Annotated in this window: 39 protein-coding genes, 1 tRNA gene and 1 pseudogene (2 of these 41 running past the window's edge); 29 read left to right on the plus strand and 12 right to left on the minus strand. The window is 71.7% G+C overall.

All coding sequences use genetic code 11. The features are described 5' to 3' along the window. The 6 genes from IT347_09305 to IT347_09330 form a co-directional block, all read left to right on the plus strand. A protein-coding gene (locus IT347_09305; protein MCC6349772.1) for a glycosyltransferase family 4 protein crosses the window boundary here: on the plus strand, window positions 1–79 show its end. The gene continues 1,022 nt to the left of window position 1, outside the view; the window shows 79 of its 1,101 coding nt (coding positions 1,023–1,101); its start codon lies beyond the left edge, outside the window; the stop codon is at window positions 77–79. Between the two features lie 36 nt (window positions 80–115). Continuing rightward, window positions 116–1,171, plus strand: a complete 1,056-nt coding sequence (locus IT347_09310; protein MCC6349773.1) for a mannose-1-phosphate guanylyltransferase — start codon at window positions 116–118, stop codon at window positions 1,169–1,171. Next, complete coding sequence (locus IT347_09315) at window positions 1,168–1,800, plus strand: hypothetical protein (protein ID MCC6349774.1); 633 nt, start codon at window positions 1,168–1,170, stop codon at window positions 1,798–1,800. The genes IT347_09310 and IT347_09315 overlap by 4 nt, the downstream gene beginning before the upstream one ends. Further along, the gene (locus tag IT347_09320) at window positions 1,800–3,032 is read left to right on the plus strand and encodes a hypothetical protein (GenBank protein MCC6349775.1); all 1,233 of its coding nucleotides are present in this window, start codon (window positions 1,800–1,802) and stop codon (window positions 3,030–3,032) included. The genes IT347_09315 and IT347_09320 overlap by 1 nt, the downstream gene beginning before the upstream one ends. Before the next feature lie 127 nt (window positions 3,033–3,159). Then, window positions 3,160–4,173: a galactose-1-phosphate uridylyltransferase gene (gene galT, locus IT347_09325; GenBank protein ID MCC6349776.1), complete on the plus strand. Its 1,014-nt coding sequence runs from the start codon at window positions 3,160–3,162 to the stop codon at window positions 4,171–4,173. 14 nt (window positions 4,174–4,187) lie between these two features. After that, a complete protein-coding gene (locus IT347_09330) occupies window positions 4,188–5,723 on the plus strand; it encodes a glycogen synthase (protein ID MCC6349777.1) in 1,536 nt (511 codons plus the stop codon). Window positions 5,724–5,798: 75 nt separating this feature from the next. Here IT347_09330 and IT347_09335 read toward each other — a convergent pair whose 3' ends face one another. After that, window positions 5,799–7,013 (minus strand): aspartate kinase, encoded by a 1,215-nt coding sequence (locus IT347_09335; GenBank protein MCC6349778.1) that lies wholly within the window; start codon window positions 7,011–7,013, stop codon window positions 5,799–5,801. Window positions 7,014–7,129: 116 nt separating this feature from the next. Here IT347_09335 and IT347_09340 point away from each other — a divergent pair. The 6 genes from IT347_09340 to IT347_09365 all read left to right on the plus strand — a co-directional run bounded on the left by IT347_09340 (window position 7,130) and on the right by IT347_09365 (window position 12,345). Further along, window positions 7,130–7,206 (plus strand) — tRNA-Gly (locus tag IT347_09340). A gap of 58 nt (window positions 7,207–7,264) precedes the next feature. After that, window positions 7,265–7,843, plus strand: coding sequence for a GTP cyclohydrolase I (locus tag IT347_09345; GenBank protein MCC6349779.1), 579 nt, complete (start codon window positions 7,265–7,267; stop codon window positions 7,841–7,843). A 20-nt stretch (window positions 7,844–7,863) separates the two neighbouring features. Next, entirely contained in the window at window positions 7,864–8,616 is a 753-nt protein-coding gene (locus IT347_09350; GenBank protein MCC6349780.1) for a glycosyltransferase, read from the plus strand. Beyond that, the gene (locus tag IT347_09355; GenBank protein MCC6349781.1) at window positions 8,613–9,533 is read left to right on the plus strand and encodes an NAD(P)/FAD-dependent oxidoreductase; all 921 of its coding nucleotides are present in this window, start codon (window positions 8,613–8,615) and stop codon (window positions 9,531–9,533) included. The genes IT347_09350 and IT347_09355 overlap by 4 nt, the downstream gene beginning before the upstream one ends. Before the next feature lie 281 nt (window positions 9,534–9,814). Next, window positions 9,815–10,672 carry a hypothetical protein gene (locus tag IT347_09360; GenBank protein ID MCC6349782.1) on the plus strand — a complete coding sequence of 286 codons (858 nt, stop codon included), beginning with the start codon at window positions 9,815–9,817 and terminating at the stop codon, window positions 10,670–10,672. 104 nt (window positions 10,673–10,776) lie between these two features. Further along, a complete protein-coding gene (locus IT347_09365; GenBank protein ID MCC6349783.1) occupies window positions 10,777–12,345 on the plus strand; it encodes a DUF4301 family protein in 1,569 nt (522 codons plus the stop codon). A 7-nt stretch (window positions 12,346–12,352) separates the two neighbouring features. Here IT347_09365 and msrB read toward each other — a convergent pair whose 3' ends face one another. After that, window positions 12,353–12,826, minus strand: a complete 474-nt coding sequence (gene msrB / locus IT347_09370; GenBank protein ID MCC6349784.1) for a peptide-methionine (R)-S-oxide reductase MsrB — start codon at window positions 12,824–12,826, stop codon at window positions 12,353–12,355. A gap of 258 nt (window positions 12,827–13,084) precedes the next feature. Beyond that, window positions 13,085–13,723, minus strand: coding sequence for an HD domain-containing protein (locus tag IT347_09375; GenBank protein ID MCC6349785.1), 639 nt, complete (start codon window positions 13,721–13,723; stop codon window positions 13,085–13,087). Window positions 13,724–13,881: 158 nt separating this feature from the next. On the opposite strand from IT347_09375, the gene IT347_09380 reads away from it, so the two are divergent. After that, complete coding sequence (locus IT347_09380; protein ID MCC6349786.1) at window positions 13,882–15,147, plus strand: HD domain-containing protein; 1,266 nt, start codon at window positions 13,882–13,884, stop codon at window positions 15,145–15,147. Window positions 15,148–15,211: 64 nt separating this feature from the next. Here IT347_09380 and IT347_09385 read toward each other — a convergent pair whose 3' ends face one another. The 4 genes from IT347_09385 to IT347_09400 are packed head-to-tail and all read right to left on the minus strand — an operon-like array spanning window position 15,212 to window position 20,386. Further along, entirely contained in the window at window positions 15,212–16,282 is a 1,071-nt protein-coding gene (locus IT347_09385) for a type IV pilus twitching motility protein PilT (GenBank protein MCC6349787.1), read from the minus strand. Beyond that, the gene (locus IT347_09390) at window positions 16,279–17,388 is read right to left on the minus strand and encodes a PilT/PilU family type 4a pilus ATPase (protein MCC6349788.1); all 1,110 of its coding nucleotides are present in this window, start codon (window positions 17,386–17,388) and stop codon (window positions 16,279–16,281) included. The genes IT347_09385 and IT347_09390 overlap by 4 nt, the downstream gene beginning before the upstream one ends. 12 nt (window positions 17,389–17,400) lie before the next feature. After that, a complete protein-coding gene (locus tag IT347_09395) occupies window positions 17,401–19,770 on the minus strand; it encodes a HEAT repeat domain-containing protein (protein ID MCC6349789.1) in 2,370 nt (789 codons plus the stop codon). 37 nt (window positions 19,771–19,807) lie between these two features. Continuing rightward, entirely contained in the window at window positions 19,808–20,386 is a 579-nt protein-coding gene (locus IT347_09400; GenBank protein ID MCC6349790.1) for an FHA domain-containing protein, read from the minus strand. A 322-nt stretch (window positions 20,387–20,708) separates the two neighbouring features. Between IT347_09400 and IT347_09405 the strand changes: the two genes are divergently transcribed. Further along, a complete protein-coding gene (locus IT347_09405) occupies window positions 20,709–23,198 on the plus strand; it encodes a PIG-L family deacetylase (protein ID MCC6349791.1) in 2,490 nt (829 codons plus the stop codon). Between the two features lie 127 nt (window positions 23,199–23,325). Next, window positions 23,326–25,029, plus strand: a complete 1,704-nt coding sequence (locus IT347_09410; protein MCC6349792.1) for a sodium:solute symporter — start codon at window positions 23,326–23,328, stop codon at window positions 25,027–25,029. A gap of 514 nt (window positions 25,030–25,543) precedes the next feature. Here the strand turns inward: IT347_09410 and IT347_09415 are convergent. From IT347_09415 to dgt, 4 genes and pseudogenes are all read right to left on the minus strand, one after another. Further along, window positions 25,544–25,969: pseudogene (locus IT347_09415) on the minus strand (DUF2911 domain-containing protein). A 267-nt stretch (window positions 25,970–26,236) separates the two neighbouring features. Then, window positions 26,237–29,035, minus strand: coding sequence for a response regulator (locus IT347_09420; GenBank protein ID MCC6349793.1), 2,799 nt, complete (start codon window positions 29,033–29,035; stop codon window positions 26,237–26,239). Window positions 29,036–29,043: 8 nt separating this feature from the next. Further along, complete coding sequence (locus tag IT347_09425; protein ID MCC6349794.1) at window positions 29,044–29,676, minus strand: YfiR family protein; 633 nt, start codon at window positions 29,674–29,676, stop codon at window positions 29,044–29,046. 216 nt (window positions 29,677–29,892) lie between these two features. Next, window positions 29,893–31,221, minus strand: coding sequence for a dNTP triphosphohydrolase (gene dgt / locus IT347_09430; GenBank protein MCC6349795.1), 1,329 nt, complete (start codon window positions 31,219–31,221; stop codon window positions 29,893–29,895). A 223-nt stretch (window positions 31,222–31,444) separates the two neighbouring features. Between dgt and IT347_09435 the strand changes: the two genes are divergently transcribed. The 7 genes from IT347_09435 (at window position 31,445) to IT347_09465 (ending at window position 42,315) form a co-directional block, all read left to right on the plus strand. After that, the gene (locus IT347_09435; protein ID MCC6349796.1) at window positions 31,445–33,238 is read left to right on the plus strand and encodes a phosphoenolpyruvate carboxykinase (GTP); all 1,794 of its coding nucleotides are present in this window, start codon (window positions 31,445–31,447) and stop codon (window positions 33,236–33,238) included. Between the two features lie 203 nt (window positions 33,239–33,441). Further along, window positions 33,442–34,506 (plus strand): LacI family DNA-binding transcriptional regulator, encoded by a 1,065-nt coding sequence (locus tag IT347_09440; protein ID MCC6349797.1) that lies wholly within the window; start codon window positions 33,442–33,444, stop codon window positions 34,504–34,506. Window positions 34,507–34,600: 94 nt separating this feature from the next. Beyond that, window positions 34,601–36,010, plus strand: a complete 1,410-nt coding sequence (locus IT347_09445; protein ID MCC6349798.1) for a Tat pathway signal protein — start codon at window positions 34,601–34,603, stop codon at window positions 36,008–36,010. A gap of 20 nt (window positions 36,011–36,030) precedes the next feature. Next, a complete protein-coding gene (locus IT347_09450; protein MCC6349799.1) occupies window positions 36,031–37,329 on the plus strand; it encodes a sugar ABC transporter substrate-binding protein in 1,299 nt (432 codons plus the stop codon). Window positions 37,330–37,346: 17 nt separating this feature from the next. Then, a complete protein-coding gene (locus IT347_09455) occupies window positions 37,347–38,216 on the plus strand; it encodes a sugar ABC transporter permease (GenBank protein MCC6349800.1) in 870 nt (289 codons plus the stop codon). A 77-nt stretch (window positions 38,217–38,293) separates the two neighbouring features. Then, window positions 38,294–39,034 (plus strand): carbohydrate ABC transporter permease, encoded by a 741-nt coding sequence (locus tag IT347_09460; GenBank protein MCC6349801.1) that lies wholly within the window; start codon window positions 38,294–38,296, stop codon window positions 39,032–39,034. Beyond that, on the plus strand, window positions 39,031–42,315 hold the full coding sequence (locus IT347_09465) for a discoidin domain-containing protein (GenBank protein MCC6349802.1): 3,285 nt from the start codon (window positions 39,031–39,033) through the stop codon (window positions 42,313–42,315). The genes IT347_09460 and IT347_09465 overlap by 4 nt, the downstream gene beginning before the upstream one ends. A gap of 9 nt (window positions 42,316–42,324) precedes the next feature. Here the strand turns inward: IT347_09465 and IT347_09470 are convergent, their stop codons facing one another. Next, window positions 42,325–43,680, minus strand: a complete 1,356-nt coding sequence (locus tag IT347_09470; GenBank protein MCC6349803.1) for a beta-glucosidase — start codon at window positions 43,678–43,680, stop codon at window positions 42,325–42,327. Window positions 43,681–44,055: 375 nt separating this feature from the next. Between IT347_09470 and IT347_09475 the strand changes: the two genes are divergently transcribed. From IT347_09475 to IT347_09505, 7 genes are all read left to right on the plus strand, one after another. Then, window positions 44,056–45,165 carry a LacI family DNA-binding transcriptional regulator gene (locus tag IT347_09475; protein MCC6349804.1) on the plus strand — a complete coding sequence of 370 codons (1,110 nt, stop codon included), beginning with the start codon at window positions 44,056–44,058 and terminating at the stop codon, window positions 45,163–45,165. Window positions 45,166–45,217: 52 nt separating this feature from the next. Further along, the gene (locus tag IT347_09480; GenBank protein MCC6349805.1) at window positions 45,218–47,128 is read left to right on the plus strand and encodes a T9SS type A sorting domain-containing protein; all 1,911 of its coding nucleotides are present in this window, start codon (window positions 45,218–45,220) and stop codon (window positions 47,126–47,128) included. A 91-nt stretch (window positions 47,129–47,219) separates the two neighbouring features. Next, a complete protein-coding gene (locus IT347_09485) occupies window positions 47,220–49,901 on the plus strand; it encodes a TonB-dependent receptor (protein MCC6349806.1) in 2,682 nt (893 codons plus the stop codon). Window positions 49,902–49,933: 32 nt separating this feature from the next. Further along, window positions 49,934–53,263, plus strand: coding sequence for a hypothetical protein (locus tag IT347_09490; GenBank protein MCC6349807.1), 3,330 nt, complete (start codon window positions 49,934–49,936; stop codon window positions 53,261–53,263). Beyond that, a complete protein-coding gene (locus IT347_09495; GenBank protein ID MCC6349808.1) occupies window positions 53,260–54,288 on the plus strand; it encodes a PorV/PorQ family protein in 1,029 nt (342 codons plus the stop codon). The genes IT347_09490 and IT347_09495 overlap by 4 nt, the downstream gene beginning before the upstream one ends. Before the next feature lie 47 nt (window positions 54,289–54,335). Then, window positions 54,336–55,967, plus strand: coding sequence for a Tat pathway signal protein (locus IT347_09500; protein MCC6349809.1), 1,632 nt, complete (start codon window positions 54,336–54,338; stop codon window positions 55,965–55,967). 52 nt (window positions 55,968–56,019) lie between these two features. Further along, window positions 56,020–57,671 carry the start of a glycosyl transferase gene (locus tag IT347_09505; GenBank protein MCC6349810.1) on the plus strand. 2,248 nt of this gene lie beyond the right edge of the window, so the window shows 1,652 of its 3,900 coding nt (coding positions 1–1,652); the start codon lies at window positions 56,020–56,022; the stop codon falls past the right edge of the window.

Genomic DNA, 57,671 nt, shown 5'->3' on the forward strand with positions numbered 1-57,671 from the left:
CCTGCGTCACTACTCGTGGGACACGGTCGCGCAGGCGACGGCCGAGCTGTATCGCTCGGTGTGCGCGGGCAGGCCGTGACGCGCCGGGGCGGCGTGTGCTAATGCTGCCCCGCGAATGACTCCGACCCCGAACCAGACCGGCGTCCTGATCCTCGCGGGGGGCCGCGGCGAACGCTTCTGGCCCTGGAGCACGGACGCGCGGCCGAAGCAGCTGCTGCCGCTCGCCCGGGGCGGGCGGACGCTGCTGCGCGCGACGTTCGAGCGCGCGCTGCCGCTCGTCTCCGGCCCCGCCAGCGTCGTGGTCATGACCTCGGAAGCCCTGCGCGAGGCGTGCGCGCGCGAGTGTCCCGGCGCCCGCGTGCTCGGCGAACCGATGATGCGCAACACCGCGCCGGCGATCGCCGCCGCCGCCAGCGCGTTCGCCGCGGGGACGACTTTCGCCGTGCTGCCCGCCGATCACGCGATCGACGACGAAGCGGCCTTCGCCGCCGACCTGCGGCGCGCCGCGGAGCTCGCCGGGCGGGACGCCGTCCTGGTCACGTTCGGCATCCGGCCGGCGCACGCCGAGACCAACTTCGGGTACATCCAGCGCGGCGGGGCGCTGGCTCCCCGGCTGCACCGCGTCGCGCGGTTCAAGGAGAAGCCCGACCTGGCGACCGCGGAAGCCTGGTTCGCCGACGGCGCGCACCTGTGGAACAGCGGCATCTTCGTGTGGCGCCGCGAGACCTTCTTCGCCGCGCTGTCGGTGCGCCATCCCGAGATCGCGGCGCTCGCGGACTTCGGCTGGAGCGGAGCGGACGCGGACTTCGGCGCCGCGCTCCGCCCGCGTTTCGAACCGCTGCCGAAGATCTCGGTGGACTACGCCGTGCTCGAGGGCGCGCCGAACACGGTGGTGCTCGAGGCGGGCTTCGATTGGGACGACCTCGGCTCGTGGGGAGCGTGGGCGCGGCGCCAGGCGCGCGACGAGCGGCGCAACGTGCGCTGGGGCGACGCGCTGCCGGTGGATTGCGAGGGCTGCGTCGTCGTCGGCGACGGCGTGCTGGCGGCGCCGCTGGGCCTGAAGGACATGGTCGTGGTCGCGACGCGCGAGGGCGTGCTCGCGTGCCGGCTCGACGAAACCGATCGTGTCCGGCAGGTGAGTGAGGCCGTGCGCGCCCGGGCGGGCGCGTGAGCCGGCTCGCGGCGCTGTGCGTCGTCGCCCTGGCGATCGCCGGCTGCGCGGTTCCGGTTCCGGCGCCGCGGCCCGTGCCCGCGCCGCCCTCGCCGCAGGCACCGGCTTCCCCACCGGTGGTCGTGCGGACCGGCGCCGGGCCGGCGGCGCCCGACAGCACTCCGAGTCCCGAGGCGCTGGCGGTGCTGGCCACCATCCCCGAGCCGCTGGGCGGCGCCACGACCGCGCCGGCGCCGCCCGCGGCCTACGACTCCCTGCGTTCCTCGCCGTCCGATCGCGACGTGCCGGTGCCCGCGCGCACGCAGCCTCTGCTGCCGCCCGGGCCGCTGCCGGCTGCGCCTCCTCCTCCCTCCGATGCGCCGGCGGCGGCGCCCACGGTCGCGGCGCCGCCCGACACGTGCTGGCGCGTGCAGGTGGCCGCGCCCGCCGATCGCGAGAAGGGCAAGTCGGTGCGCGATGCCGCCGAGTCGCTGCTCATGATCCCGATGATCGTGGATCGCGAAGGCGGGCGCTTCAAGGTGCGCACGCGGGACTGCCTCTCGCGTGAGGCCGCCGCGAGCCTGCGCGATCGCGCGACCGCCTCGGGCTTCAAGGGGGTCTTCCTCGTGCGCGTCTCCGGAGCCCGCTGATGCCGAGGCTCGTCGTCTTCGAGGACGGTCGCTGGCGCGCGCTGCGGCCACTGACCGACCTGCTGCCGGTCGCGGCGCTCGCCTTCGGCGCCTCCGACGTCGCGCGCCGCTGGCTGCGCGCCGCCGGCCTGCGGCTGTTCGCGATCGAGGCCCGTGAATCCGCGATGTCGGTGTGGCACGACGCGCCGGTGCCCGACACCTCGAGCGTGGACCCGGCGGAGGACGCCGTCGTGGTCAACGCCGCGGCCCTGCCGGGCGCGTGGGCGGCCGCGCTGCTCGCCGAAGCAGGACCGAAGCTCCTGCTCGCCGGCGAGCGGGTGGCCGGCGCGCGCCTGCCGCTGCGCCAGCTCGCCCCGGCCATCGGCGCGGGCGAGCGGTTCGAGCAGCACCTGCTGGCGCTGGGGCTGCCGACCCTCGCCGCCGAGGTCCCTTTCCTCGAGCGACCCTGGCAGCTCATGGAACGCAACCCGGAGGCCATCGTGGACGATCTCGCGGACGCCCGCGGCGGAGTTCGCGGGGTCGTGCACCGCCTCGCCTGCCTCGAGTCGCCGGAGCGCATCGTCGTGGGCGAGGGCGCGGTGGTCGGTCCGCATGCGGTGCTCGACGCCGGCCCCGGGCCGATCCTCGTCGGGCGCGGTGCGCGCATCGCGCCGCACACGGTGGTGACCGGTCCGTGCGTGCTCGGCGCGGGCACCCAGCTGCTCGGCGGATTCGTCTCGGGCAGCACCTTCGGGCCGCAGTGCCGCATCGCGGGCGAGGTGGAGGCGAGCGTCTGGCAGGGCTACGCCAACAAGCGCCATCACGGCTTCGTCGGGCACAGCGTGATCGGCGAGTGGGTGAATCTGGGGGCGCTCACCACGACCAGCGACCTCAAGAACAACTACGGTCCCGTGCGGGTGTGGGTGGATGGCCAGGAGCTGGACTCGGGCAGCACCAAGATCGGCTCGCTCGTCGGCGCGCACGTCAAGACGGGCATCGGCACGCTGCTGCCCACCGGCGCGAGCCTGGGAACGGGCGCGAACCTGTTCGGCGGGGGCGTGTTCGCGCCGCGGCGCGTGCCGCCGTTCGCCTGGTGGGACGGTCGGCGGACCGTCGAGCACGAGCTCGAACGCTTCCTCGCGACGGCGCGCATCGCGTTCGCGCGTCGCGGGCGCACGCTCGGGCCCGCCGACGAGTCGGCGCTGCGCGCGCACTTCGCCGCGACCGCGGCCGAGCGCGCGGAGCGCGCCTGACGCCGCGCCGGCGGCGGCCGTGGGCACCGCCTTGACCCCGGCCGAAACGGCTCACTAGACTTTCACGGTTTCGACGCCCGCCGCGCGCCCGTCCGGGCGCGGGGCGACCCTCCCCCAAGGACGATCCATGCCCGAGCTCCGCAAGGACCCGGTGGTGGGACGCTGGGTCATCATCTCGACCGAGCGCAGCCGCCGGCCCACGAACTTCAAGGCCGAGAACCCGACCGTCGCTCAGAACTTTTCCCCCTTCGTCGAGGGGCGGGAGGACATGACCCCTCCCGAGGTCTACGCCGTGCGCCCGCCGGGCGGGAAGGCGAACGGCCCGGGCTGGACCGTCCGCGTCGTGCCGAACAAGTTCCCCGCCCTGCAGGTCGAGGGGCAGCTCGAACGGCGCGGCGAGGGCCTGTACGACAAGATGAACGGCATCGGCGCGCACGAGGTGGTCATCGAGGGCTCCAGCCCCGACCGCGACCTGTCCGACCTGCCGGTCGAGCAGATCCAGCAGGTGCTGGTCGCCTACCGCGAGCGCATGCTCGACCTGAAGAAGGACAAGCGCCTGCGCTACGTGCTGGTCTTCAAGAACAAGGGTTCCGGCGCGGGCGCGACGCTCGAGCATCCGCACAGCCAGATCATCGCGACGCCGATCATTCCGCGCATGGTGCAGGAGGAGCTCGACGGCGCGAGGCGTTACTACGAACTCAAGGAGCGCAACGTCTTCACGGACATCCTCGACCAGGAAATGGCGGAAGGGAACGGCCGGCGCATCGTCAGCACGAGCGAACGATTCGTGGCGCTGGCTCCGTACGCGCCGAGGTTTCCATTCGAGACGTGGATTCTGCCGCGGCAGCATCGCTCGAGCTATCACACCATCGCCGACCCGGAGGAGCTCCTCGACTTCGCGCGCATCCTGAAGGACACGCTCACGCGCCTGAACGTCGCGCTCGATGCGCCGCCGTACAACTTCGTGCTGCACACGGCGCCGCTTTCGGAGGACGACCTGCCGTACTACCACTGGCACCTCGAGATCATGCCGAAGCTGACCCGGGTCGCGGGCTTCGAGATCGGCTCCGGCTTCTACATCAACCCGACGCCGCCCGAGGACGCCGCCCAGTACCTGCGCGAGATCGTCGCGCTGGCCTGACGCCGGGCGCCTCCATGCCGGAATCGAAACGGTCGATCGCGCACGTCGCGAGCGAGATGGCGCCGCTCGCCAAGGTCGGGGGACTCGCCGACGTCGTCGCCTCGCTGGCGCTCGAACAGGCGCGACGCGGGCATCGCGTGCTCGTCGTGCTGCCGCACTACCGCACGCTGCGGATCCCGCCCGGCTGGACGACCCACGACCTCGGCCATACGCGCGTGCCGTGGGGGCTGGGGCAGGAACCGGCCCGATTCACGATCGTCGAGGATCCCGTGTCCGAGCTGCGGGTGCTGCTCGTGGACCACACCGGCGATCGGAAGGCGTTCGACCGCCCCGGCATCTACGACGACCCGGCGACCGGCGAGGGCTGGCGCGACAACGCCGAGCGCTACCTGTTCTTCGCCCGCGCCGCGGTCGAGGGCCTGAAGGGCTTCGGCGAGCGTTTCGACATCGTGCATGCCCACGACCAGCAGGCCGCCTGGGTTCCGTGCTTCATCCGCACGCACGACGCCGACGAGCCGGCCTTCGCCGACGTCGCGACCATCTTCACGATCCACAACCTCGGCTACCAGGGCATCGCCGATCCCTGGCTGCTCCCGGTCGCCGGCTTCCCGCGCGAGCTGTTTTTCCCCCAGAGCCCGTTCGAGTTCTGGGGCCGCGTCAACTTCATGAAGGTGGGCATTCTCTTCGCGGACCTCGTCAGCACCGTGAGCCCGACCTACGCGCGGGAAATCCAGACCAACGGCGAAATGGGATTCGGCCTCGAGGGCGTGCTGCGCCGGCGCACCGGGGACGTGCGCGGCATCCTGAACGGGATCGACGACACGGTCTGGAATCCGTCCGTGGACGCGTTCCTCGACTCGCACTACGACCGCGACACGGTCGAGGGCAAGCTCGCGAACCGGCGGGCGCTCGCGCTCGCCTGTGGTTTCCCGCTCGATCCGGACTGGCCGATCCTCGGGATGGTGTCCCGTCTCGTGGAGCAGAAGGGGCTCGAACTGATCGAAGCCGGGGAACGCGCGCTGTGCGACCTGCCGGCGCGCTTCGTGGTGCTGGGGGTCGGCCAGCCCCGCTGGCAGGATCTGTTCCGGCGCCTGGCGATCGAACGGCCGTGGCAGTGGTGGTTCGAGACCTCGCACGACGAGGGGCTGGCGCACCGGATCGAGGCGGGCGCGGACCTGTTCCTCATGCCGTCGCGCTACGAGCCGTGCGGGCTGAACCAGATGTACTCGCTCCGCTACGGGACGGTTCCGATCGTGCGCGAGACCGGAGGGCTGGCCGACACGGTCCGCGAGTTCGACCCGGTGACGCGTGAAGGCAACGGCTTCGTCTTCCAGGCGTTCGACGCCGCGGAGATGGTCATGGCGATTCGGCGCGCGCTGGCGGTGCGCGCCGAACCGGCGCTGTGGCGGGCCCTGCAGCGCAACGGCATGGCGCAGGACTTCAGCTGGCGCGTCAGCGCCGACGGCTACGACCGGCTCTACTCGGAGGCCCTCCACCGCGTCGCGCAGGGACGCATTCCGACGCTGCAGAGCGTTCGCGACTCGTTCTGAAGCCGCACCCGCGTCCGCGGAGCGCCCGGCACGCGGCGGCGGCGCGCCGGCACCGTTCGCGTCCGCGCCGGACGGTCAGCCGATCAGGGCGGCGTGCAGCGCGCGCACGGCGGTCTCGCAGCGGTCGTTCGGGACACGGAAGACGAGGCCGCACGCGGTGACGCGCAAGGCGACGATCGGCACGCCGGCCTTCTCGAGCGCCGCTTCGGCGCGCGCCGCTTCGGCGGCGCCGAGGCCGAAGCCGACCAGCGTGACGAACGCGCAGTCGTGCTGCACGTCGAGCCGCCACTCCCCGCCGGGGCCGCGCAGTTCGCGGAAGCACGCCTCGAGCGCTTCGGCGTCCTCGCGGGCGCCGACCCAGACCAGCGCGGCGTGCTCGTCGCCCGCCTGCTCGTGAGCGACCAGCCCGAGCGCGGGGAAACGCCCGGCGACGGCTTCGAGAATGCCACGCGACTCCCCGCGGCCTCCGGAGTTGCCTTCGGCGAGGACGATCGAAACCCCCGTCCGGTGGGCGATGGCTTCGACTCGGGGTTGCTCCACGGTGGCCTCCACGGGTTCGGATGGGACGATCTCGGTGCCCGGCGTGTCCGTGAACGACGAGCGCACGGCGAGCGGCACGCGCTCGCGTGCGGCGAGGTCCACGCAACGCGCGTGCAGGACCTGGCCGCCGGCATGAGCGAGCGCCGAGCAGGCGCGGAACGACAGCCGGGCGATCCGGCGCGCCTCGGGCACGACGCGCGGGTCGGCGGTGAACACGCCGTCCACGTCGGTGTAGATCTCGCAGCGGGCCGGAGCCAGCGCGGCGGCGAGCGCGACCGCGGTCGTGTCCGACCCGCCACGCCCGAGCGTGGTGATCTCCTTCGTCACCGGGCTCACGCCCTGGAAGCCGGCGACGATGACGACCCGTCCGCGTTCGAGTTCGGCCCGGATCCGGCCCGGCGTGAGCGAGACGATGCGGGCGTGGGAGTGCGATTCGTTGGTGAGGATGCCGCTCTGCGAGCCGGTGAAGGAGATGGCCTCGAGGCCGAGATCGTTCAGCGCCATCACCAGCAGCGCCATGGACACCCGTTCGCCGGTCGAGAGCAGCATGTCCATTTCGCGGCGGCTCGGCCGCGGCGACACCTGGTGCGCGAGCTCGATGAGCTGGTCGGTGGTGTCTCCCATGGCCGAGACGACCACCACGAGCGAAGCGCCGCGCGCGCGCGAGTCGGCGATCCGACGCGCGACGGCGCGGATGCGCTCCGGCCCGTTGACCGAGGTGCCGCCGTACTTCTGAACGAGGGTCGTCACGGCGGTATTTGTAGCGGTTGCCGCCGCGCCGCGCACGCGGCCGGGAGCTCCGCGCCGGCGTCGCCGATCCTTGACGCTCTCCGGGGCCGCCGATATATTGCCCGCCGCTCTTGTTCGCGGAAGTAGCTCAGCCCGGTAGAGCACAACCTTGCCAAGGTTGGGGTCGGGGGTTCGAATCCCCTCTTCCGCTCCAGTTCGCGGGGCCGGCTGCCGCTGCCGGCCCCGTTGTTTTTCCCGGGAGGACACGGTCCATGGCGGGGATCCGACCGACGAGCGACGACGCGGCCGCCCGCCGCGCCATCCAGGACCTGATTCGCGCGCTCGGGCTCGACACCGCGGCCGAACCCGAACTGGCCGACACCCCGAAGCGCGTCGCCGACCTGTACCGCGAAGCGTTCTCCGGGCTGGAGCCGGGGGCCGAACCGCAGGTCGCGGTGTTCCCGCACGAAGGCGCCGGCGACCTGGTGGTGGTGCGCGATCTGCCGTTTCACTCGATGTGCGTCCATCATTTCGTGCCGTTCTTCGGGCGCGCGCTCGTCGCCTACCTGCCCGGGACGAAGCTCATGGGCATCAGCGCCGCGGCCCGCGTCCTCGAGTACTACGCGCGCAGGCCACAGCTGCAGGAGCGGCTGGGGCGCCAGGTCGCGGAGCATCTCGGACGGCTGCTGGCGCCGCGCGGCGTCGCCGTCGTGCTCGAAGCGCGGCACCTGTGCATGGAAATGCGCGGCATTCGCAAGCGCGGGCTCGTCGAGACGCGCACGACGCTGGGCGAGCTGGCCGACGCGCGCTGGGCGGCGACGCTGCAGCTCGGCCCGGGCGATCGGGCCTGACCGCGGGCGGCGCGCGGACGATGCCGCCCACGATCTCGGTGATCGTGCCGACGCGCGGGCGGCCCGCCCTGCTCGCCGACGCGCTCGCGAGCGTCGCCGCGCAGGAACCCGCGCCGCTCGAGCTGCGCGTCGCCGTGGACGGCGCGCCGCCGGACGTCGAGACGCTCCCGGACCTGCCGATGCTGGCCGTGACGGTGCTGGCCGTTCGGTTCGGGCAGCCGGGCGCCGCCCGCAACGCCGCGGCCCGCGGCGCTGTCGGCGACGTGCTGGCGTTCCTCGACGACGACGACCGCTGGCGGCCGGGACATCTCGCGGGGCTCGTCGGCGCGTTCGCCGACCCCGGGGTGGGCTTCGCCTGGCGCGATGCGGAGGTGATCCGCGAACGCGTGCGCGAGGACGGAGTGCGCGAGAGCCTCGAATCGGTGGTGCTGGCGCGGGAGTGGGACGAGGAGCGGATGCGGACCGACGACTACCTTCCGCCGAGCGCCTGGGGCGTCCGGCGCGAGCTGTTCGAGCGGCTCGGGGGCTTCGACGAGTCGTTCGCCGCGAGCGAGGACTGGGACTTCGCGCTGCGCGCCGCGGGCGCGACCCGGGTGCGCCGCGTTCCCGGCGTGACGGTCGAGGTCCGGATGCGCGAGCAGGGCAACGCCTCCTCGGACTTCGGGGCCGTGCGCCGCGAGTGTCTGGCGAAACTGGCGGCGAGGCACGGGCTGCCGGCGCTGTCACCCAAGACATTCTGGGAAGTCGCTCGCGAGCTGCGGGAGCGCCGGTGAGGGACCTGCTGATCGTCGGAGCGGGGCCCGCCGGCATCTCGGCGGCGCTGTGGGCGCGCTCGTTCGGGCTCGACGTCGGCCTGGTGGACGCCGCGCCGACGCCGGGCGGGCAGCTGCACCGGGTGCACTTCCACCCGCCGGCGGTGCCCGGCTTCGAGGCGGGGGACGGACCGGCGCTCGCGGCCGCCTGCACCCGGCAGCTGGACCGCGCGGAAGTGACCTGGCGCGGCGGTTTCGAAGCGACCTCCCTGCGAGCGGCCGGAGAAGGCGAACCCTGGCCGCACGTGTCGTTCGGCGGCGGCGAGGCGCTGCCCGCCCGCGCGGTGCTGGTCGCGACGGGCGTGCGTCGCCGCCGACTCGGCGTACCGGGCGAGCGCGAGTTCGAGGGGCGAGGGGTGTCCTTCTCGGCGACGCGTGATCAGGCGCGACTGGCCGGCCATCCCGTCGTGGTGGTCGGAGGCGGCGACGCGGCGTTCGAGAACGCGCTCCTGCTCGCCGCCACCGGCAGCGAGGTGGACCTGGTGGTTCGCCGTGAGCCGCGCGCACGGCCGGAGTTCCGCGAACGGGTCGCCGCCGAAGCGCGCATCCGCCTGCACACGGGCCGTCGCGTCACGGCGATCCTCGGCGGCGATTCGGTCACCTCCGTCCGTCTCGAGGCCGACGGCGCCGCCTCCGATCTCGCGACCCGCGGCGTCGTGATCAAGATCGGGGTGCTGCCCAACAGCGAATGGTGCCGCGGCGTCCTGAAGACGGACGCGGACGGCTACGTGCTGACGGACGCACGGCTCGGGACTTCGGCGGCGGGCATCTGGGCCGCCGGCGACATCGTCCGCCCTTCGCCCCCGAGCATCGCGGTCGCGATGGGGCAGGGCGCCCAGGCGGCGGCCGCCATCCACCGTGAGCTTCGCGGCGGCTGAGCCGCGCCGCCCCTGACGTTGGAGGGTCCGGCGAGGGCTCAAGCCGGAGCCGCAATGCTCCGAAAACGTCAACAGTCGAAGGACCGCTTGGCCCCCTCGGCCTCCGTCTCCCCCGGCCGGAACCATGAGGAGGAGTTCTGGCGCACGTTCCCGCTTCGATCCCGCGAGCCGCAGCGTCGCCGCATGTTTCGGCGCACGCGGCGGATTGGTTCGCGCCCGTCGCGTTCGCCGCAGCGCTGCTCGACGCGCTGGGCCTGCATGCCCCGGGGCCGCTCGCCCGCATGCGCTGGCTCGAACTCGTCACGCTCGCGGGCTTGCTGCTCGCGGCCGACGCGCGGGGCAGGGACCGCGAACGGCACAGGTGGCGGACGCCGCTCGACGGACGCATCGCCGCCATGCTCGCCGTGCTGCTGTTCGCGTCGTTCGGAGGCGGCCCCGCCGGGCACGGACTCGAACTCCGGCTGCTGCTGGGCGCCGTGGCCGCCTACTACACCGCGGCCACACTGCTGGCACGCGACGGGCGGGCCTGCGAGGCGGCATGGCGGGTGTTCGCCGCCGCCGCGGGCCTGCTCGGCCTGCACGCACTGTGGGCCACGACCTCGGGACTCGCCCACCTGGCGGCGCTGTCGGTGGCCGCGGACGCCGCCTGGCACGCGCGTCATGGCCTGCTGTCCACGCTCGCGCTGGCGACGCTGCTCACCGCCGGCAGGGCGCTCGAGCGCGGCTCGGCGCCGCTCTGGCGGCTGGCGGCCGTCGTCGGCGCGACGGGAACGGTGCTGCACCTGGTCGCGACCGGATCGCCGTTCGCGACCAGCTCGCTGGCACGCCTCGAGGATCCGCTCGGCTTCAGCTCGATCGTGGTCATCATCATCGTCCTCAAGCGTGCCGGGTTCGACGCCTGGACACTCGGCCGCGAGCGCTCCGCCGAGCGGGGTCGCTGGTGGGGAGTGCTGGCGGTGGCCGTGTTCGTCGCGACCGGCGTGCTCTTCCGTCCGGGGCCTCCGGGCGAAGGCCTCGTGTTGCTCGTGGCGTTCTGCGGCGCGCTCCTCGCCGCCGCGCGCACCCTGCCCGGGACGGCGCCCGCGGCGGCCGCTGCCGTGGTGGAAGCGCCGGCGACGAAGCCGCGACGGGCGGCGTGAAGGGAGCCTCCCGGCCGCCCCGGGCGCGAACCTCCCGAATGTCGTAGCGTCCCGCGTCCGTGCGCGGCGTCCCGCCACGCGCGCTAGCTCCGAGGTGCCACCGGATGACGAGCCGCGGTTCCCGCTTCAGCGACGCCGATCGCGAGGATCTCGCCGCGCGCGGAATCCCGCCGCACGAGGCGGACCGCCAGCTCGAGTTGCTCGCCCGTCCTCGGGGCTACTCCGATCTGGTGCGCCCGTGCACGCCGGGAGACGGCCTGGTGCGCCTCGACGAAGCGCGCCTCGCCGCCGCGATCCACGGGCACGAGTCGGCGGCGGGCCGGGGCGCCGTCTCGACGTTCGTGCCGGCCTCCGGAGCCGCCACGCGCATGTTCCACGAACTGCTTGCCGCGCTCTCGAGCGGCGGGCCGCTCGCGCCCGGCGCGACCCAGGCGGCCGCGTCGGCCGGCGACGCGCCGTCGCGCGCCGTGGTGGCGTTCGTCGAGGGCCTGCCGCGCTTCGCGTTCCACGATTCGCTCGCTTCGGCGCTCGCCGCGGGCGGCGCCTCGCTCGATCGCCTGCGCGAAGCCGGGCCGTGGCGGCCGCTGCTCGAAGCGCTGCTCGAACCGCGGGGGCTCGACTACGCACGGCTGCCCAAGGGGTTGCTCGAGTTCCATCGCGATCCGGAGCCGCCGCACGGCGCGCGGACCGCCTTCGCCGAGCACCTCGAGGAAGCGCTCCTGCTCACGCGCGATCATTCCGGACGCTGCCGCGCGCACTTCACCGTGTCGCCGGAACATCGCGGGCGCTTCGTCGAACTGCTCGCGTCGCTGGCTCCCGGGCTCGAACGGGCGAGCGGCGCCCGTCTCGACGTCACGTTCTCGCAGCAGCAGCCGGCCACCGACACGCTCGCGGGCGACCCTGGCGGCGGGCCGTTTCGCGACGGAAGCGGTCGGCTGGTGCTGCGGCCGGCCGGTCACGGGGCGCTGCTCCCGAACCTCGAGGCGACGGGCGGCGACATCGTGTTCGTGAAGAACGTGGACAACGTCGCCACCGGCCGCCGGCGCGCGGAATCCCTGCGCTGGGCCCGCGCCCTCTGCGGCGTCGCCGCGGAACTGCGCTCGCGGTCGGAAGTCCTGCGGGCCCGGCTCGCGGACGGGCCCGATGCGGACGCCGAGGCGGACGCGCTCGCGTTCGTGCGCGAAGGGCTGGGCGAGCCCGAGCCGCCGGCCGGGCGTTCCGCGCTCGCGGCCTGGCTCGACCGCCCGCTGCGCGTGTGCGGGATGGTGCGGAACACGGGCGAGCCCGGTGGCGGGCCCTACTGGGTGCGGGACGCGGGCGGCCGGATCTCGAGGCAGATCGTCGAGTCCGTGCAGGTGGACCCGGGTTCACCCGCGCAGCAGGCGATCGTCGCGCGCGCCACCCACTTCAACCCGGTGTTCTTCGCCTGCTCGCTGCGCCGCGCCGACGGCGGCGCCTTCCGGCTCGCCGACTACGTGGATCCCTCGACGGCCATGGTCGCGCGCAAGAGCGCGGGCGGGAGGGAACTGCTGGCGCTCGAGCGGCCGGGACTGTGGAACGGCGCGATGGCGGACTGGATCACGGTGTTCGTCGAGGTGCCGCTCGAGGTCTTCAGCCCGGTGAAGACAGTCTTCGACCTGCTGCGCCCCGAGCACCAGGACGAGCGCGGGTGATCGGGCCCTACTTCGCCGGCACGAAGGTGAGCGCGGCCGAGTTGATGCAGTAGCGCAGCCCGGTCGGCTCGGGCCCGTCGTCGAACACGTGGCCGAGGTGGCCGCCGCAGCGCGCGCACTCGAGGGCGATGCGCTGCATGCCGAAGCTCGGGTCGGCCGTGCGGTGCACGTTCGCTTCCCGGGCCGCCCGCCAGAAGCTCGGCCAGCCCGTGCCCGAGTCGAACTTCGCCGAGGAGTCGAACAGCTCGAGCCCGCAGCCCGCGCAAAGGTAGCGCCCGCGGCGATGCTCGTTCCACAGCGCGCCCGAGAAGGCCCGCTCGGTGCCCGCCCGGCGCAGCACGTCGTACTGCCCGGGCGTCAGCAGGCGTTTCCATTCGGCGTCGCTATGCACGACGCGACCGGGACCCGGGCGGGTCGGGGCGGTGGGGGGGCTCGCGGCAGGCGCGCCGGTCGAGAGCGTGAGCAGGGCAACGGCCAGCATCGAGGCGAGCTTCATGGCAGCGCTCCTTACGGGGTCGGGCCGGGGTGCAGCCGCGGACTTTCGCCACCTTCCGATGGAGCGGAGGAGCGATCGGTGTCCGGGCACGGTCAAGCGACCGCGTCCGGCCGACGATCTCCGGCCTGCTCCGGCGTGCGTCCGGCCAGGGCGATGCGTGAAGCCCGCGCACGCGATGGCCCGGCGGCGGCCGCGTCTTCCGCGGCGGTTCCTCCGCGCGCTCCCCGCGATCGAGACGGGCGCTCAGGCGGCGGCGAGGTCTCCGCGCCGAACCCAGATTTCCAGTTCGGTGCGGGTGAACGCCTCCCACAGCCGGCCGCTGTCGTGCAGCTGCACGAACGCGTTGACCACGTCGGGAAAGAACTGCTGTCCGGCGCAGCGGCGCAGTTCCTCGCACGCGGCCCGCGACGACAGGCCGCGCCGGTAGGGGCGGTCCTCGGTCATCGCGTCGTAGGCCGCGCACACCATGATGACGCGGGCGCCGATCGGGATCTGGTCGGCGGCGAGGTTGCGGGGGTAGCCGGCGCCGTCGGGCCGCTCGTGGTGCGTCCAGACGATCTCGGCGGCCGCTTCCAGGCCGGGAATGTCCTTGATCATGTCGCGGCCGATGGTGGGATGCGTCTGGACGACCGCGCGTTCGCCCGCGTCCAGCGGCCGCGGGCTCTGGATGACGTCGTGGAGAATGGCGTTGCGACCCAGGTCGTGCAGCAGCGCGCCGAACTCGACGTCCACGAGTTCGGCCTCGGGCACGCCCAGCTCGCGGGCGACGCGCACGACGAAGCGCGAAATGCGGAGCGAGCGGCCGCGCGTGAACGGGTCCGAGGCGTCGATGACCGAAGTCAGCGCGCGCACCGTCTGCAGCAGCGGTAGACGCGGGTCCATGCGTACCTCCGAAGGGGGCCGGGGGAAGTGGCCCAAGCCGGTCCCGTGGGCCGGCGATTCCCGCGGGGTTTCGGCCTCCCGGGGGGCGGACTTGAGTCCGGAGTGCGCCCCGGCGCGTCGCGCTCAAGACGGGGGCGGAACATGCCGATTTCACGTCCATGTCCAAGTCCCAGGACCGCATTCGCCGTCCCGTCACCGACAGCCAGCTGCTGCCGCGTGTGGACAAGTTCGTGCCGACCGTGCTGGCCTGGCGCGCCCTCAACGAGTGGGACGAGGTCAAGGGGCAGGTCGTGCGTTCCGACGCGCGCGTCGCCGAACTGCTCCTCGGTCTGGTGCGCGACACGGCGGCCTCCCGCTACGACGAGAAGCAGCTGCTGGACGTCGTCGCGGACTACGCGCTGCGGGCGTTTCCGAACGCCACCAACTTCGTCCTCGTCAGCCGCGACGAGGAAAGCGACGACCTGATCGTGATGCGTGCCCAGACGCACGAGGGTGAGGCGACCGAGGCGGTCCAGCTGAGCCGCACGATCGCTGAACGCGCCATGAACGACGACTGCGCGATGCTCTACGTGAACGGCGGCGGCGCGAACTCGGCGACCGAGAGCCAGGTGCTCTCGCGCATGGAGACCGCGATCTGCGCGCCGCTGCGCGACGGCCAGGGCCCGTTCGGCGTCATGCAGCTCGACGTGCGCCGGCCCAAGCGCGGGCGCTTCACGCGCGAGGACGTGGACCTGCTGACGGTCTTCGCCAGCCAGGCGTCGCTGTCGCTGGAGCACCTGCGCGTGCTGCAACAGCAGCAGCGCGCCTTCGCCTCCACGATCAACGCCCTGTTGCATTCGCTGACGCTGCGCGATCCCGAAACCGCCCAGCACTCCGAGCGCGTGCAGGACGTGGCCGTGTGGATCGGCCGGCAGCTTCGCCTGGACGCCGAACGGCTCGAGGTGCTGCGCGTCTCGGCCCTGCTGCACGACCTCGGCAAGCAGGGTGTTCGCGACGAAGTGCTCTTCAAACCCGACCGGCTCACGGACCTCGAACGGGCCGAGATGGCCACGCACGCGGCGCACACGCAGAACATTCTCGACCGCATCGTCTACCCGATGGCGCTGCGCGACGTGCCGCGGATCGCCGCCTGGCACCACGAGAAGATGGACGGCACCGGTCCGTTCGGCATCGCCGGACCCCAGGTCCCGCTCGAGTCGCGGATCCTGTCGGTCGCCGACGTCTTCGACGCGCTGCTGAGTCCGCGGCCCTACCGCGAGGCGCTGAGCCCCCGCCGTGCGCTGCTCATCATCGAAAACGGCGAGAACGTGGACTGGGATCCCGAGGTGATCGCGGCCCTCAAGGCCTGCCTGCACGACGTGCTCGCCGACGTCTACTCGGTGGGCGCGGAGCCCGGCGAAACCGACCCGCCCGTCGCCGCCTGAGGGCTTCCGCGCGCGACGATTCGCGTGGGACGCCGCGTCCGTGGATCTGCCCCGCGCCCGGGGGTCAGGCGGCGAGATCGCCGCTGACGAAGCGCTCGAAGATCGTGCGGTCGATGGCCACCTCGTAGGCCTCCTCGCCGCTGATCACCTCGCGCCGCACGAGGTCCTGCAGGACCGCGTCGAGGGCCTGCATGCCGATGCGCCCGCCCGCCTGGATCGCCGAGTGGATCTTGTGCGTGTTGCCGCCGCGGATCATCGCGCTCACCGCGTGCGTGTTGATCATGACCTCGGCCGCGGCGAGCCGGCCGGTGTGGTCCAGCTTGCGGACCAGCTGCTGCGAGACCACCAGCCGCAGGCTGTCGGCGAGCATGGTTCGGACCTGCGCCTGGCGGCGGGGGGGGAAGACGTTGACGATGCGGTCCACCGAGCGGACGGCGCCGTTGGTGTGCAGGGTTCCGAGGACCATGATGCCCGTCTCGGCGGCGGTGAGGGCGAGGCTGATGGTCTCCAGGTCGCGCATCTCGCCGACCAGGATCATGTCCGGGTCCTCGCGGACCGCGCTGCGCAGCGCCTCGGAGAACGAAGGCGCGTGGGCGCCGATCTCGCGCTGCGTGACCACGCACTGCCGGTACGAATGCACGAACTCGATCGGGTCCTCGATCGTGATGATGTGGCCCTTCCGGTTGCGATTGACCCAGTCGATCATGGCGGCGAGGGTCGTGGACTTTCCCGAGCCGGTGGGCCCGGTCACGAGGATCAGGCCCTTGCCGACCGCCAGCGCCTGCGGAATGGCGGACGGCAGGCTGAGGGACTCCAGCGTCGGCGGATCGTTCGGCACGACGCGGAACGCCGCGCCGAGCCCGCCGAGGTGCTGGTAAATGTTCACGCGAAAGCGCCCCGCCGATTCCGACTCGTAGGCGATGTCGATCGCGCTGTGCTCCGCCAGCGCCTGGCGCTGCTCGAGGGTCATGAACTCGGTCAGGAAGTCGTTGACGTCGGCGACGGACAGTTCGCGGAAGCGCACCGGCTCCAGCTCGCCGGCGATGCGGATGCGCGGCGGCTGGCCCGAGACGAGATGCAGGTCGGAACCGCCCTGGTGGACGGCCAGTTCGAGGAACGCGTCAATGCGGTTCACGCGGCCTTGCCTCCCTCGGCGCCGCCGGTCATCAGCGCCAGCAGTTCGGGGCGGGTGACGAACGGCGCGAACCCCCACTTGTCCTCGGCCTTGAGGAACGCCTCGTCCGGGTCGATCTCGCCCGCGCGCACGAGCGCCAGCAGCGCCTGGTCCTTGAGCTGCATGCCGAGCCGCTTGCCCATGGTGATCGCGCCGGGAATCTGGAACGTCTTGCCCTCGCGGATCAGCTGCTGGATCGCCAGCGTCACGACCAGGATCTCGAGCGCGGCCCGACGCCCGCGGCCGTCGGCGACGCGCAGCAGGTCCTGGCTCACGACCGCCTTGAGGTTGTCGGCGAGCGAATTGCGCACCTGGGACTGGTTGTCCGAAGGGTGGGCGTCCACGATGCGGTCGATGGTCTGGGCGGCGCCGCGCGTGTGCAGCGTGCCGAGCACCAGGTGGCCGGTCTCGGCGGCCTCGAGCGCCAGCGTGATGGACACGGCGTCGCGCAGTTCGCCCACCAGAATGACGTCCGGGTCCTGGCGCAGGGCGCTGCGCAGCCCCTCCTGGAAGGAGGGCACGTGGGTGCCGACCTCGCGCTGGATGACGAGCGAGCGGTCGCTGGGGTGCACGAACTCGACCGGATCCTCGAGCGTGATGATGTTCAGCGAGCGCGAATGGTTGACCTCGTGGATCATCGCCGCGAGCGTCGTGGACTTGCCGGTGCCGGTGGCGCCGGTGACGAGTACGAGTCCCGAGCTCAGGCGGCAGAAGGACGAGAGCACGCGCGGCATGCCCAGCTGCTCGAGCGAGGGCACCCGGTCGGGCACCACGCGGCAGAAGGTCGAGATGCCGAGTCGCTGCCGGCAGGCGTTCACGCGGAAGCGGCCGATGCCCTCCGCGGTGTAGGCGAAGTCCACGGCGCCGAGGCGGTTGAACTGCTCGACCTGGTGCTCGTTCAGGATCTCGGAGACGAGGGATTCCGACTCCTCGTGCGAGAGCTCGCGGTAGGGGATCGGCGTGAGTTCCCCGTCGAGGCGGACGAGCGGCGGCAGGCCGACGTTGAAGTGGATGTCGGAGCCTCCCTGCTGCTTGCCGATCTCGAGGAAGGCGTCGATGCGCGCCATGGCGGCGGTTCCCTAGGCCGCGGCCCGGCGCAGCTGCGCGAGGGTCTCGGCGGCGCTCGCGGGGCGGTCCACCGCGAGCCGGGACATGCAGCGCATGACGATTTCGCTCACCCAGCCCGGCACGTGCGGCGCGACCTCGGCGAGCGGCGGCACCTCGGACTCGAGGTGCTGGAACAGCACGTTGACGGCGTTCGTGCCCGCGAACGGCAGGCGGCCCGAGATCATCTCGTACAAGACGATGCCGAGCGAATACAGGTCGGTGCGTCCGTCCACTTCCTGGCCCGTGATCTGCTCGGGCGAGATGTACTCGGGCGTGCCGACCAGGATGCCGCTCTGCGTCAGGCGCGAGCGCGTTCCCTGCGCCACCAGCGCGAGGCCGAAGTCCACGATCTTCACCCCGTCGTTCGCGTCCACGAGGATGTTCGCCGGCTTGATGTCGCGGTGCACGATCCCCATCTGGTGCGCGGCCTCGAGGCCGTCCAGGACCTGCTCGGTGATCGCCAGCGCCCGCTCGACGGGCATCGGGCCGTCCTCGCGCGCGACGGTTCCGAGGTCGCGGCCGTCGAAGTGCTCCATCGAGATGGCGTGCGCCCCGCCGAGGTCCACCATGTCGTAGATGCGGATGACGTTCCGGTGCGTGATGCGGCGGGTGAGGCGCAGTTCCTGCACGAAGCGGCGGATCATGCTCTCGTCCATGGACAGCTGGGGCGAGAGGATCTTGAGCACCAGCTCCTCGCGAACGACGATGTCCTCGACGAGATAGACGGTTCCGAAACCACCGCCGCCGATGTAGCGCACGACGCGGAAGCGTTCGTTCACCATCGTGCCGGGATCGAGCTTCTGGAAGTTGAGCACCTGCTGCCGCGCGGGCGTCGTCGGCGTCGGGGTGGGCGTGGGGACGGCGGCGTCCGCGTCGCGTGACGGCATGCGCCGGATCGCCGAGTCCGAGCGGCCGCTCTCGGGTCCGAAGTGCCCCCGGACCTCGAGCGGCATGGACGGAGTCGCGCGCTTGGCGCCGAAGCCGGCGCGCTCGAGCGCCTGGTAGACCCGCGTGCGGTCCTCCTCGGGCAGCTCGGCCTTGCTGAACTGGGTGAGCGCGTTGAGCGCCTCGCGCCGGATCTCGGCGCTCTCGGAATCGGCGAGACGGCAGACGGACTCGACGACGCGCGGATCGGGCATCTGCGCCAGCGCGCGCAGGCACAGGGGCACCGCGCGCGGGTCGCGCGTCAGCATGCGCAGCAGCGGTTCCACCGCGCGCGGGTCGCGGGTCTTCGCGAGCGCGTCAATGGCGCGCTCGCGCACCCACCAGTCGTGGTCCTCGAGCGCGCCGATCAGGGGCTCGACGGCCCGCTTGTCCGGGACCGTGTTCAGGATCTCGACGGCGTAACGGCGGATGAAATCGTCGGGGTCCTGGACCAGCTCGATCACGGCGTCGATCACCTTGGGGCCTCCGAGCGTGCCGAGCGCGTCGGCCGCGCGGACGCGCACCCACCAGTCGGCGTCGCGCAGGGCGGAGACGAGGTCCTTGATCGCCTCGGTCGTCACGACCTGGTTGAGAACCTCGACGGCGGCGCGGCGGACGTACTCGGAGTCGTCGCGCAGGTACTCGAGCAGATGCGGAACGGCCGCGACGTCGCCAATGGCGATCAGCGTCTCGATCGCCGCCGCCTGCACCTTGATGTCGATGTCGCGCAGTCGGCCGCAGAGCGCCGGCAGCGCCTCGCTGGCCTTGAGCACGCCCAGCGTGCGGACCGCCTCGAGGCGGACCGCGGCGCTCTCGTCCTTGAGCAGTTCGGCGACCCCCTGGATCGAGTCCTGCCCGGGAAGCTTCGCCAGCAGTTTGACCGCGTGCAGTCGCAGCCACCACTCGGCGTGGCGCGCCAGGCCGACGACGTCGCTCGAGATGCTGGAGTCGGCGCGCCGCTCGAGCAGCCGGAACACGCTCCCGCGGGCGTCCTTGCTCAGGTCCGGCAACACGCGGACGAGCGTCACCGGCTGAAGGCGCTGCATCTGCGCGGCGAGGATGGCCTCGAGGCGCGCCTTGGAAATCGCCGGTTCCGAGAACAGGGGCAGCAGGAGCGCCGGATCGAACAGGGCCGAACGCGAGAGCGCGGTGGAAGCGGCCTCGACGACCGCCGGAACGGGGGACTGCAGCGCCTCGACGAAGACCGCCAGCGTCTCGTTCGTGGCCAGCTTCTCGAGCACTTCGATCGAGGCTTCGGAAGCCTTGCCGCGGGCGATGGCGTCGAGCAGCCCGCGAACGGCGGAGGGACCGAGGGCGACGAGCTTCTCCTGCGCCTGGGCGACGTCGGTCGCTTCCTGCAGGGGATCCTGCAGGCGCTTCGCGAGCTTCCCAGCCTGGAATCGCCGGATCAGGTCCATGATCTCGCTTCGTCGAAGAAGGAACGGTGCAGGACTTCTAGCGGGAAAGCAGCAGCCAGACCGCCCCGGCGCCGAGCGCCGCGCCGAGCAGGAACGAAACGACGATCGCGGCGACCGGCGAACCGTGCGACGCCGAGGGCGACGTCATTCCCGCGGCGGCCGACACGCCGGCCGGCGGGGCGACGGGATGGACCTCGCGCTCCTTGGACGTCTCGAGCAGGTTTCCGAGCTCGGCGCGCGAGAGCACCATCGTGTGCTGCTCGGTGCCGACCGACGACTTGCGGGATTCCTGGCCGCCGGCCCTGCGATCGGTGTCGTAACCGACCCACAGCGTGTACTTGCCGAAGCGCACGACGTCGTTGTTCTTGACGACCGCGGTGTGCACCATCTGGTCGTTCACGAACGTGCCGTTGGCGCTGCCGAGGTCCACGAGCTGGTACTCGCCGCCCGGCGTCTTCTCGAGCCGGAAATGGTCGCGCGAGACGCCCGGGTTGTCGACGAAGACGTCGGAGCCGGGATCCCGGCCGATGCTGATGACGGGCTTGTCGAACGTGTAGTTGCGCACCGGCCGCCCCATCAGCGACAGGCGAAGCTTCAGCAGATTCCCTTCGGACATGGCGTCTCCTCCTGGCAGCGACCTCCGGCGGGTGCGCGGCGGACGCCGGCCGACGGCGCTTCCAGTCCCGCGCCGGGCGAACGTGTGACCCTGTGTCTATCGGCCGAAGCACAGCGCCCCCTTGAGGTCGTTTTGCACGGGGTGAACCCACCCAGCCCCGGGCGCGCCCGGGCCTGCGCCTGCGGACGCCGGGCGTTCGGGGGCGCGTTCCCGGGCGCTGGTCACCCGGCAGGGCCGGGCGGCCGCGTGCCGTGCTACGGTGGGCCACGACCGTCGGCCCGCCTGCGCGGGCCCCGCATCCCTCGCCGGAGTCGCCCCCGCCATGGCCCGACGCTTCCACCGTCGTCTCGCGCTCGCCGCCGTTCTTCCGCTGCTCGTCCTCGGCCTCTCCGTTCCGTCTCGAACCGCGGATGCCGGCCCCCGGCCGGCCGACGTGCTCGACGCGGGGGAGACGCGCCTCGCGCTCGAGCGGCTGCGCGTCACCGGTTCCGTCCTGTACGTGGCGGCCCACCCGGACGACGAGAACACGGCCCTGCTCGCGTGGCTGGCCCGCGGCCTCAAGGTGCGGACCGCGTACCTGTCCATGACGCGCGGCGACGGCGGCCAGAACCTGATCGGGCCGGAACTGGGCAGCGAGCTCGGCGTGATCCGCACCCAGGAGCTGCTGGCGGCGCGTACCGTGGACGGGGCCGAGCAACTGTTCACGCGCGCGGTGGATTTCGGCTACTCGAAGAGCCCCGCGGAAACCTTCGAGTTCTGGGGACACGATTCGATCCTCGCCGACGTCGTGCGCGCGATCCGCCACTGGCAGCCCGACGTCGTGATCACCCGCTTCCCGACCGACGGCAGTGGCGGCCACGGGCATCACACGGCCTCGGCGATTCTCGCCGAGGAGGCTTTCGCTGCGGCCGCGGACCCGGCCCGCTTTCCGCAGTGCGGCGCGCCGTGGCGCGTGCGGCGCCTGTACTGGAACGCGTTCGTCCGCGGAAGCACGCGGGTGGACTCCTCGTGGCTGCGGGTGGACGCGGGCGGCTTCGAGCCCCTGCTCGGGCGCTCCTGGGGCGAGATCGCCGCGGTGAGCCGCAGCAACCACAAGAGCCAGGGCTTCGGCGTCGCCGAGCGCCACGGGGCGCTGCCGAACTACCTGGCGCCGCGACTCGGAGACGCGGCCGTGGCGGATCCGCTCGCCGGCGTGGACCTGACGTGGCGGGCCTTCGGGCCGGCGGGCGTGCGCGCCGACTCCCTCCTCGCGCTCGCCGCGGGCGAGTTCGACCCGTCGAGGCCCGAGGCGCTGCTGCCGAGGCTGTTCGAGGTCCGCCGGGCGCTCGCCTCCGCGCCGCCCGTGCGCCCCGCCCTGCTGGCGGCCAGGCGCGCCGAGCTGGAGGCGCTCATCCGCTCCTGCTCGGGGCTGTGGGCCGAGGCCATCGCGCTCGAGCCGGCCGTCACGCCCGGCGACTCGGTGCGCGTCGTGGTCTCGATCGTGAACCGCCGCGGCCTCGACCTGTCGGTGCGCCGGCTCACGTGCGGGGGCGCGAGCGGACGCGCGGCCGGCGTCGGCACCGACTACGCCGAGACGCTGACCGTGGCCGTGCCCGCCTCAGCGCTTCCGACTCAACCCTACTGGCTGCGCCGCGAACCCGTGCGCGGCCGCTTCGTGGTGGACGATCCCGCCGACATCGGCCGGCCCGAGGACGCACCGGCGCTGGCGGCATCGCTCGAACTGGCCACCTCCGCCGGCGAGTTCCGTTTCGATCTCCCGGTCGCGTATCGCTGGGCGGACCCGGTTCAGGGCGAACGCTGGCGGGCGCTGGAAATCGCGCCGCCGGCGACCCTGAATCTGGACCACGCGGTCTACCTGTTCCCCGATCGCGCGCCGAGACCGATCGGCGTGCGGGTCCGCGCTCAGCGCGACGGCGTCGCCGGGCGCGTCTCGCTCACGCTGCCGGCGGGCTGGACCTGCTCGCCGCCGACGGCCGACGTGGCCCTGCGCGGGAGCGGCGACGAGACGCACGTGCGGTTCACCGTCACCCCGGGCGCGGGGCCCGAAGCCGCCGATCTGTCGGCGGTCCTCACCGTCGGCGGGCGGCGATGGTCCCACCAGGAGGTGCGGATCGACCATCCGCACATCCCGCCGACCTCGCTCTACCCGCCCGCGACCGCGCGGCTGGTGCGCGCCGACATCCGTCACGCGGGCGCGCGCGTGGGCTACGTCGCCGGATCGGGCGACGCGATTCCCGACGCGCTGAGCCAGCTCGGCTACGAGGTCGTGCCGCTCAGCGACGACGACCTCGAGGGTGGAGACCTGTCGCGCTTCGACGCGATCGTGACCGGCGTGCGCGCGTACAACACCCGGCCGCGGCTGGGCGCGGCGCAGCCGCGGTTGCTCGACTGGGTCGCCGCCGGCGGCACGCTGGTCGTGCAATACAACACCACGGCCGACGGCCTGCCGCCCGCGCTCGGGCCTTATCCGTTCACGATTTCGCGCGACCGCGTGACCGACGAAACGGCCGGGGTCCGGGTGCTCGCCGCTTCGCATCCGCTGCTCACGCGGCCGAACGCGATCGGCCCCGCCGACTTCGCCGGCTGGGTGCAGGAACGCGGGCTCTATTTCGCGAACCCGGCCGACCCGCGCTACGAGCGGGTGCTCTCCTGCCACGACCCCGGCGAACCGGACCGCGAAGGCGGCCTGCTCTACGCACGGCACGGGCGGGGCGTGTTCGTGTACTGCGCCTACGCGATGTTCCGGCAGTTGCCGGCCGGCGTGCCCGGAGCCTGGCGGTTGTTCGCGAACCTGGTGAGCGCCCGGCCGTGAGCGAGGACGTCCGGGCGGACCGCGAGCGTCCTCCGCTCGGCGGTCGCTGGGGCACGCTGTACGCGATCGTGATCGCGGCGCTCGTGATCGAGATCGCTCTGCTCGCCTGGCTGACCCTGGCGTTCCGATGAGGCCGCTCGACGTCGTGGTGCTCGCGGGAACCCTCGCGGCGTTCGTGCTCTACGGCCTGTGGCGTTCGCGCGCGACCCGCGACCTGCCCGCGTACCTGGTCGCGGGGCGAAGCGTTCGCTGGCCGGTCGTCGCGTTGTCGGTGATGGCGACGCAGGCGAGCGCGGTGACCTTCCTGGCGACGCCCGGGCAGGGATACGCGGGCGGACTGTCGTTCGTGCAGTTCTACTTCGGGCTGCCGCTCGCGATGGTCCTGCTCTGCCTCACCGCCGTGCCGGTCTTCCAGCGGATGCGGGTCGCGACGGCCTACGAGTTCCTCGAGCGGCGTTTCGACGGAAACGTGCGAAGCCTGGCCGCCGGACTGTTCCTGCTGCAGCGCGGGCTGGCGGCCGGCATCACGCTGCTCGCGCCCGCGATCGTGCTGTCGGTCGTGCTCGGCTGGGAGCTGCGCTGGACGTGCCTGCTGCTCGGCGTGCTGATCGTCGGCGTCACGACGCTGGGCGGATCGAAGGCGATCGCCCAGGCGCACGCGCTGCAGTTCACCATCATCATGGGCGCGATGGCGCTCGCCTTCGCGCTGGCGCTGCGGCAGCTGCCGGCGGGCGTCGGCATGACGGACGCCCTGTCGGTCGCCGGCCATCTCGGAAAGCTGAACGCGGTGGACCCGCAGTTCGATCCGCGCGGCCGCTACAACCTGTGGGCGGGGCTGGTGGGCGGGCTGTTCCTTCAGCTGTCCTACTTCGGCACCGACCAGTCGCAGGTCGGGCGCTACCTCGCGGCGCGCTCGACGGCGCAGGCGCGCCTGGGCCTGCTCGTGAACGGCCTGCTCAAGGTGCCGATGCAGTTCTTCATCCTGCTGCTGGGCGTGCTGGTGTTCGTGGTCTTCCAGTTCGAGCGCACCCCGTTGTTCTTCGATCCCTCGGGTGCGGCGAAGGCGGCGGCGGGCCCGCACCGCGGGGAATGGCGCGAGCTCGAGGCGAGGCACGAGGCGATCGGGCGGGAGCGGGCCTCCGCGCTGCGGGGCTGGATCGCCGCCCGGCGGGCGGGGGAGGCGGTCGCCGTGACGGCGGCCGAGAAGGAGGTCCGGGAGGCGCTCGCGCGCACCGGAAACGTGCGCGACTCGGCGCTCTCGGTGCTGCGCGCGACCGACCCCGCGGCGAACACGAACGACACCAACTACGTCTTCCTGCGCTTCGTGCTCGCGAGCCTGCCCGCGGGCGTGGTCGGACTCGTGCTGGCGGCGGTGTTCGCGGCGGCGATGAACTCGTCCTCCTCCGAAATCCACGCGCTCACCTCGACCACGATCGTGGACGTGGTGCGCCGCGTGCCGGGGGCGCCGCGGGACGAGGCGAAACTTCTCGGCTGGACGCGGGCGGTGAACGTCTTCTGGATCGCCTTCGCGAGCCTGTTCGCGCAGTTCGCGGGCCGCTCCGGCTCGCTCGTCGAGACGGTGAATCAGCTCGGGTCGCTGTTCTACGGCACCATCCTCGGCATCTTCCTGTGCGCGTTCCTGGTGCGTCGCGCGGGCGGACCGGCGGTGTTCGCGGCGGCGCTCGCCGCCGAGGCGGTCGTGCTCGTGTGCTGGAAGCTCGATCTGGTGTTCTGGCTGTGGTTCAACGTCGTCGGCTGCCTGGTCACGCTCGCCGTGGCCGCGCTGCTCGCCGCGCTGGTGCCCGACTGGCGGGCGAAGCCGGCGGCCTGAGGCCTCGAAAGGCGTCCGGCCGCGGCGCCGGGAGGCGCCGCGGCCGGAACGCGGAAAACCGAACCGTTTACTTCCCGGTCTTGCCCGACCACTCCGCGAGCAGCTTCTCCATCGGCTCGATCTGCGCCGGCACGAGATCCTTGTCCGCCTTGCCCAGCGCGACGGCCTTCGTCATCTGCGCGATGGCCTCCTTCGTGCGGCCCGACTTCGCCTGCAGGCGCGCGGCCAGCGAGAGCGTCTGGAAGTTCTCCTTAAGGCCGAGGGCCTTCGTGCTCCACGCCGCCGCCTCTTCCGGAGCCTGCGCGTTGTCGAGGCACCAGTTCGCGGCGCGGTAGGGCGTGCGCCAGTCGTCGGCGGTCGCGGCCGCGACGGCGGCACGGCAGTCCTTGAGCACCTTCGCGGTCACGTCCACCGAGATCCGCACCGGCACGCGCAGCTTCTCCCAGCGAAGCGCGAGATCGGTCTCGGAGGGCGAGGCGATGTCGAAGGTGAACTGCATCCATTCGACCGCCTCCGCGGACTGCGGCTTCACGGTGACGCGGAGCGCGTCCTCCTTGGGGTCGTAGGTGGTCCCGCGCCACAGGTTCTTCTGACGGCTGAAAGCGACCACCCAGCTGTCCGGGCCCGGCACGGTGACGATGGCGTAACTGCCCGCCGGCAGCGGCTGGCCCTCGACCTTCACGTCATCGGCGATCGTGAGCGTAGTGGCCTCGTTCGCGCCGGTACGCCACGGCTGGCCGTAGGGCACGAGGCCGCCCCAGATGACGCGGCCCTTGACGCCGGGACGCGAGTACTTGAGCGAGAACTCGGTGGTCCCGATGGTCTGGCTGACGCTCGCGCCGGGACTCGGGGCCGGAAGTGAGAGCGTCGCCTGGGCGAACGCGGGCGAAGCGACGGCGATGGCGGCGAGCGCCACGAGGGCGGCGTGCGGGATGCGCATGGGGTCCTCCGGGAGGCTGGATGCTGTCCGGTCCTGGCGCCTCGGGCGCCGGGGGGGGCAGGGCGCGGCGGGCGGCACCATAGAGGTCGCCTCGCGGGGCCTGCAAGCGGCCGCACGCGGGCGGCCGGTCCCGCACCCGGCCGGCGCGATTCGTCCGCCGCTCGCCGCTGCGCGCCGCGACCCGCCCGCAGGCGCGACGGGGGCGCCGTCGCCGGCGCCCCCGTCGGGTGAGTCCTGCGCCTCCCGCCGTGCCGGCAGGGGGGCCGCTCAGGCCGCCCGGTTCACCAGCCCGCGCAGCACCGGCTGCAGCCGGGCGAGCTGAACCTGCATCTCGCGCCACGCCACCTGGGCGTCGGCGAGCTGGCCGCCGCGCGCGTGCATCTCGAGGCGCAGAGCCGCGTCGGCCGCGGGCTGCGCGGCGAGCGTCAGGAGCAGTCCCTTGAACGTGTGCGCGGCGCGCGCCAGCGTGGTCGCGTCCCCCTGCTGGAGCGCCTGGCTGATCTCGCGCTCCTGCGCCGGCTGATCGCGCAGGAAAGTCGAGAGGATGTCCTGGATCACGTCCTCGTCGCCTTCCATGTTCTGGCTCAGGCGCGCGCGATCGAGGACCTCGGCCTCCGGCGCGTGGGGCCGCACGGCGGGGGTCACGGGCGTGGCCGAGCCCGCGCGATTCGGGAACAGGCGGTTGAGCGTCCCGAACAGCTCGCTCGCGTTGATGGGCTTCGAGACGTAGGCGTCCATGCCGGACTGCAGGCACTTCTCACGGTCGCCGGTCATGGCCAGCGCGGTGAGGGCGACGACGGGGAGTCTTCCGCCGGTCGCGCGCTCGCGCTCGCGGATCTTCGCCGTCGCCTCGAAGCCGCCCATGCGCGGCATGTGGACGTCCATGAGGACGACGTCGAACGAGGCGCGGGCGAGCGCGTCGAGCGCCTCGAGTCCGTCGTTCGCGACCGTGACCTCGTGCCCCCGCTTCTGCAGCATGGTCACGGCCAGCTTCTGGTTGACGAAGTTGTCCTCGGCGAGCAGCACCCGCAGGGGCGAGGTCTTCGGCGAGGACCCGGAAGCGATGGGGTTCATGTCCGTGGCGTCCTTCTGGGGTGTCGGCGCGCTGCTTTCGGGGGTCGCCGCCTTCGCGCCGAGCACCTGCGCGACGACCTGGTACAGCTGCTTCTGCGAAATCGGCTTGGTCAGGTAGGCGGCCATGCCGAGCTCGCGGCTGCGCGCCGCGTCTCCGCTCTGGCCCCCCGAGGTGAGCATCATGATCGTCGAGCCGGCCACGCCGGGCAGGTCCTTGATGCGCTCGGCGAGCTGCAGCCCGTCCATCTCCGGCATGTGGTAGTCCATGATGATGAGCGCGAAGGGGGAGTCCTCGGCCTTCGCCCGCCACAGCTCGGTGAGCGCCGCCTGGGCGCCATTCACCGCCGTGACGCGCAGCCCGAGCGCGCCCAGCTGCTCCGAAAGGATGCGCCGGTTCGTGGCGTTGTCGTCCACGATCATCGCGCGCAGCGAACGCAGCATTTCGCGCGACAGCGTCTGCGAGCGCGGCGCCGCGGGCTGCAGACCCAGCTGGACGGTGAAGTGGAACGTCGTGCCGCGGCCGTGCAGGCTCTCGACCCACAGCCGTCCACCCATCATCTCGACCAGCCGCTTGCAGATCGTCAGCCCGAGCCCGGTGCCGCCGTACTTGCGGGTCGTGGAGTTGTCGGCCTGGGTGAAGGCCTCGAAGATGGTCTCGAGCTTGCCGGCCTCGATCCCGATGCCGGTGTCGCTCACCGAGACGTGCAGCGTCACCGATTCCTCGCCGGAGCGTTCCTGCTCCTCGGCGCGAACGACGATCTCGCCACGCTCGGTGAACTTGATGGCGTTGCTGACGAGGTTCACCAGCACCTGCTTGAGCCGGATCGGATCGCCGATGACGCCCTCGGCCACCTCGGGACGCACGTCGCAGACGAGCTCGAGTCCCTTCTGGTGCGCGCGCAGCGCGACCGTCCGCAGGGCGGTGTCCACCTCGCTTCGCAGGTCGAAGCCGGTCGAGTCGAGATCCAGGCGGCCGGCCTCGATCTTGGAGAAGTCGAGGATGTCGTTGATGACCGACAGCAGCGTGTCGGCGGACGCCCGCGCCGTCTGAAGGTAGTCGCGCTGCTCGCTGCTGAGGTCCGTATCGAGCGTGAGCTCGGTCATCCCGATGACGCCGTTGAGCGGCGTCCGGATCTCGTGGCTCATGTTCGCCAGGAACTCGCTCTTGGCGCGGCTGGCCTCCTCGGCCCGGTCGCGGGCCGCGGTCAGGTCGGCGTTGGCGTTCACCAGTTCGGAGGTGCGGGCCTGCACTTCGGACTCGAGGTGCTCCTGGTGTTCCTGCAGCTGCAGGTCCCGCGCCTGGATCTGCCCGAGCATGCCGTTGAAGCCGTCGATCAGCTGTCCGACCTCGTCACGACCCTCCGAGACGGCGCGCATGCCGTAGTCGCGCTTCTCGGTGACCCGGCGCGTGACCGCGGCCAGGTGCAGCAGCGGCCGCGAGATCATGCGCTGCAGCCGCGAGGCGAGCGCGAGCGCGACGAGCGAGGCGGCGAGCAGGACCCAGCCCACGATCATCGCGTAGCGACGGATGCGGGCGTGCATCTCGAGCAGGTCGGAGCGGATGTAGACGGTGCCGATGCGCTCGCCATCCAGCAGCACGGGCTGAACCACGGCCAGCCAGTCCTGGTGCATCCCGGCGGCGGCGACTTCGGCCCGCGCCGGCCACTGGATGCCGGCTCCGGGCTCGCGGCGATAGTTCGCGAACGGCACCCCAGACGCGCGGTACATGCACGCCGAGATCACGTGGCGCTGCGCGCGCAGCGCCGACAGGGCGTCGCGGGCGGCGCTGGCGTCGTCGAAGGTCAGGGCGGCGGTGCTGTTGTTGCCGATGACCTCGCCGAGGATGGACAGGTCGCGCTCCATCGTGCGCCGGAAGGTGAACAGCTCGTAGCCGAGGAACGCGCTGCAGGCCAGCAGCAGAACCACCACGCTGGTCAGCATCGTGATCAGGGTCAGCTTGTGACGGATCGAGAGGTCGTGCAGGAACCGCATCGGGTCTCCTAGTCGCCGGCGTCCACGACGCGCGCGAGCGCGAGCAGCTTGGCGCTGATGCGCAGGCCGCTTCGCTCCGCGTGGCCGACGTTGATCTCGAATCGAACCTTGCCGGAGTCGGGAGCGAACCCGACCATGCCGCCGTGCGCCGCGAACGCGGGCGTGTCGGCGACCGTCAGGACCGGCGCGCCGGCGACCTCCATCAGCACCGCGTCCATGTGCTGCAGTTCGGACGACGCGACGTAGAGGATCTGGCTGCCGCGGGCGTCCTGGGCCCTGCGGACGAAGCGCACGAACACCGGCTTGCCGTTGATGGTCTTGGCGCTGAGCAGGTTGGCGAGTTCGGCCGCCAGATCGTCCTCGCCCAGGATGGTGAACACGATCTGACCCTTCGAGTTCGCGAGCGACGCCTCGGGCCACTGCACGAACTTGGCGATGTTCCAGAGCATTTCGGACTTGGTCTCGTTGATCCCCACCGCGCCGGCGACCGGAGCCGCCAGCAGGAGCGCGGCGGCCGCGAGCAACGCCGAGACACCGCCGCGAAGCAGGACGGCGGTCGGGCGTTGCTGGCAGGCGCGGGATCTCGGCGCGGCGGCGAGCGCAGGGTCCCGCGCCGGGTCGATACGACGCGAGTTCCGCAAGTCTCCATCTCCGGTTGACGGGTCCGTCCGAAGTCCCGGCCCCGCGACTTTATCGGCCGAAGGCCCGGCGGGACTTGAGCGGAACCGCGCGCTGTCCCGCGCCGGGTGCCACTTCCGCGCGCACGGGATGGCGGCGTCTTCGCCCCGGGGCACGATCCGCCTGCGCTTCGGCGGAGCGCCTGCGGCATGGAGGAAGATTCGCGGGAGCCGCTCCGCTCAGTCGCGTCCGCCGGGGTAGCGCATGCCGCGAAGCTCGCGGTACAGGCGCACGGCGTAGTGATCCGTCATGCCCGAGACGTGATCGGTCAGGCGGAGCAGCCGTTCGTAGGCGGGAGCCGACTGGAAGAGCCGCGGGTACAGTCGGCGCAGGTGCTGGCCGCGCAGCGAGCCCGGGTCCTGGTGCGCCGCGGTCAGGATCGAGAGCAGTCCCTGGATCGCCTCGGCGCCGGCGAGCTCCATCTTGAGGACGTCGCGTGCCCGGTAGCAGCGCTCGAGGCAGACCTGCTGGATCGTGCGGAGCGTCTCGCGATGCCGCATGACCGACTCCAGCGCCGCGGCGAACGAACCCTCGAGGATCCCCTCGTGCGATCCGAGGAACGCGTCGGCCGCGTCGCGGACCAGGGTGTGGATCGCGATCGCGCGCATCAGGTCGGCCCGCTCCATCCGCTCCGCGTAGTCCGGCAGGCTCCCGAGCGAGGGGCAGCGCGGATCGTCGGCGCACAGCGGCTCGAGGCAGCGCACGAACAGATCGTCGGGCACGTGCCGCAGGCGCAGCCCGTCCTCGAGATCGAGCAGCAGGTAGGCGATGTCGTCCGCGGCCTCGGTGAGCAGCGCCAGCGGATGCCGCATCCAGCGTTCGGCCTCGCGGCGCTCGAGCCCGAGCGTTCGCGCGACGGCCTCCCAGGCCCCGACGTCGCCGTCGAAGATCCCGGGCTTCTTCGCGCCACGCTCGGGTGAGCCGCGATCGGCCGCGAGCGACGAGCACGGGTACTTGACGAGCGCGCCGAGCGTGGCGGCCGTCAGCTGCAGGCCTCCCGGGCTCGAGGGGCGCTCGAGTCGGGTGACGATGCGGAGCGTCTGCGCGTTGCCCTCGAAGGCGAGGAGGTCGCGGCGCTGGCGCTCGGTGAGTTCGTTCCAGAAGGGGCGTTCGCGGTCGAAGAACTCGCGGATCGCGTCCTCGCCGACGTGCCCGAACGGCGGGTTGCCGAGGTCGTGCGCCAGGCAGGCGGCGGCCACGCAATCGCCGAGATCGCGCGGCTCGGGGCCGCCCTCGCGCACGGCCGTCCCCGCGAGGGCGCGCGTGCCGACGAGCGTGCCGAGCGAGCGCCCGATGGACGCCACCTCGAGGCTGTGCGTGAGCCGCGAGTGGACGTGATCGTCGTAGGGCAGGGGAAAGACCTGGGTCTTGTCCGCCAGGCGCCGGAAGGACCCGCTGAACAGGATGCGGTCGTAGTCGCGCTGGAAGGGCGAGCGCGCGCCGCTCTCGAGACCCGCGGCGGCGCCGGGTCGTTCGGGGGAAAGCAGGCGCTGCCAGTCGGATCGCATCGGATCTCCGGAGCCAGCTCGTGGGGATGGGGAAGCGACGCAGTATCACCCATGCGCGCTCCGGGCACGAAACGGACACGGGCCGTGCGCGGGGCGGTGTGTTGCGGGTGCGCGAGCGCGGTGTTTAGATTCCCGCGCTATTCAGCCGGTGACGATTCGACCGCGCGGGGCGCCGTACCCACCCGCCGGGTTTCTGATCACGCCAGGAAAGGTGGTTTTCGCGATGAACAGGCCGTTGGAAGCCTGGGTGAAGGAAGCGGCGGCGCTCTGCCAGCCGGACGACGTGGTGTGGTGTGACGGTTCGGACGCGGAGTATCGGGAGATGCTGCGCGTGATGGAGCACTCGGGCAGCGCGATCCGGATCTCGGAGTCGCTGCGGCCCGACAGCATCTTCGTGCGCTCCGATCCCGCCGACGTCGCGCGCGTCGAGGAGTTCACCTTCATCTGCTCGAAGACGAAGGACGACGCGGGCCCGACGAACAACTGGAGCGAGCCCGGGGAGATGCGCAGGAAGCTCGCCGCGCTCTTCGCCGGCTGCATGAAGGGCCGGACGATGTTCGTGATCCCGTACAGCATGGGACCGATCGGCTCCCCGATCGCCCGCATCGGCGTCGAGCTGACCGATTCGCCCTACGTCGTGGCCAGCATGCACATCATGGCCCGCGTCGGCACGAAGGTGCTCGAGGCGCTCGGCGAAGGCGAGTTCGTCCGCTGCCTGCATTCGGTCGGCGCCCCGCTGACCGAGAATCAACCGGATTCGCCGTGGCCCTGCAACGCGAAGTCGAAGTACATCTGCCACTTTCCGGAGACGCGCGAGATCATTTCCTACGGTTCGGGCTACGGCGGCAACGCGCTGCTCGGCAAGAAGTGCCACGCGCTGCGCGTCGCCTCGGTGCAGGCCCGCGACGAGGGCTGGCTCGCCGAGCACATGCTGATCCTCAAGCTCACGAACCCCGAGGGCAGGACCGCGTTCGTGGCGGCGGCTTTCCCGTCCGCCTGCGGCAAGACCAACCTCGCGATGCTCACGCCGACCCTGCCGGGCTGGAAGGTCGAGACGGTCGGCGACGACATCGCGTGGATGAAGTTCGGCGACGACGGTCGGCTGTACGCCATCAACCCGGAGGCCGGGTTCTTCGGCGTCGCGCCGGGCACCAGCATGAAGAGCAATCCGAACGCCATGCGGACGCTCGGCAGGCACGCGATCTTCACCAACTGCGCGCTGACCCCGGACGGCGACGTGTGGTGGGAGGAGATGACCGACACCGCGCCGGCGAAGCTCACGGACTGGCTGCGCCGCCCGTGGACGCCCGCGAGCCGCCGCAAGTCGTCGCACCCCAATGCCCGTTTCTGCGTGCCGGCCTCGCAGTGCCCGGTCATCGCGAAGGAGTGGGAGGATCCGCGGGGCGTGCCGATTTCGGCGATCCTGTTCGGTGGCCGGCGCGCCACGGTCATGCCGCTCGTCAACGAGGCGCTGTCCTGGCAGCACGGCACGTTCCTCGGTTCGATCATGAGCAGCGAGACGACCGCCGCCGCCGCCGGCGCGGTCGGGGCGCTGCGCTTCGATCCGTTCGCCATGCTGCCGTTCTGCGGCTACCACATGGGCGACTACTTCGCGCACTGGCTCGCGGTGGGCGCCCGGGGCGACGCCGCGAAGCTGCCGCGGATCTTCTACGTCAACTGGTTCCGCAAGGACGCCGGCGGCCGCTTCCTGTGGCCCGGCTACGGCGAGAACAGCCGGGTGCTCAAGTGGGTGTTCGAACGCGTCCACGGATCGGCGAAGGCGGTCGAGACCCCCATCGGCCGGCTGCCCGCGAAGGACGCGCTCGACGTGAGCGGGCTGGACGTTCCGGCGGCGGCGCTCGAGGAACTGCTGCGGGTGGATGTCGAGGGCTGGACGCAGCAGCTGGCCGCGGTCCGCGCGCACTACGAGAAGTTCGGTACCCGCCTGCCGCAGGGCCTGAAGGACGAGTTGCAGGCCCTCGAGCAGCGACTGCAGGGCGCGGCGACGCGAACCTGAGTCCGGCCTGGAAGATCCTCGCCGCGGTCCGGTGCGAACGGCCCAGGGCCGCGGGCGTTCGCAGGCTTCGACGGCCGTGGTGCGCGATCGAGTCTTGACACTGGCCGGAGCGCGGCTGTAAACGGTTACACCCAGTACGGCGATGCAGGTGACCTGTTGCGGTCACCGGCGCACGCGGCACGCGCGCAGCAAGTCGGGGGGCCATGGCCACCATCCGGGACGTCGCACGCGAGGCGGGGGTTTCGATCGCCACCGTCTCGCGCGTATTCAACGACAGCTCGCTCGTCAGCGAGCGCACGGGCCGACAGGTTCGCGAGGTCGCGGCCCGACTCAACTACTGGCCGAACGGGGTCGCGCGCAGCCTGATCACGAACCGAACGCACGCGCTCGGCGTCCTGCTGCCGGACATGCACGGCGCGTTCTTCTCCGAGGTGATCCGCGGCGTGGATCTCGCCGCACGCCGCCAGGGCTTTCACGTCCTCGTCTCGAGTTCGCACGCCGACAGCGAGACGCTCGCCGAGGCCCTGCGCTCGATGAGCGGCCGCATTGACGGGGTCATGGTCATGGCGCCCGACGTGGACGCGCCCGGCGCGATTCGCGGCTTCTCGCACCACTGCCCGGTGGTGCTCATCAACCCGGGCCAGGAGGTCGAGGAGTGCGACACCCTCTCGGTCGCGAACGCCGACGGCGCGCGCGAGATGGTGAAGCACCTGATCGGCCTTGGCCACCGGCGCATCGCGCTCGTGCGCGGGCCGGCGCGAAACCTCGACGGCGAGCAGCGCCTGCAGGGCTACCACCAGGCGCTGATCGAGGCGGGGATCGAACCCGATCCGCGCCTCGAGCTGCGCGGCGACTTCACCGAGCCTTCCGGCTGGGAGGCCGGCCTGACGCTGGCGCGGCTCGAGCCCCGGCCGACGGCGGTGTTCGTCGCGAACGACCCCATGGCGATCGGCGTGCTGGCCGGCCTCGCCGAGGCGCGCATCGCCGTTCCCGACGAGATCGCGGTGGCGGGGTTCGACGACATCGCGATCGCGCGCTACACGTCCCCGCCGCTCACTTCGGTGCGCGTCAACCCCTCGCTGCTCGGCGAGCGCGCGGTCGAGCTGCTGCTGCGCGCCAGACGCTCGCCCGTCACGGGCGTTCGACAGCACGAGGTGCTGCCCACCACGCTGGCCATCCGGCGCTCGTGCGGCGCGCCGCCTTCGCGGCGCGATCCCGAGACGGCGTTCCAGCGTCGCGTGCGCGCGCTGGCCCGCACCGCGGGCTGACCGGCCGCGCCCGATCGGAGAACCCGTGCCCCCTGCCCCGAAGCCTCGCCGTCCCGGGCGCCCGGGCGTTCTCCCCGTCGCCCTCGCGACCGCGCTGATCGCGTGCCTGGCGTCGTGCGGCGCCGGACGCGGCGCCGCGCAGGTGCGGGGCGCCGCCGCGCTGAGCCCCGAAGCGCACGCGTTCGCCGACACCGTCGAGCGCCGGGCGTTCGATTTCTTCTGGGAACGATCGGACTCGATCACGGGGCTCACACCCGACCGCTGGCCGACGAAGTCGTTCGCGAGCGTCGCGGCCATGGGGTTCGCGCTCACCGCCTACCCGATCGGCGGCGAGCGCGGCTGGGTGACTCGTGAAGCCGCGGCCGCGCGGACGCTGGCGACGCTGCGCTTCCTGTGGACGGCACGCCAGGACAGCGCGGCTTCCGGCGCGACCGGCTACCGGGGCTTTTACTATCACTTCCTGCGGCCCGAGGACGGCGCGCGCTTCGAGAAGGTCGAACTGTCGTCCGTGGACACGGCGCTGCTCATGGCCGGCGTGCTGTTCGCCGGCGAGTATTTCGCCGGCGGGACTCCCGACGAGCGCGAGATCCGGACACTCGCCGACTCGCTCTACCGGCGCGTGGACTGGACGTGGCTGCGGGTGCGCCCGCCGCTCGTTTCCCACGGCTGGTCGCCGGAGGAGGGATTCCTGCCCTACGACTGGGGCGGCTACAACGAGGCGATGCTGCTCTACGTGCTCGCGCTCGGATCGCCGACGCACCCGGTGGGGGCGGAAGCCTGGGCGGGTTACACGCGCCACTACCGCTGGGGCGAGTTCGAGGGCCAGAAGCACGTCAACTTCTCGCCGATGTTCGGCCACCAGTACTCGCACTGCTGGATCGACTTTCGCGGCATCCGCGACGCGTTCATGCGTTCGCACGGCCTCGACTACTTCGAGAACTCGCGGCGCGCGACGCTCTCGCAGCGCGCCTACGCGATCCGCAACCCGGGTGGATTCGCCGGCTACGGGCCCGAGATCTGGGGCCTCTCGGCCTGCGACGGACCGCTCGACGACACGCTCACGATCGCCGGCCGCCGGCGCGCGTTCCGCACTTACGCGGCCCGCGGCGCCTCGCTGCTCGACATCGTGGACGACGGCACGATCGCTCCGACGGCCGCCGGCGGCTCCGTCGCATTCACGCCGCAACTCTCGCTCGCCGCGCTCACCGAGATGAAGCGCCGCTACGGCGACGCGATCTGGGGGCGCTACGGCTTCCTCGACGCGTTCAATCCGACGCTGACGGTCCCGGTCGAGGTCCACCACGGGCGCCTCCACCCGCGGCTAGGCTGGTTCGACACCGACTGGCTCGGCATCGACCAGGGCCCGATCCTGGTCATGCTCGAGAATCAGCGCAGCGGCCTCGTGTGGGAAACGATGCGGCGCAACCCGTACCTTCGGCGCGGACTCGCGGCCGCGGGTTTTCGCGGCGGCTGGCTGGACGCGCCCGCGCCGGCGAGGCCATGAGCCGGCCGCGGCGCGCGGCGATGTCGCGGCGGACGGTCGCGATCGCGGTGGCGGCCGCCGTGCTGGCGGCGCTTCCGCTGTCCTCCGGTTGCGCCCGGCGCGATTCCCGCACGACGCTGCGTTTCTGGGGCATGGGGCGCGAGGGCGAGGTCGTCGCGCAGTTGATCGGCGGATTCGAGCGCGAACATCCGGACGTGCGCGTGATCGTCCAGCAGATCCCGTGGAGCGCCGCGCACGAGAAGCTGCTGACCGCCTACGTCGGCCGCTCGACGCCGGACGTCAGCCAGCTCGGCAACACGTGGGTCCCCGAGTTCGCGGCGCTCAAGGCGATCCGGCCGCTCGAGTCGCACCTGGCGAGCGCCGCCTTCGACAGCAGCGCGTACTTCCCCGGCATCTGGGACACGAACGTGATCGACGGGCTCGCGTACGGCGTGCCCTGGTACGTGGACACGCGACTGCTCTTCTATCGGCGGGACCTGCTCGAGCGCGCGGGCTGGGATTCGATCCCCGCCACCTGGCAGGGCTGGCGGGAGGCGATGCGCGCGGTCCAGCGCGAGGTCGGCGCGGACCGCTACGCCATCTTCCTGCCGCTCAACGAATGGAATCCGCCGGTGATCTTCGGTCTGCAGGCCGGTTCGCCGCTGCTCAAGGACGGCGCGACGCGGTCGGCGTTCCAGGACAGCGCGTTCCGCGCCGGCTTCGATTTCTACCTGAGCCTGTTTCGTGAAGGCCTCGCGCCGCCGGTCACCGGCAACGAGATCGCCAACGTCTACCAGGAGTTCTCGCGCGGCTACGTGACGATGTGGATCACCGGTCCCTGGAACCTGGGCGAGTTCCGCCGCCGCCTGCCGCCCCAGGAGCAGGACCGCTGGGCGACGGCGCCCATGCCGGGTCCGACCGGCGCCGCCTCGGGAGTCTCGCTCGCCGGCGGTTCGAGCCTGGTGCTGTTTCGCGACTCGAAGCATCCGCGCGAGGCCTGGGCGCTCATCGAGTACCTGTCGCGCCCGCAGGTCCAGCTGGAATTCTGGCGGCTGACCGGCGACCTGCCGGCGCGGGTCGAAGCCTGGCGCGACCCGGCTCTCGACCAGGACCCCAACACCCGGGCGTTCGGCGTTCAGCTGCAACGCGTGGTCGCGCTGCCGAAGGTGCCGGAGATCGAGCAGATCATGATCCGGCTTCAGGACTGGGTCGAACGGGCGGTGCGCGGAACCGTTCCACCCGACCAGGCGCTGGCGTCCCTGTCGGCCGAGGTGGATCGCATGCTCGAGAAGCGCCGCTGGCTGCGCGCGCGCGGACGCACGCCGGGAGGCCGGCCGTGAGCCTCACGGGCGAGCGCGTGCAGGCGCGGGCGGCGTGGGGCTTTCTCGCCCCGGCGCTGACGCTGCTCGCCGTCTTCTTCTTCGTTCCGATCGTCGCCGGGTTGCTGATGAGCTTCACCGACTTCGACCTCTACGCGATCGGCTCGCCCGACACGATCCGGTTCGTGGGCCTCGGCAACTACCGGCAGGTGCTGACCGATGGCGAGTTCTGGCGCGCGATGCGCAACACCGCCTTCTTCGTCGGCGTCGGCGGGCCGCTGTCGGTGCTGACCTCGCTGGTCGCCGCGCTGCTCGTGAACGCGAAGCTCGCGCGGGCGAAGGGCTTCTTCCGCACCGTCTACTTCCTGCCGGTCGTCACCACCATGGTCGCGGTCGCGATCGTCTGGCGCTACCTGCTGCAGCCGCGCTACGGGCTGATCAACGCCGGGCTCGGCGGCCTCGGCCTGCCGGCCGTGGACTGGCTCGGGGACCCGCACTGGGCGATGCCGGCGATCATCCTGCTCGCCGTGTGGAAGAACTTCGGCTACAACATGCTCATCTTCATCGCCGGCCTGCAGGCGATCCCCGAGGAGCTGCACGAGGCCGCGGAGCTGGACGGCGCCGGAGCGCGCGCGCGGTTCTGGCACGTCACGCTGCCGGCCCTGGGCCCGACCTTCCTGTTCGTGGGCGTGATGACGATGATCGGGCAGTTCCAGATCTTCGCCGAGCCGTACGTGATGACGCAGGGCGGGCCGCTGCGCTCGACGGTCACGGTCGTGCTGCTCATGTACGAGCAGGGATTCCGCTGGTGGCGCATGGGGCTCGCGACCTCGATGGCGTTCGTGCTGTTCCTGGTGACGCTCGCCGCGACCGCCGTGCAGATGAAGCTGCAGGGAGGGAGGCGGTGAGGCGGCTCGGACCGTCGCTGCTGCTGCACGTCGCCCTGATCGCGGGCGCCGTGCTCACGCTGACGCCGCTGCTGTGGATGGTGTCGGCCTCGCTCATGCCCACCGGCGCCGCGAACACGGTGCCGCCGCCGTTCCTGCCGCCCCGCGTCACCTTCGAGCACTACCGGGACCTGTTCACGCGGTTGAACCTGGCGCGCACCTTCGGCAACAGCATGGTCGTCACCGTGGGCGCGACGCTCGCCTCGCTGGTCATCAACGCCATGGCGGGCTACGCGTTCGCGAAGCTGCGCTTCGCCGGGCGCGAGCGGCTCTTCCAGGTGCTCATGGCCGCGCTCGTCATTCCGGCCCAGGTCGGAATGATGCCGCTGTTCCTGATGGTCAAGGGGCTCGGCCTCGTCAACACGCTCCCCGGGGTGATGATCCCGGCGCTGGCGAGCATCTTCGGCATCTTCATGATCCGGCAGTTCGCGCTGGCGATTCCCGACGACCTGCTGGACGCGGCGCGGCTCGACGGCGCGGGGGAGTTCGAGATCTTCCGCACCATCGTCCTGCCGGTGCTCGCCCCGATCCTCGTGACGCTCGCGACCTTCACCTTCCTCTCGACCTGGAACGACTTCATGTGGCCGCTGATCGTGCTCAGCGACGACGCGAAGTACACGCTCCCGGTGGCGCTCGCGAACCTCTCGGGCGAACACGTGCAGGACACCGAGCTGATGATGGCCGGCGCCGTGCTGACCGTTCTGCCGGTCCTGGCGCTGTTCCTCGTCATGCAGCGCTCGTACGTTCGCGGCGTGATGATGGGGAGCGTGAAGGGATGACCCGCGTGCGCCGCCCGGTCCTCGCCTCCGCCTGCGCGCTGGCGCTCGCCCTCCCGGGGGTGGCCGTCGCGCAGTCGCCGCCCGCACGACCGGCGCGCCCCGCCACCCCGGCGGTGACGCTCGCTCCGGGCCCCGTCGTGATCGACGGCTTCGAGAGCACGGCTCCCTGGTCGGCCACGCCCTCCGACGGCGTCTCGCTCGCGCTCGCCTCCGACGCGGGCGTTCACGGGCGTTCGCTGCGGCTCGATTTCGACTTCCACGGCGGCGGCGGCTACGCCGTCGCGCACCGCAAGCTGGCGCTGGACCTGCCCGCCAACTACCGGATCACCTTCCGCGTCCGGGGCGACGGGCCGCCCAACAACCTCGAGTTCAAGCTGATCGACGCCGGCGGTGACAACGTCTGGTGGTGCAATCGGCGCGACTTCGAGTTCCCGCGCGACTGGTCCGAGCAGGTGATCCGCCGCCGGGAGGTGTCGTTCGCCTGGGGGCCGCTCGGCGGCGGCGAGCCGGGGCACATCGCGGCGATCGAGTTCGCCATCACCGCCGGATCGGGCGGCAAGGGCTCGGTGTGGCTCGACGACCTCGAACTGCAGCCGCTGCCCCCTCCGGACACGACCGCGCACGCGCTGCTCGCGCACGCCTCGAGCGAGCTGGCCGGGCGTCCGGCCTCGTTCGCGATTGACGGCGACCCGCGCACCTACTGGGCGAGCGGGGACTTCGACCCGACGCCCTGGTTCGCGCTCGACCTGGGCGCGCAGCGCGAGATCGGCGGACTCGTCCTGGACTGGCTCCCCGACGAGCAGGCGCTCGACTACCTCGTCGAGATGTCGGCGGACGGCCGGGCGTGGCGCACCGTCGGCACGGTGCGCGGCAGCAACGGCGGCCGGGACTGGGTGAGCCTGCCCGGCGCCGAGGGCCGCTACCTGCGCGTGCGGATGCTGCGGCGGATGAGCTCGAGCGGAGTGTCCCTGGCGAACGTCCAGGTCGAGCCGCTCGAGTGGTCCGCGACACCGAACGATTTCCTGCGCGCCGTGGCCCTCGATGCGCCGCGCGGCGGCTGGCCGCGGACGCTGCGCGGGGAGATGGCCTACTGGACGGTCGTGGGCCAGGACTTCGACTCGGCCGAGGGGCTGGTGGACGAATACGGCCGGCTCGAGAGCGGCAAGGGCGGCTGGTCGGTGGAGCCGTTCCTGCGCACCGGTGGACGGCTCCTGACCTGGGCCGACCTGAGCGCGTCGCCCGCGCTCGTCGAAGGCCGGCTGCCGATGCCCGTGGTGAAGCTCGCGGGCGGCGGCCTCGAGCTCGGCGTGACCGCGTTCGCGACCGGCGAGCCGGAATCCTCCTCGCTGGTCGCCCGCTACCGTCTGCGCAACACGGGAACGAAACGCGTGGACGCGACGCTGGTGCTGGCGCTGCGGCCACTGCAGGTGAATCCGCCGTCGCAGTTCCTCAACACTGTCGGCGGTTTCGCGCCTCTGCGCTCGCTGGCGATCGACTCGACGGTCGCGCTCGCCAACGGCGATCGGGGAGTGACGCTGCTCGTGCGGCCTACGGCGTGGGGAGCGACGCCGTTCGCCTCGGGCGAGATCTCGGAGTGGCTGCGCGAGGGCCGGCTGCCGCCGTGGAGCGCGGTCACCGATTCGACCGCCCTCGCCTCGGGCGCGCTCGAGTACGCCTTGTCGCTCGCGCCGGGGGAGGAGCGCGAAGTGGCGATCCTCGTGCCGTTGCACGGTCCGCCCGCGCCGCGCGCCTTCGCCGACGACGCCGGAGCGCTGGCCTGGGCGTCGCGCACGCAGCGGCAGGCGGAAGCCGCCTGGCGCGCGCGGCTCGACCGCGTGACGATCCGCGTGCCCGCGGCGCTCGAGGTCGTGAACGCCCTCAAGGCGCAGCTCGGCTGGGTGCTCGTCAACCGCGACGGTCCCGCGATCCAGCCGGGGTCGCGCTCGTACGAGCGCTCGTGGATTCGCGACGGCTGCCTGACCTCGTCGGCGCTGCTGCGCCTCGGCGAGACCCGCGCCGTGCGCGAGTTCATCGAGTGGTTCGCGCCGTTCCAGTACGCGAACGGAAAGGTGCCCTGCTGCGCCGACCGGCGCGGCGCCGATCCGGTTCCCGAGAACGACAGCCACGGCGAGCTGGTGTACCTGATCGCCGAGTACACGCGCTTCACCGGGGATCTCGATCTGGCGCGGCGCATGTGGCCGCACGTCGCGGCGGCGGTCGCCTGGCTGGACACCCTGCGCGCCCAGCGGCGCGGCCCGCAGTGGCGCTCGCCCGAGAACGCGCGCTTCTTCGGACTGCTGCCGCCGTCCATCAGCCATGAGGGCTACTCCGCGAAGCCGATGCACTCCTACTGGGACGACCTGTTCGCGCTGCGCGGTTACAAGGACGCCGCCTGGCTCGCCGGGCAGCTGGGATTGCCGGACCGCGCGCGGATCGAAGCCTCGCGCGACACGTTCACCCGGGACCTCGTCGCCTCGTACCGCGCGACGATGCGCGAGAAGCGCATTGACTGGCTCGCCGGCTGCGCCGACCTGGGCGATTTCGACGCCACCTCCACCTCGATCGCGCTCGACCCCGTCAACGCCGAGGACGTCCTGCCCGATTCGGCGCTGCGCCGGACGTTCGAAATTTACTGGGGGAACTTCGAGCGCCGCCGGCTCGGCCGCGAGCCGTGGGACGCCTACACGCCCTACGAGTGGCGCAACGTCGGCGCGTTCGTGCGGCTCGGCTGGCGCGATCGCGCGCAGACGGCGCTGGCGTGGTTCATGAGGGACCGCCGCCCGCCGGGTTTCGAACACTGGGCCGAGGTCGTGTGGAACGGCGAGCGGCGCGAGAAGTTCATCGGCGACATGCCGCACACGTGGGTCGGCACGGACTTCGCGCGCGCGGTGATCACGATGCTCGCCTACGAGCGCGAGCGGGACTCCTCGCTGGTGATCGCCGCCGGCGTGCCGAGCGAGTGGCTCGCCGACTCCGGCGTGGTCGTACGCGGGCTGAACACGCGCTGGGGACCGCTCTCGTACTCCCTGCGCCGCGAGCCCGCGGGGCGCGGGCGCGAGCGCGTGGTGCTGTCGCTCGAGGCGACGGCCCTGCGCGTGCCGCCGGGCGGGCTCCAGGTGCCGCTGCCCCCGCTGCCGCGGGGCTGGAGCGCGACCGCTTCGGCGACCCGCTCGGCGCGGCCGGTGACGCTGGCGCCGGTCCTCACCGTGCGCGCCCTGCCGGCCGAGGTGACGTGGGAAGGCCCGGCGGCGCGCCGGCGGAAGGCGCCGGCGGGGCGCTGACGCCGCGCCTCAGTCCCCGATCACCGCGCCGTTCGTGCGGATCACCTCGCGGAACAGCCCGCCGCTCGCCTTCACGGTGCGCTGCTGGGTGGCGAAGTTCACGTGCACGATGCCGAATCGCTGCGTGAATCCCGAGCTCCACTCGAGGTTGTCCATGAGCGACCAGGCGAAGTAGCCGCGCAGGTCCACGCCCCGGGCGATGGCGGCGCGGCACGCGCGCAGGTGGCCGCGGAAGCTCTCGACCCGCAGCGGGTCGTCCACACCGCCGGCGGGCGCGACCGTCGGGTCGGGGAACGCGCCGCCGTTCTCGGTGACGTAAAGGGGCACGTCTCCGTAGCGCTCGCGAATCCACAACAGCGTGCGCTCGAGGCTCTGCGGGTGGTACTCCCAGCCGGTGGTCATGCGCACGGCGCCTTCGGGAACGACGCGCGCGTCGAAGACGGGCGGGCGCGCGGGGTCGTGACGCGTGAGCGCGCGCGTGTACCAGTTCACGCCCACGAAGTCGATCGGCCGCGAGACGCGCGCGAGTTCCTCGGCGCTCCACGGCCGCCAGTGTTCTCCGTAGATCGGGGCGAGCGCGGGAGTGTCCCGACCGAGCAGGACCGGATCCAGGAACTGTTCGTTGAAGTAGGCGTGCGCGCGCGCGGTGGCGGCCAGATCCTCCGCCGAGTTGGAGGCCGGGTCCTTGGGTTCGAGGTTGACGACGAGGCCGATCCGGTGAGGCCAGCCGCCGGCGCGGTAGGTCGCCACGGCGGCGCCGTGCGCGAGCAGCAGGTGGCGCGCGGCCCGCGGGGCCTCGGCGACGCTGGCGTGCCCCGGCGCGTTGACGCCGTGCAGGTAGCCCGCGTCCACGATCACCCACGGTTCGTTGAGGGTCGCCCACATCGGCACGCGGTCGCCGAGCGCTTCGAAGATCACCTTCGCGTAATCGGCGAACCACCCGGGCGAGTCCGGCGACAACCAGCCGCCGAGATCGTCGAGGGCGGCGGGCAGGTCCCAGTGGTAGAGCGTGACGCTCGGCTGGATCCCGCGCTCGAGAAGGCGGTCCACGAGGCGGGAGTAGAAATCCAGGCCCTTCGCGTTCACACGCCCGCGGCCCTCCGGCAGCACGCGCGACCACGAGATGCTGAAGCGGTACGCCGCCAGGCCCAGGGAGCGCATCAGCTCGACGTCGGACTCCCAGCGCCGGTAGTGATCGCACGCGACGTCGCCGGTGTCGCCGTTCGCGGTCCTGCCCGGCAGGTGCGTGAAGCGGTGCCAGATGCTGGCGCCGGCGCCGTCCGCCAGCGGCGAGCCTTCGATCTGGTACGCGGACGTCGCCGCTCCCCACAGGAAACCTTCGGGAAACTCGTTCGGTGGCGGCACTCGGCTCGGTCCTTGGGGGCGATCGAAGTCGGTTTGAGGGGATGCGTCAGGCGAAAACGGTTACAGACACGCGCAGCAGGATAGGGTGGGGCTCGGCGAAGCGTCCAACGGTCGGCCAGGGTGGGCCCGGGGATGGGGCTCGCGCGCTGCCCGTGCGCGACGGGCCAAGAACTTCCGGCACAGGGCGATGAAGGCCGCCGCGAGGACGCCGACGGGTCGGGTTCGCGCCCCATTTCGGCCGCCCGCGCAAGTGGCGCTTTACAACGCCATGCGGTCCATGTAATCGTTTTCATCGTTCGCGCGTCACCGGCAGGCCCTCGCGCGAGCGCACCCGATCACAACCCAGGTCCACCCCATCTTGGCGGGGGCAGTTCCGTGGCCACCATTCGTGACGTCGCGCGCGAAGCCGGAGTCTCGATCGCGACCGTCTCCCGGGTCTTCAACCAGTCGTCGCTCGTGCGCCCCGACACCTGCGAGCACGTGCGCGGGGTCGCGTCGCGGCTCGACTACTGGCCCAACAGCGCCGCGCGCAGTCTGATCACCCATCGCACGAGCGCGATCGGCGTGCTGCTGCCCGACCTGTACGGCGAGTTCTTTTCCGAGGTCATCCGCGGCATCGATCTGGCGGCGCGGCGAGAGAAGTTCCAGGTGCTCGTCTCCAGCTCGCACGCGAGCGCCGAGACGCTCGTCAGCGCCGTGCGCGCGCTGCGAGGCCGCATTGACGGGCTCATCGTCATGGCGCCGGACGCCGACGCGACCGAGGCGATCCAGGATTTTTCGACGCGCTTCCCGGTCGTGCTGCTGAACCCGGGACCGATCGCGCTCGAGTGCGCGTCGCTCGCGGTCGCGAACTTCGACGGCGCGCACGCCGCGGTCACGCACCTCGCGCGCCTCGGACACCGCCGGATCGCGATCCTGCGCGGCCCCGTCTCGAACTCCGACGCCGAGGAGCGCCGCCGCGGCTGGCGGCAGGCCCTGCACGACGCCGGACTCGAGGCGGCCCCCGAGCTGGAACTGGAGGGCGATTTCAGCGAGTCCGCCGGCTTCGCCGCGGCCGGGCGGCTGTTCGCGCTCGACACGCGCCCGACCGCGGTCTTCGCGGCGAACGACTACATGGCCGCCGGCCTGCTCGCCGCGGCGCGCGAAGCCGGCGTGAACGTGCCGGGCGAACTGGCCGTGTGCGGCTTCGACGACATCGCCATCGCCCGCTATCTGACACCGGCACTGACGACCGTGGACGTGGATGCCTGCGAGCTGGGAACGCGCGCCCTGCTCAAGCTGCTGCCGTTCGCGCGCGCGCGCCGGCCCGCCGAGGTGCTTCACGAGGTGCTGCCCACGCGCGTGGTCGTGCGGGCTTCCTGCGGGGCGGGGCGTCCGGCGGCCGCCGCAGTTCCCGCCCGGCGGCGTCATGGCCCGCGGCCCGCGGCGTCACCCTCGTTGCGGGAAGGGCGCGGCGCGCCGGGCGGCGACGGCGCTCCAGCCTGATGGTTACGAACCCACGATTCGCTTTCACCTACACCGGAGGGAGGTAAGGACCATGAAGAGAGGGGTACTCGTGGCGGTGCTGACGGCCGGCGCCGCTCTGGCGACGGTCCTGCCGAGCCACGCACAGTTCCAGCGGTACGATTCGATGTGGGCGCGCAGCACGAACGGCGCGACGCTGACGCTCGACGGCTACATGAACGAGCCGGAGTGGGCGCAGGCCGAGTCCGTGCTCGTCCGCTATCCGCTCGACAACGGCATTCCGGGCAGCGGCTGGAAGGACGAGGGCGGGTTTCCGGCCACGGACCGGACCTACGCGGTGTTCCGCTTCCTGACGGTCGGGGACCAGCTGTGGATGTGCGCGACGGTGCGTGACAGCTCGATCGGCGGCTCGAACCTCTTCAACCGCTTCGACGGACTGCTCATGTCCATCAAGAACCACGCGAACGGCTCGCGTCCCGCCACGCCGGGCGAGCAATTCATCTCGTGGTGGGCGAACGACACCGGCGACCCGAACCCGAGCGCCGTGGACCATGCCCCGACGATGTACGGCGCGTGGCGCACCCCCGACACGCCTCCCACGCCGACGCAGCTGCAGGCGTGGGACGCGCGCGTGACCTGGCTCGGCAAGGTCAACAGCGACACGACCGCCGACGCCGGCTACACGGTCGAGATGCGCTGCGACATGCCGCTGAACGGCTACGACATCACCCGCCCCGAGGGCGACGTGGTCGAGTGGAACGCCTCGGTGTACGACTGCGACTGGTACTGGCCGCTCGCGAACTTCTTCCGCTTCGCGGTCAACCGCTCGTGGATCCAGGGCCCGTGGGGCAACGCGTACTGGTACGGCGACGTCAAGATCCACTGCCGCCCCGACGTGACCATCGCCTCCGGCCCCGTGCCGGCGGCCGGTCCCGACCTGATCGTCCGAAACCTCGGCAACCTGATCGCCGAGCCGGCCATCGACGGCACGCTGGGCGACGCCGCGTGGATCAACGCGCCGAGCCTCGCGATCCGCTACGACGACCTCGCCCTGCTGGACTCCTACCCGGGAACGGGACCGTGGCGTTCGGGCCAGTATCAGGCCGAGGTCAACGGCAACGGCGGTGCCGCGTTCGTCGCCGACCCCGGCGACGCGACCGTGAAGTACTTCTTCAAGGGCACGAAGCTCTACCTGTCGTTCGACGTGAACGACCAGGTCGTCCAGGACGTCCTGGCCGAGGATCGCTGGGACGGGTTCAACGTCAGCATCAACGACCGCGTCCGGCGTTTCAGCGACAACAACCTGAAGAGCTGGGCCTGCGGGTTCCGCGTCGGGCCCGGCGGCTCCATGGTCCGCGTGTTCGACCTGCCGTACCTGCAGGACAGCCTGAATGCCGTGCAGGTGGCGCTCCAGCTCAAGCCCGGCACGACGGTGGACACGCTCGGCGTGGACACCGACGCGGGCTACACGGCCGAACTCTCGATCGACCTGACGGCGCTCGGCTACCCGGCCGATCTCGGCGATCGGGCGCTGTACTTCGGGATCACCTACTACGACGGCGATTCCTACAGCCCGATCACGGACAGCTACGGCACGCGCACGTGGTTCTTCCGCGAGCGTGAGTACCTCGACGGTCCGTGCGTCGCCTTCATGGATCCGAACCAGTACGTCACGACGGGCGTCGGCGACGAGGTGCCCTCGCGGCTGGAGCTCGCGGGCGCCTTCCCGAACCCGTTCCGGCGCGGAACCACGGTGCGTTACTCGCTGCCCGCGGCGGCGCGCGTGAGCCTCGAGGTCTTCGACCTGCAGGGCCGCGTGGTCGCTTCGCGCGACCTCGGCGTGCAGGCGGCCGGCTCCCGCCAGGCGGCGGTGCCGTCGTTCGCGACCCGCTCCGGCGTTTACCTGTACCGCCTGACGATGCAGGACGCCCGGACCGGCGCGAAGCAGGGAACGCTGGCCGGCAAGATGATGGTGCTTCAGTAGTCGTCCTCGGCGACGCTGGTCGTTCGCCGGACCCACGGGTCCGGCGAACGCCCGGCGGCGCCGGTCGTTCGCAATCCGGGGGCTTCCCGCCATGGAATGCTGGAAGAAGGGGGGACGGCGATTCGCGGCCACGCTGGCGCTCGCGTGCTTCGCCACCACCGCGCTCGCGGGCACGACCGGCAAGATCGCCGGCGTGATCACGAACGAGAAGAAGGAGCCGCTGACTGGCGTCAACGTGATCGTGATCGGGCAGCACCTCGGAGGGATGAGCGACGATCAGGGGCGGTTCACGATCATCAACGTCCCGGCCGGGGTCTTCGACGTGAAGGCGGCGGTGCTCGGCTACGCGCCCACGACGATCCAGGGAGTCGAGGTGAACGCCGACGCCACGACCCGGCTGGACATCGCCCTGAAGGAGCAGGCCGTCGCCATCGAGGGCGTGGTCGTCAGCGCACGGCGGCCGATCATCGAGACCAATCGCACGAGCAACATCGCCACCGTTTCGCGACAGAAACTCGAGTCGCTGCCCGTGCAGGAGCTGCAGGACATCGTGAACCTGCAGGCCGGGGTGGTGGACGGCCATTTCCGCGGCGGCCGCGTCGGCGAGGTGCAGTATCAGGTGGACGGCGTTTCGGTGAACAACGCCTACGACAACAAGTCCACCCTGCGCCTGGACCGCTCGATCCTCGAGGAGGTCCAGGTCATCAGCGGCACGTTCGACGCCGAGTACGGTCAGGCGATGAGCGGCGTGGTGAACGCCGTGCTGCGGCGCGGTGGCGAGAAGTTCCACTGGGACGCCGAGGTCTATTCCGGCCAGCCCGTGTACGCGGGATCGGCCGGCCGCATCGTCGCGCCGGGGCTTCGCCCGGCGTCGCAGCTCAGCTTCCAGGCGAGCGCCGACGGGCCCACCTTCCTGCCCCACACGACCTACCTGCTGAGCGCCCGGCGCTTCCTGGACGACGGCTGGATCCGCGGCGAGCGCCGCTTCGTGCCGACCGACACGATCTTTCACCGTCCCTACGCCGGATCGTCGGTGGACAGCGTCCGGCGGGCCGACCCGCACGGCGACGGCGGGGAGGTCGCGCTCGGCACCTCGCGCGAGTGGTCGGGCGTCGTGAAGCTCTCCAACAGCTCGATCCGCAACGTCGCGCTTCACTGGCAGGGCATCCTGAACGTGACCGACACCCGCCAGGCGAACTGGGCCTACCGCCTCGACCCGGACGGGCTCCGCAAGCAGCACACCTTGTCGCTGGTCCAGGGCATGGACCTCACGCACACGCTGACCGCCAACCGCTTCTACACCCTCAGCGTGCGGCAGAACTACAAGGACTACTCCGACTACGCCTACGAGAGCGTCTGGGACCCGCGCTACGACGCCGCGGGAGCGCCGTTCGCGCTGAACTCCGAGTACGAGGACGGCGCGCTGATCGGCGGCGTGGACCTCGGCCGATTCGTGCAGCGGACGAACGGCGTGGTGCTGAAGGGCTCGTTCGTGGACCAGGTGACGAAGGAGCGACAGCTCAAGATCGGAGGCGAGTTCCAGGCCCCGCACGTGCGCTTCGGCGCGCCCGGCTACCTCTCCTTCTTCGCGGACTCGTTGAACGCCGCCCAGACGATCCACCGGGTCGTGGATTACTCGCCCCGGTTCCCGGGCGTGATCGAATACCGACCGTTCCTCGGCGCCGCCTTCGCGCAGGAGGAGATCGAATGGCGCGACCTGACGCTGCGCGCCGGCGCGCGCGTGGACTACTTCGACGCCCGCGCGTCGCTGCCGAGCGATCTGGCGAACCCGGCCAACTCGATCACCGGCGTGCCGCAGTCGCACCCCCGGCGCGTCACCCCGAAGGTCTCGGTCTCGCCGCGCATCGGTGTCTCGTTCCCGATCTCGGACGGCGCGTCCCTGTTCTTCGCCTACGGGCACTTCTCGCAGTTCCCGGGCATCGGCGACGTCTTCACGAACGCCGACTACCGCCAGCTCTCCGACCTGCAGGCCACGAGCCCCATCGTCACGATGGGCAACCCCGACATCCGGCCCGAGCGGACGGTGCAGTACCAGTTCGGCTGGAAGCAGGCGGTGAACGAGAACCTCGGCGTCGACGTGACGGCGTTCTACAAGGACATTCGCGACTTGCTGGGAACGAAGATCCTCGAGACGTACAACGGCGCGCGCTACGCCCAGCTCTCGAACGTGGACTTCGGGAGCGTCACCGGCGTGACCGTCACGCTCACGCGACGGGCGCTGGGGCCGCTCAGCGCGACGCTCGACTACACCTGGCAGTCGGCGCAGGGCAACTCGAGCGATCCGAACGAGACCGCCGACCGCGTGGCCGCCGGCGAGGACGCCGAGCCGCGCTCGGTGCCCTTCAACTGGGACCAGCGGCACACGCTCAACCTGACCACCGTGCTGTCGAAGCCCGGCGACTACTCGCTCAGCGCGATCCTGCGCGTGCAGAGCGGCCAGCCCTACACGCCGGTGCTTTCGGCCGGATTCTCGGGCGGTCTCGAGACCAACTCGGGACGCAAGCCCGTCTCGATGCTCGCGGACCTGCGCGGCGAGAAGTCCATGTCGCTCTTCGGCACGCGTGTGCGCTGGTTCGGACGGGTGTTCAACCTGTTCGACACCCGCTTCTTCAACGGTTTCGTGTTCACCAGCTCCGGGGACCCGTACTACACGCGCTTCCCGGTCAAGGACAAGGCCACGCTCGACGACCCGACGCGTTTTTACGGTCCGCGCCGCGTCGAAGTCGGGCTCTCGCTGAACGTGGCGAAATGATGGCTCACCCGAATCGTCACGAGGAACGTGACATGACGCCGAATCCAGTCGTCCCACGCGCGGCTCGCGCCGTCCTGCTCGGCGCCGTGGTGTTCGCCGCGTTCGCGGCCGCGCCCGCACGCGGAGCTCAGCCTCTTTCCATTCCGCCGGACCAGCGCGCCAGCATCTCCGCCGAGCGCATGGGCACCCACGACGCCAACAATATCCGCACCCGCTTCTGGAACTTCGGCATGGTCGGGGACTATCCCGCCGACCCGGGCAACGTGGACCTCAGCATCTTCCATTCGGCCGAGGTGCCCCGCGGCACCGGCATGAATTACACGGACGGCATCACGCCCTTCGTCCTGACCCGCTACCACGCCGTCGGGGACAGCTCGGGCGCCTGGCGCTACGTGATGGAGACCGGCTACCGGGAACGGCAGGCGTTCGACCAGCTCGGGCGCATAATGCGTTTCGAGCCGCGGCCCGGTTATTTCCAGCCCGACCCGTTCATCAACGTGGGACGTTCGCCGGCGATGAGTCACGACCCGCGCACCTGGCCGGAGCGATGGCCCGACCGGCTGAACGACCCCGACGATCCGGGCTGGTCCGGGAGCTGGGACGGCTACTTCGGCAAGCGGCCCGCCGCCGACCAGGAGAGCTACACGGTCATGGACGACCAGTACTACAGCATCCTGCCGTTCAATCCCGATTCCACCGACCTGAGCCGGCGGGGCCTCGGGCTGAAGGTCGAGGTGCGCGGCTTCCAGTGGTCGAATCCGCAGGCCGGCAACGTGATCTTCTGGCACTACGACATCACCAACGAGGGTACGTCCGATTACCCGGACGCCGTCTTCGGCATGTACATGGACTCCGGGGTGGGCGGCTCGTCGCTGTCGTGCGACGGGGTCTACGAATCCGACGACGACAACGCGTTCTTCGATCGTTCCCTCGGGCTGAACCTCGTCTACACGTGGGACGACCACGGACACGGCGTGGATCTGAACAGCACCTGCAGCCGGACCGGCTACCTCGGCTACGCCTACCTCGAGACACCGGGCAAGCCGCGGGACGGCCTCGACAACGACGACGACGGCATCACCGACGAGAAGCGCGACGGCGGGCCGGGGCAGCTGATCGTCGGGCAGGAAGCGATCCGCGCCTGGGTCGAGGCGCACTACGACACCGTCAAGTTCTTCGCCGCGTACGGCCCGATCGAGAAGCGCCCGGCCTACGTCGCCGAACGCTGGTGGACGGGTGACGAGGACATGGACTGGACCGCGGCGATCAGCGACGTCGGCGCGGACGGCGTCGCGGGCACGGGGGACACCGGCGAGGGCGACGGCGTCCCCACCGAGGGCGAGCCCAACTTCGACCGCACGGACCTGAACGAGTCCGACCAGATCGGGCTGACCGGCTTCCGCATGAACCGCATCGCCAAGGGCCCCGGCAACACCGACTACCACGAACCGGACGGCATCACGTTCGCGAACGTGGACAACAAGGACTGGCCGCGGCTGCTGTACGAGCAGTTCACCGACGGAAACCCGTCGGCGCGTTTCGACTCGGCGGCGGCGGAGAACTGGAACATCGCCTTCCTGTTCGCCTCCGGTCCCTTCGACCTGGCGCCGGGTCAGCACGAACGCTTCAGCCTCGCGCTCGCCTACGGCAGCACGCTGCCGGAACTGCGCGCCGCGGTGCACACGGTCCAGCAGATCTACGACGCGAACTATCAGTTCGCCATTCCGCCGACGCGCCCCACGGTCACCGCGGAGACCGGCGACCGGCGCGTGAGGCTGACCTGGGACGACGCGGCCGAGCGCTCGCTCGATCCGGTCACCTTCGACCACGACTTCGAGGGATACCGCATCTACCGCTCCACCGACCCGGACTTCCTCGACCCCAAGAAGATCTTCAACGGCCAGGGCACACAGCCGATCGGCAACGGCCAGCCCATCGCGCAGTTCGATCTCGTGGACGGCAGGCTCGGCTACTCGCGGCTGTCGGTGGAGGGCGTGCAGTACTGGCTCGGCACCGACGGCGGCATCACGCACACCTGGACCGACACGACGGTGACCAACGGCCAGCAGTACTACTACGCCGTCTGCGCCTACGACTACGGGTTCGACACCGGGGTGGACTCGACCTCGTTCTATCCGTCCGAGAACTCGATTCCCGTCTCGCGCACGCCACGCGGCGGACTGATCCTGCCCTCGAACGTGGTCGCGGTGCGGCCCGAGCCGCGGGTCGCCGGCTGGGAGCCGGCGAGCACGACCGCGGCGGGCCACTCCGTCGGAGAGGGCAACGGAAGCGTGCGGCTCGAGGTCGTGAACTCGAATCAGGTGCCCGACGGGCACCTGTTCGCGCTCGGTTTCCACGCCGACCCCGACAGCGTGCGGGCGCAGCGCTACTGGCTGCGCGACAGCACCGCGCACGAACTGCTGTTCGAGAGCGGCGGCGATCTGCTCGGCGCGGGCGTCGGCCCGGTCGGGGCGGGCCTGCTGCCGGTCGTCGAGACGGCGCCGCAGGTGGTCGTCGTGGACTCCACCTCCGCATGGCAGCCCGGCAGCGCGACGACGGCGAGGATCCGCGTCAACGCCGGCGGCTTCGCGCCGGCGCTGGACCCGAACCTGCGCCGGCCCGGCTACCCGTACGACCTGTACGTCGTCTTCGACGACGCGGTGCGCGACACGGGCATCATCCTCGGCGCCCAGCCCAGCAATGCGGAGACGACCAACGTCGCGCGCTTCCAGGTCTTCGCCCGCACGCCGCAGGGCGACGTCCGGCTTCGCTTCCGCTTCCGCGACCTCAAGCAGGGCGCGCTGGCGAAGGACGGCACGCTGAACCAGGCTGCCGAGTACATCGAGGTCGAGACCTACCAGCCCGGCGACCCGACGCCGCGGCCCACGTGGCGGCTCACGCTCGATCCCGCCTCGCTGGCCGGACTCGTCAAGCCGCGGCTCGGTGACGTGTACCGGCTCGACGTCCAGCCGCCGCTGACCGTGGACGACGTCTTCACCTTCACGACCGCCGGCCAGCGGGTGAATGGCGCCGCCGCGACCGCCGACTGGCAACGCAAGCCGTACGTCGTTCCGAACCCCTACGTCGGAGCGGCCAGCTTCGAGCCCCAGCGCTTCGCGAGTTCGGGGCGCGGCGAGCGGCGCATGGAGTTCCGCTCGATTCCGCAAGGGGGGCTGGTGCGCATCTACACGGTGCACGGCGACCTCGTGCGGACGCTCCGGCAGGACGGGTCGCTGGACGGTTACGTGCCGTGGGACCTGCGAACGCGGGACAACCTCGACGTGGCCCCGGGGCTGTACGTCTACCACGTCGAGGCGCCCGGGCTCGGCACCTACGTCGGCAAGTTCGCGGTGATCAAGTGAGCGCGGCGCACGGCGGCACCCGTCGAGTCCTCACCGCCTGGTTCGCCCTGACGCTGGTGGCCGGCGGCGCCGGAGCGCAGACGAACACCGGCACGACCATCGGTCAGTTCATGCTCATCGAGCCCGACGCGCGGGTGGCCGGCATGGGCAACGCGGGCGCCACGCTGTACGACGGTCTGCGCGGCACCTACTACAACCCGGCGTCCATCGGCCACGTCGGCGGGATCGAGGCGGTGTTCTCGCACAACGCGTGGTTCGCCGGCATCACCCACGACTGGGCGGGCGTCGCGATTCCGGTCGGAAGCCTGGGCGCCGTCTACGGCACCGTCACGTCGCTCAACTCCGGCGAAATGGACGTGCGCACGGTGGACGCCCCGCTCGGGACGGGCGAGCGCTTCAGCGTCAACGACGTCGCGCTGTCGGTCGGCTACGGCCGGCAGGTGTCGCTCCGCTTCGCGGCCGGCGGGCAGGTGAACTGGGCGCAGGAGACCATCTGGCACACTTCGGCCTCCACGTTCACGTTCAACTTCGGCACGTTGTACCGCGTCTCGGACGACGGCATGCGCATCGCGGCCAGCCTCTCGAACTTCGGCACGCGCGGCGGCTTCGCCGGCCGCGACCTGCGGTTCACCTACGACAACGTGCCCGGACAGAACGGCGACAACAGCACGCTGCCCGCCGAACGCTTCACCGATTCCTTCGCCGTTCCGGTGCTGTTCCGTGTCGGCGTTGGGCTGCCGGTGCGGCTCAGCGACGTCCACCGCCTGATGCTCGTCGCGGACGCGTTCCACCCCAACGACAACGCCGAAAGCGTCAGCCTCGGCGCCGAGCTTTCGCACAAGGACCTGATCGCCGTCCGCGCCGGCTGGCAGAACCTGTTTCTGCGCGATTCCGAAACCGGCATCACCCTCGGCGCGGGCCTGCGGGCGCGCTACGAGGCCGTCACCTACCGATTCGACTACGCGTGGGCCGACCAGGGCCGCCTCGGCGGCTCGCACCGGTTCACCGTGGCCGTGGGACTTTGAACGCACCCCCCGAACCTCGCGGGCCGCGGCCCGCCGGAGCCCGAAACATGCGTCGCGCCGTTCTCGCACTCCTCGCCCTGCTCGCACTTCCCGGAACCGCGCGCGCGGCCATCGACGTGGCCGTGCTCGATTCGCTCCAGTACCGTGGCTTCCTTTATTTCTGGAACGAGGCCAACCCCGCGAACGGGCTGGTCAAGGATCGCAACACCCCGGGTTCGGTCAGCAGCATCGCGGCGACCGGCTTCGGCCTGAGCGCGCTGTGCATCGCGGTGGACCACGGCTGGATCACGCGCGAGGCCGCGCGCTCCCGGGTGCTGACGACGCTGCAGACCTTCTGGACCGGGCCGCAGGGTCCGGGCACCGACGGGACGATCGGGTACAAGGGCCTCTTCTATCACTGGCTCGACATGAGCACGGCCCGGCGGACGTGGAACTCGGAGCTCTCCACGATCGATACCGCGCTGTTGTTCGCCGGCATCCTCCACGCGCGCGAATATTTCTCCACCGTGGATCCCGCCGACGTCCAGATTCGCGCGCTCGCCGATTCGATCACCTGGCGTGCGGACTGGGACTGGGCGCGCAACAACGGCCCCGGGCTGACCATGGGCTGGCAGCCGGCGAGCGGCTTTCTCGGCAACCGCTGGACGGGCTACAACGAGGCGATGATCCTCTACATCCTCGCGCTCGGCTCGCCCACGCATCCCGTGCCGGCCTCGGACTGGAACTTCTGGTGCAGCTCCTACGGCTGGACCAACCCGGCGGGGGCGGACGTGGGCTACTACGTCACCTTCCCGCCGCTCTTCGGCCACCAGTACTCGCACTGCTGGATCGACTTCCGGCACATCCGCGACCCGTACATGACGTTTCGCGGCAGCACCTACTTCGAGAACTCGCGCAAGGCGACGCTCGGGCAGATCGCCTACGCGCGACTGCAGGACCGCCTGTGGCAGTTCACCGGAAATCCCGCGTACAACCTCGGCGAGAGCGACTCGCTGTGGGGCTTCACGGCCTGCGACGATCCGGTTTCGGGCTACGCCGCCCACGGCGCGCCGTCCGGGTTCGACAACGGCACGATCGCGCCGACCGCGGCCATCAGCTCGCTGCCGTTCGCGCCCGATTCGGTGTGGCGGTGCATTCTCAACATGTGGACGCACCGCAACTCGGTCTTCGAGGGCCGCGTGTATCCGTTCTACGGTCCGTACGGTTTCGGGGACGCCTTCAATCCCGTCAAGTCCCAGTGGTTCACCACCGCGGTTCTCGGCATCGACCAGGGCCCGATCGTGATGATGATCGAGAACTGGCGGAACGACATGGTGTGGGCGCGCTTCATGGGCAACGCCGACATCCAGCGCGGCCTCACCGCGGCCGGCTTCGCGCTCCTGCCCACGGGCGTGGACGATCCCCCGCTCGCCGGTGGGGGAGAGGTCCGCTTCTCGTCTCATCCGAACCCGGCGCGCGGCGCCTCGCTGCTGCGCTTCCGCCTGCCCCGCGCGGCTCGCGTGCGCATGGACGTCTACGACGCGCTCGGGCGCCACGTGGAGACGCTGGCGGACGGCGAACGCGGGCCCGGCGAGCACGAACTGAGCCTCGACGGACGCACGCTTCCCGCCGGCGTCTACCTGTGCCGGCTCGCGGTGGACGGTCAGCCGTACCTGCGCAAGGTGACGCTGCTGCCATGAGGCGCACCCTTCGCCCGTCGCACGTCCGGTTCGTCCGGCGATGAGCCTGGACATGGTGGGAGCACGCGAGGCCCCGGCCTCGGGGCCGCGCATTCGCACGCGCACGCCGGGAGGGCGCTTCCTCTCGAACGGCCGTTACACGGTGCTGCTCACGCGCGACGGCGGCGGCCGGTCGTCCGTCGCCGGCCTCGCGCTCACGCGCTGGAACGCCGACCGACTCGAGGACGCTTCGGGCCTCGTCTTCTGGGTGCGTGACCTCGCGGGCGGAGCGCCGTTCACGATCGGCGCCGGCGCGACGGCCGCGCCCGGGCACTACCACACGGCATGGCGCCCGGGCCGGTGCTCGATCGTGCGGGAGGAGGGAGGGATCTCGGCACGGCTCGACGTGTGCGTCGTCCCCGACGCCGACGCCGAACTGCGGCGGGTGATGCTGGTCAACCGGACGCAGCGCCACGTGACGCTCGAGCTGACCTCTTTCGCGGAGGTCGTGCTGCACGTTCCGGCCGCGGACGCGGCGCATCCCGCGTTCTCGAAGCTGTTCATCCAGACCGAGTACGACCCGGAAGCGAACGCGCTGCTCGCACGCCGCCGTCCGCGCGGCGCCGGTGAATCCTTCCCCTGGCTCGTGCACGCGCTGATCGAGCCGGGCCCGACCGGGTTCGAGACCGACCGTGCACGCTTCACCGGCCGCGTGGCCGCCGGCGCGCTGCCCGAAGTCCTCGCCACCGGCGCGCCGCTCTCGGGCACGACCGGCAGCGTGCTCGATCCTGTGCTCGCGCTGCGGCGCCGCGTCGAACTGGCGCCGGGCTCGCGCGCCGAGCTGACGTTCGTGCTCGGCGTCGCGGCGGACCGGAGCGGCGCGCTCGCGCTCGCCCGGCGCTGGCGGGAGGGGCGCCGGCCGGTCGGCACGTTCGCGCGCGCCGCTTCGTGCGCCCGCGAGGAACTTCGCGCGCTCGCGCTGCCGGCCCCCGCGGCCGAGTCGCTGCAGGCGCTGGCCGCGGCGGCGCTGTACGGTCACCCGGGCCTGCGCGGCGCCGGGGAGGAACTCGCCGGGCTCGCCGGTGGAGAGGACTTGAGGTCTCGTCTCGGCCTTCGCGCCGGACACCCGCTCGTGCTGGCGCGCGAGCAGGCCGGGCACGTCACGCCGCCCCTCGATGAGCTGGGCCGCGCGGCACGCTACTGGGCGGCGCTGGGGCTCGACCTCGAGGTCGCGCTCGCCCACACGGGTCGGCTCGCACACTCCGCGCCGGAGGGCGTGAAGCTGGTCGCGCTCGATGCGCTGGAAGCGGGGGAGCGCGCCTGGCTGACCGCGTCCGCGAGCGCGGTGCTCGACGCCGGGCCGGTCGCGGCCGGCGACGAAGTTCGATCCGCCGAGCGGATCGCACGCCGGATGGCCTCGCCCGCGCCGCCCCCGGCGGACGACGGGCCGAAGCACGCGTCCGAGCCGCTGCGGGAGTGGAACGGATTCGGCGGTTTCAGCGCCGACGGCCGCGAGTACGTCGTGCGCATGCCGTACCAGCCCGGCCGCGGGCATCGCCGGCCGCCCCTGCCGTGGGTCAACGTGATCGCGAACGAGCGCTTCGGCTTTCTCGTCAGCGAGTCCGGATCGGCCAACACCTGGAGCGTCAACAGCCGCGAGCACCGGCTGACGCCCTGGAACAACGACCCGCTGCTCGACCCGCACGGCGAAGCGCTGTGGCTGCG

Source organism: Candidatus Eisenbacteria bacterium (assembly GCA_020847735.1).
GTDB lineage: Bacteria > Eisenbacteria > RBG-16-71-46 > RBG-16-71-46 > RBG-16-71-46 > CAIXRL01.

Bases quoted from the DNA above. Each gene is read 5' to 3' on its own strand.
- IT347_09400 (MCC6349790.1), bottom strand. From the start codon at position 20,386: ATGTCCGAAGGGAATCTGCTGAAGCTTCGCCTGTCGCTGATGGGGCGG.
- msrB (MCC6349784.1), bottom strand. From the start codon at position 12,826: ATGCTGGCCGTTGCCCTGCTCACGCTCTCGACCGGCGCGCCTGCCGCG.
- IT347_09465 (MCC6349802.1), top strand. From the start codon at position 39,031: ATGACCCGCGTGCGCCGCCCGGTCCTCGCCTCCGCCTGCGCGCTGGCG.
- IT347_09365 (MCC6349783.1), top strand. From the start codon at position 10,777: ATGACGAGCCGCGGTTCCCGCTTCAGCGACGCCGATCGCGAGGATCTC.
- IT347_09410 (MCC6349792.1), top strand. From the start codon at position 23,326: ATGAGGCCGCTCGACGTCGTGGTGCTCGCGGGAACCCTCGCGGCGTTC.
- IT347_09435 (MCC6349796.1), top strand. From the start codon at position 31,445: ATGAACAGGCCGTTGGAAGCCTGGGTGAAGGAAGCGGCGGCGCTCTGC.
- IT347_09460 (MCC6349801.1), top strand. From the start codon at position 38,294: ATGGTGTCGGCCTCGCTCATGCCCACCGGCGCCGCGAACACGGTGCCG.
- IT347_09440 (MCC6349797.1), top strand. From the start codon at position 33,442: ATGGCCACCATCCGGGACGTCGCACGCGAGGCGGGGGTTTCGATCGCC.
- IT347_09320 (MCC6349775.1), top strand. From the start codon at position 1,800: ATGCCGAGGCTCGTCGTCTTCGAGGACGGTCGCTGGCGCGCGCTGCGG.
- IT347_09500 (MCC6349809.1), top strand. From the start codon at position 54,336: ATGCGTCGCGCCGTTCTCGCACTCCTCGCCCTGCTCGCACTTCCCGGA.
- IT347_09420 (MCC6349793.1), bottom strand. From the start codon at position 29,035: ATGCGGTTCCTGCACGACCTCTCGATCCGTCACAAGCTGACCCTGATC.
- IT347_09450 (MCC6349799.1), top strand. From the start codon at position 36,031: ATGTCGCGGCGGACGGTCGCGATCGCGGTGGCGGCCGCCGTGCTGGCG.
- IT347_09390 (MCC6349788.1), bottom strand. From the start codon at position 17,388: ATGGCGCGCATCGACGCCTTCCTCGAGATCGGCAAGCAGCAGGGAGGC.
- IT347_09350 (MCC6349780.1), top strand. From the start codon at position 7,864: ATGCCGCCCACGATCTCGGTGATCGTGCCGACGCGCGGGCGGCCCGCC.
- IT347_09485 (MCC6349806.1), top strand. From the start codon at position 47,220: ATGGAATGCTGGAAGAAGGGGGGACGGCGATTCGCGGCCACGCTGGCG.
- dgt (MCC6349795.1), bottom strand. From the start codon at position 31,221: ATGCGATCCGACTGGCAGCGCCTGCTTTCCCCCGAACGACCCGGCGCC.
- IT347_09490 (MCC6349807.1), top strand. From the start codon at position 49,934: ATGACGCCGAATCCAGTCGTCCCACGCGCGGCTCGCGCCGTCCTGCTC.
- IT347_09360 (MCC6349782.1), top strand. From the start codon at position 9,815: ATGCGCTGGCTCGAACTCGTCACGCTCGCGGGCTTGCTGCTCGCGGCC.
- IT347_09330 (MCC6349777.1), top strand. From the start codon at position 4,188: ATGCCGGAATCGAAACGGTCGATCGCGCACGTCGCGAGCGAGATGGCG.
- IT347_09310 (MCC6349773.1), top strand. From the start codon at position 116: ATGACTCCGACCCCGAACCAGACCGGCGTCCTGATCCTCGCGGGGGGC.
- IT347_09375 (MCC6349785.1), bottom strand. From the start codon at position 13,723: ATGGACCCGCGTCTACCGCTGCTGCAGACGGTGCGCGCGCTGACTTCG.
- IT347_09345 (MCC6349779.1), top strand. From the start codon at position 7,265: ATGGCGGGGATCCGACCGACGAGCGACGACGCGGCCGCCCGCCGCGCC.
- IT347_09405 (MCC6349791.1), top strand. From the start codon at position 20,709: ATGGCCCGACGCTTCCACCGTCGTCTCGCGCTCGCCGCCGTTCTTCCG.
- IT347_09480 (MCC6349805.1), top strand. From the start codon at position 45,218: ATGAAGAGAGGGGTACTCGTGGCGGTGCTGACGGCCGGCGCCGCTCTG.
- IT347_09395 (MCC6349789.1), bottom strand. From the start codon at position 19,770: ATGGACCTGATCCGGCGATTCCAGGCTGGGAAGCTCGCGAAGCGCCTG.
- galT (MCC6349776.1), top strand. From the start codon at position 3,160: ATGCCCGAGCTCCGCAAGGACCCGGTGGTGGGACGCTGGGTCATCATC.
- IT347_09380 (MCC6349786.1), top strand. From the start codon at position 13,882: ATGTCCAAGTCCCAGGACCGCATTCGCCGTCCCGTCACCGACAGCCAG.